The organism is Stenotrophomonas sp. GL_111 (assembly GCF_057835245.1).
Genome location: NZ_CM174421.1, coordinates 584867 through 641927 on the forward strand (window position 1 = coordinate 584867; position 57061 = coordinate 641927).

Annotated in this window: 51 protein-coding genes (2 of these 51 cut by a window edge); 31 read left to right on the plus strand and 20 right to left on the minus strand. The window is 64.7% G+C overall.

Going from position 1 to position 57061, the window contains the following annotated elements; all coding sequences use genetic code 11:
• The 3 genes from AC3IPM_RS02625 to AC3IPM_RS02635 form a co-directional block, all read left to right on the plus strand.
• A protein-coding gene (locus AC3IPM_RS02625) for a TonB-dependent receptor plug domain-containing protein (protein ID WP_489302381.1) crosses the window boundary here: on the plus strand, positions 1 to 1940 show its 3' portion. It extends 712 nt beyond the left edge of the window; the window shows 1940 of its 2652 coding nt (coding positions 713-2652); its start codon lies beyond the left edge, outside the window; its stop codon occupies positions 1938 to 1940.
• Between the two features lie 91 nt (positions 1941 to 2031).
• Positions 2032 to 4596, plus strand: a complete 2565-nt coding sequence (locus AC3IPM_RS02630; RefSeq protein WP_489302382.1) for a M14 family zinc carboxypeptidase — start codon at positions 2032 to 2034, stop codon at positions 4594 to 4596.
• A gap of 94 nt (positions 4597 to 4690) precedes the next feature.
• Positions 4691 to 5812, plus strand: a complete 1122-nt coding sequence (locus AC3IPM_RS02635; protein ID WP_489302384.1) for an alpha/beta fold hydrolase — start codon at positions 4691 to 4693, stop codon at positions 5810 to 5812.
• A gap of 81 nt (positions 5813 to 5893) precedes the next feature.
• On the opposite strand, the gene AC3IPM_RS02640 is transcribed toward AC3IPM_RS02635, so the two are convergent.
• A complete protein-coding gene (locus tag AC3IPM_RS02640) occupies positions 5894 to 7297 on the minus strand; it encodes a DEAD/DEAH box helicase (RefSeq protein WP_489302386.1) in 1404 nt (467 codons plus the stop codon).
• A gap of 489 nt (positions 7298 to 7786) precedes the next feature.
• Between AC3IPM_RS02640 and AC3IPM_RS02645 the strand changes: the two genes are divergently transcribed.
• Both AC3IPM_RS02645 and maiA read left to right on the plus strand, forming a co-directional pair.
• Positions 7787 to 8776: a fumarylacetoacetate hydrolase family protein gene (locus AC3IPM_RS02645; protein WP_489302387.1), complete on the plus strand. Its 990-nt coding sequence runs from the start codon at positions 7787 to 7789 to the stop codon at positions 8774 to 8776.
• Positions 8777 to 8796: 20 nt separating this feature from the next.
• Positions 8797 to 9450 carry a maleylacetoacetate isomerase gene (gene maiA / locus AC3IPM_RS02650; protein ID WP_489302389.1) on the plus strand — a complete coding sequence of 218 codons (654 nt, stop codon included), beginning with the start codon at positions 8797 to 8799 and terminating at the stop codon, positions 9448 to 9450.
• Positions 9451 to 9521: 71 nt separating this feature from the next.
• Here the strand turns inward: maiA and AC3IPM_RS02655 are convergent, their stop codons facing one another.
• Complete coding sequence (locus tag AC3IPM_RS02655) at positions 9522 to 10655, minus strand: PilT/PilU family type 4a pilus ATPase (protein ID WP_489302390.1); 1134 nt, start codon at positions 10653 to 10655, stop codon at positions 9522 to 9524.
• Positions 10656 to 10753: 98 nt separating this feature from the next.
• Between AC3IPM_RS02655 and AC3IPM_RS02660 the strand changes: the two genes are divergently transcribed.
• The 13 genes from AC3IPM_RS02660 (at position 10754) to AC3IPM_RS02720 (ending at position 25857) form a co-directional block, all read left to right on the plus strand.
• On the plus strand, positions 10754 to 11155 hold the full coding sequence (locus AC3IPM_RS02660; protein ID WP_489302391.1) for a DUF4398 domain-containing protein: 402 nt from the start codon (positions 10754 to 10756) through the stop codon (positions 11153 to 11155).
• Between the two features lie 14 nt (positions 11156 to 11169).
• Positions 11170 to 12048, plus strand: a complete 879-nt coding sequence (locus AC3IPM_RS02665; RefSeq protein WP_489302392.1) for an OmpA family protein — start codon at positions 11170 to 11172, stop codon at positions 12046 to 12048.
• Positions 12049 to 12394: 346 nt separating this feature from the next.
• Positions 12395 to 12613, plus strand: coding sequence for an HP1242/YdcH family protein (locus tag AC3IPM_RS02670; protein WP_489302393.1), 219 nt, complete (start codon positions 12395 to 12397; stop codon positions 12611 to 12613).
• A 198-nt stretch (positions 12614 to 12811) separates the two neighbouring features.
• Positions 12812 to 14182 carry a pyridoxal-phosphate dependent enzyme gene (locus AC3IPM_RS02675; protein WP_489302394.1) on the plus strand — a complete coding sequence of 457 codons (1371 nt, stop codon included), beginning with the start codon at positions 12812 to 12814 and terminating at the stop codon, positions 14180 to 14182.
• Positions 14183 to 14300: 118 nt separating this feature from the next.
• The gene (locus tag AC3IPM_RS02680; protein WP_489302395.1) at positions 14301 to 15494 is read left to right on the plus strand and encodes a cystathionine gamma-synthase; all 1194 of its coding nucleotides are present in this window, start codon (positions 14301 to 14303) and stop codon (positions 15492 to 15494) included.
• Positions 15491 to 16330: an ABC transporter permease gene (locus AC3IPM_RS02685; RefSeq protein ID WP_489302396.1), complete on the plus strand. Its 840-nt coding sequence runs from the start codon at positions 15491 to 15493 to the stop codon at positions 16328 to 16330. The genes AC3IPM_RS02680 and AC3IPM_RS02685 overlap by 4 nt, the downstream gene beginning before the upstream one ends.
• Positions 16320 to 17684 (plus strand): ABC transporter ATP-binding protein, encoded by a 1365-nt coding sequence (locus tag AC3IPM_RS02690; RefSeq protein WP_489302397.1) that lies wholly within the window; start codon positions 16320 to 16322, stop codon positions 17682 to 17684. Before AC3IPM_RS02685 ends, AC3IPM_RS02690 begins: the two co-directional genes overlap by 11 nt.
• On the plus strand, positions 17681 to 18271 hold the full coding sequence (locus AC3IPM_RS02695) for a CatB-related O-acetyltransferase (protein WP_489302398.1): 591 nt from the start codon (positions 17681 to 17683) through the stop codon (positions 18269 to 18271). The genes AC3IPM_RS02690 and AC3IPM_RS02695 overlap by 4 nt, the downstream gene beginning before the upstream one ends.
• A 34-nt stretch (positions 18272 to 18305) precedes the next feature.
• The gene (locus AC3IPM_RS02700) at positions 18306 to 19328 is read left to right on the plus strand and encodes a class I SAM-dependent methyltransferase (protein WP_489302399.1); all 1023 of its coding nucleotides are present in this window, start codon (positions 18306 to 18308) and stop codon (positions 19326 to 19328) included.
• A 177-nt stretch (positions 19329 to 19505) separates the two neighbouring features.
• The gene (locus AC3IPM_RS02705) at positions 19506 to 20816 is read left to right on the plus strand and encodes a glycosyltransferase WbsX family protein (protein ID WP_489302400.1); all 1311 of its coding nucleotides are present in this window, start codon (positions 19506 to 19508) and stop codon (positions 20814 to 20816) included.
• Positions 20804 to 22504 (plus strand): rhamnan synthesis F family protein, encoded by a 1701-nt coding sequence (locus AC3IPM_RS02710; protein WP_489302401.1) that lies wholly within the window; start codon positions 20804 to 20806, stop codon positions 22502 to 22504. The genes AC3IPM_RS02705 and AC3IPM_RS02710 overlap by 13 nt, the downstream gene beginning before the upstream one ends.
• A 24-nt stretch (positions 22505 to 22528) precedes the next feature.
• Positions 22529 to 23380 carry a class I SAM-dependent methyltransferase gene (locus tag AC3IPM_RS02715; protein ID WP_489302402.1) on the plus strand — a complete coding sequence of 284 codons (852 nt, stop codon included), beginning with the start codon at positions 22529 to 22531 and terminating at the stop codon, positions 23378 to 23380.
• Between the two features lie 101 nt (positions 23381 to 23481).
• Entirely contained in the window at positions 23482 to 25857 is a 2376-nt protein-coding gene (locus tag AC3IPM_RS02720; protein WP_489302403.1) for a hypothetical protein, read from the plus strand.
• A gap of 22 nt (positions 25858 to 25879) precedes the next feature.
• Here the strand turns inward: AC3IPM_RS02720 and AC3IPM_RS02725 are convergent, their stop codons facing one another.
• Positions 25880 to 26551, minus strand: a complete 672-nt coding sequence (locus tag AC3IPM_RS02725; protein ID WP_489302404.1) for an SGNH/GDSL hydrolase family protein — start codon at positions 26549 to 26551, stop codon at positions 25880 to 25882.
• Between the two features lie 282 nt (positions 26552 to 26833).
• On the opposite strand from AC3IPM_RS02725, the gene AC3IPM_RS02730 reads away from it, so the two are divergent.
• Positions 26834 to 28783, plus strand: coding sequence for a hypothetical protein (locus AC3IPM_RS02730; RefSeq protein WP_489302405.1), 1950 nt, complete (start codon positions 26834 to 26836; stop codon positions 28781 to 28783).
• Positions 28784 to 28817: 34 nt separating this feature from the next.
• Here the strand turns inward: AC3IPM_RS02730 and AC3IPM_RS02735 are convergent, their stop codons facing one another.
• From AC3IPM_RS02735 to AC3IPM_RS02795, 13 genes are all read right to left on the minus strand, one after another.
• Entirely contained in the window at positions 28818 to 29222 is a 405-nt protein-coding gene (locus AC3IPM_RS02735; protein WP_489302406.1) for a GtrA family protein, read from the minus strand.
• Positions 29219 to 30508: a hypothetical protein gene (locus AC3IPM_RS02740; protein ID WP_489302407.1), complete on the minus strand. Its 1290-nt coding sequence runs from the start codon at positions 30506 to 30508 to the stop codon at positions 29219 to 29221. Before AC3IPM_RS02740 ends, AC3IPM_RS02735 begins: the two co-directional genes overlap by 4 nt.
• Before the next feature lie 35 nt (positions 30509 to 30543).
• A complete protein-coding gene (locus AC3IPM_RS02745; protein ID WP_489304001.1) occupies positions 30544 to 30933 on the minus strand; it encodes a GtrA family protein in 390 nt (129 codons plus the stop codon).
• A gap of 8 nt (positions 30934 to 30941) precedes the next feature.
• Complete coding sequence (locus AC3IPM_RS02750; protein WP_489302408.1) at positions 30942 to 32249, minus strand: NAD(P)/FAD-dependent oxidoreductase; 1308 nt, start codon at positions 32247 to 32249, stop codon at positions 30942 to 30944.
• Between the two features lie 27 nt (positions 32250 to 32276).
• The gene (locus AC3IPM_RS02755) at positions 32277 to 33221 is read right to left on the minus strand and encodes an NAD-dependent epimerase/dehydratase family protein (RefSeq protein WP_489302409.1); all 945 of its coding nucleotides are present in this window, start codon (positions 33219 to 33221) and stop codon (positions 32277 to 32279) included.
• Positions 33222 to 33250: 29 nt separating this feature from the next.
• Positions 33251 to 33922 carry a class I SAM-dependent methyltransferase gene (locus AC3IPM_RS02760; protein WP_489302410.1) on the minus strand — a complete coding sequence of 224 codons (672 nt, stop codon included), beginning with the start codon at positions 33920 to 33922 and terminating at the stop codon, positions 33251 to 33253.
• Between the two features lie 27 nt (positions 33923 to 33949).
• Positions 33950 to 34681, minus strand: coding sequence for an SDR family oxidoreductase (locus tag AC3IPM_RS02765; RefSeq protein WP_489302411.1), 732 nt, complete (start codon positions 34679 to 34681; stop codon positions 33950 to 33952).
• A 2-nt stretch (positions 34682 to 34683) separates the two neighbouring features.
• The gene (locus AC3IPM_RS02770; protein ID WP_489302412.1) at positions 34684 to 35991 is read right to left on the minus strand and encodes an FAD-binding oxidoreductase; all 1308 of its coding nucleotides are present in this window, start codon (positions 35989 to 35991) and stop codon (positions 34684 to 34686) included.
• The gene (locus AC3IPM_RS02775; RefSeq protein ID WP_489302413.1) at positions 35988 to 37430 is read right to left on the minus strand and encodes a UbiA family prenyltransferase; all 1443 of its coding nucleotides are present in this window, start codon (positions 37428 to 37430) and stop codon (positions 35988 to 35990) included. The genes AC3IPM_RS02770 and AC3IPM_RS02775 overlap by 4 nt, the downstream gene beginning before the upstream one ends.
• Positions 37431 to 37490: 60 nt before the next feature.
• Positions 37491 to 38390, minus strand: coding sequence for a lysylphosphatidylglycerol synthase transmembrane domain-containing protein (locus AC3IPM_RS02780; protein WP_489302414.1), 900 nt, complete (start codon positions 38388 to 38390; stop codon positions 37491 to 37493).
• 292 nt (positions 38391 to 38682) lie between these two features.
• Positions 38683 to 40458: a sulfatase-like hydrolase/transferase gene (locus tag AC3IPM_RS02785; protein ID WP_489302415.1), complete on the minus strand. Its 1776-nt coding sequence runs from the start codon at positions 40456 to 40458 to the stop codon at positions 38683 to 38685.
• A 335-nt stretch (positions 40459 to 40793) separates the two neighbouring features.
• A complete protein-coding gene (locus AC3IPM_RS02790; protein ID WP_489302416.1) occupies positions 40794 to 41735 on the minus strand; it encodes an electron transfer flavoprotein subunit alpha/FixB family protein in 942 nt (313 codons plus the stop codon).
• Complete coding sequence (locus AC3IPM_RS02795; protein WP_489302417.1) at positions 41735 to 42481, minus strand: electron transfer flavoprotein subunit beta/FixA family protein; 747 nt, start codon at positions 42479 to 42481, stop codon at positions 41735 to 41737. The genes AC3IPM_RS02790 and AC3IPM_RS02795 overlap by 1 nt, the downstream gene beginning before the upstream one ends.
• A 289-nt stretch (positions 42482 to 42770) precedes the next feature.
• On the opposite strand from AC3IPM_RS02795, the gene rfbB reads away from it, so the two are divergent.
• From rfbB to AC3IPM_RS02820, 5 genes are all read left to right on the plus strand, one after another.
• On the plus strand, positions 42771 to 43826 hold the full coding sequence (gene rfbB, locus AC3IPM_RS02800; RefSeq protein WP_489302418.1) for a dTDP-glucose 4,6-dehydratase: 1056 nt from the start codon (positions 42771 to 42773) through the stop codon (positions 43824 to 43826).
• A 32-nt stretch (positions 43827 to 43858) separates the two neighbouring features.
• Positions 43859 to 44746, plus strand: a complete 888-nt coding sequence (gene rfbA, locus AC3IPM_RS02805; RefSeq protein WP_489302419.1) for a glucose-1-phosphate thymidylyltransferase RfbA — start codon at positions 43859 to 43861, stop codon at positions 44744 to 44746.
• The gene (rfbC, locus tag AC3IPM_RS02810; protein WP_489302420.1) at positions 44743 to 45300 is read left to right on the plus strand and encodes a dTDP-4-dehydrorhamnose 3,5-epimerase; all 558 of its coding nucleotides are present in this window, start codon (positions 44743 to 44745) and stop codon (positions 45298 to 45300) included. Before rfbA ends, rfbC begins: the two co-directional genes overlap by 4 nt.
• Positions 45297 to 46199 (plus strand): dTDP-4-dehydrorhamnose reductase, encoded by a 903-nt coding sequence (rfbD, locus tag AC3IPM_RS02815; protein WP_489302422.1) that lies wholly within the window; start codon positions 45297 to 45299, stop codon positions 46197 to 46199. Before rfbC ends, rfbD begins: the two co-directional genes overlap by 4 nt.
• A gap of 124 nt (positions 46200 to 46323) precedes the next feature.
• Positions 46324 to 47697 carry a hypothetical protein gene (locus AC3IPM_RS02820; RefSeq protein ID WP_489302423.1) on the plus strand — a complete coding sequence of 458 codons (1374 nt, stop codon included), beginning with the start codon at positions 46324 to 46326 and terminating at the stop codon, positions 47695 to 47697.
• A gap of 51 nt (positions 47698 to 47748) precedes the next feature.
• On the opposite strand, the gene AC3IPM_RS02825 is transcribed toward AC3IPM_RS02820, so the two are convergent.
• Positions 47749 to 49152 carry a mannose-1-phosphate guanylyltransferase/mannose-6-phosphate isomerase gene (locus AC3IPM_RS02825; protein ID WP_489302424.1) on the minus strand — a complete coding sequence of 468 codons (1404 nt, stop codon included), beginning with the start codon at positions 49150 to 49152 and terminating at the stop codon, positions 47749 to 47751.
• 12 nt (positions 49153 to 49164) lie between these two features.
• The gene (locus tag AC3IPM_RS02830; RefSeq protein WP_489302425.1) at positions 49165 to 50514 is read right to left on the minus strand and encodes a phosphohexomutase domain-containing protein; all 1350 of its coding nucleotides are present in this window, start codon (positions 50512 to 50514) and stop codon (positions 49165 to 49167) included.
• A gap of 168 nt (positions 50515 to 50682) precedes the next feature.
• Here AC3IPM_RS02830 and AC3IPM_RS02835 point away from each other — a divergent pair, with 168 nt between their 5' ends.
• The 7 genes from AC3IPM_RS02835 to AC3IPM_RS02865 all read left to right on the plus strand — a co-directional run bounded on the left by AC3IPM_RS02835 (position 50683) and on the right by AC3IPM_RS02865 (position 55730).
• Entirely contained in the window at positions 50683 to 51417 is a 735-nt protein-coding gene (locus AC3IPM_RS02835; RefSeq protein WP_489302426.1) for a CoA transferase subunit A, read from the plus strand.
• A 1-nt stretch (position 51418) separates the two neighbouring features.
• Positions 51419 to 52048, plus strand: coding sequence for a CoA transferase subunit B (locus AC3IPM_RS02840; protein WP_489302427.1), 630 nt, complete (start codon positions 51419 to 51421; stop codon positions 52046 to 52048).
• A 146-nt stretch (positions 52049 to 52194) separates the two neighbouring features.
• Positions 52195 to 52611, plus strand: a complete 417-nt coding sequence (locus AC3IPM_RS02845; protein ID WP_489302428.1) for a hypothetical protein — start codon at positions 52195 to 52197, stop codon at positions 52609 to 52611.
• On the plus strand, positions 52589 to 53806 hold the full coding sequence (locus AC3IPM_RS02850; protein WP_489302429.1) for a hypothetical protein: 1218 nt from the start codon (positions 52589 to 52591) through the stop codon (positions 53804 to 53806). The genes AC3IPM_RS02845 and AC3IPM_RS02850 overlap by 23 nt, the downstream gene beginning before the upstream one ends.
• Entirely contained in the window at positions 53799 to 54761 is a 963-nt protein-coding gene (locus tag AC3IPM_RS02855; protein ID WP_489302430.1) for a glycosyltransferase, read from the plus strand. The genes AC3IPM_RS02850 and AC3IPM_RS02855 overlap by 8 nt, the downstream gene beginning before the upstream one ends.
• A complete protein-coding gene (locus AC3IPM_RS02860; RefSeq protein WP_489302431.1) occupies positions 54745 to 55137 on the plus strand; it encodes a GtrA family protein in 393 nt (130 codons plus the stop codon). The genes AC3IPM_RS02855 and AC3IPM_RS02860 overlap by 17 nt, the downstream gene beginning before the upstream one ends.
• Positions 55134 to 55730, plus strand: a complete 597-nt coding sequence (locus tag AC3IPM_RS02865) for a hypothetical protein (RefSeq protein ID WP_489302432.1) — start codon at positions 55134 to 55136, stop codon at positions 55728 to 55730. The genes AC3IPM_RS02860 and AC3IPM_RS02865 overlap by 4 nt, the downstream gene beginning before the upstream one ends.
• A 47-nt stretch (positions 55731 to 55777) precedes the next feature.
• On the opposite strand, the gene AC3IPM_RS02870 is transcribed toward AC3IPM_RS02865, so the two are convergent.
• Both AC3IPM_RS02870 and AC3IPM_RS02875 read right to left on the minus strand, forming a co-directional pair.
• Entirely contained in the window at positions 55778 to 56743 is a 966-nt protein-coding gene (locus tag AC3IPM_RS02870; RefSeq protein WP_489302433.1) for a UDP-glucuronic acid decarboxylase family protein, read from the minus strand.
• 174 nt (positions 56744 to 56917) lie between these two features.
• Positions 56918 to 57061, minus strand: partial view of a glycoside hydrolase family 99-like domain-containing protein gene (locus AC3IPM_RS02875; protein ID WP_489302434.1) — the end only. It continues 1923 nt past the right edge of the window; the window shows 144 of its 2067 coding nt (coding positions 1924-2067); its start codon lies beyond the right edge, outside the window — the gene reads right to left on this strand; the stop codon is at positions 56918 to 56920.

The window sequence follows — 57061 nt, forward strand, 5'->3', positions numbered from 1 at the left end:
ACCTGACCAAGTCCGGCATCTACAGCGACAAGCCCGGTGGCCGCTGGAACGGCTGGTCGGCCAAGGGCGCGCGCTACCTGATCAACGGCACCTCGGTGCCGCTGCTGGATGCCAACGGGCAGTGCCCGCAAGGCACGACGCGGGTGGCCAGCGCGCCGATCGACGGCCTGGCCGGGGATACCTGCGGCTTCAACCAGGCCCCGTACACCACCCTGATTCCCTCGACCAAGCGCTACCAGGCCTACGTCAACGGCACCTTCCGGGTGAACGACAACGTGGAGGCCTTCGGCGAAGTGCTGTACAGCAACGTCAAGGGCGAGGCCTGGTTCGGCAGCAGTCCGTTCTTCACCCTGGAAAGCGGCCGCTTCGCGCTCAATGCCGACACCGGCCTGGCCGAGCCGGTGTCGTCCAACCTGCCTGCCAGCAGCCCGTACAACCCGTATGGCCGCGCGGTGCCGATCGAGTACACCTTCTTCAACCTGGGCGGCACGATCAAGACCAACCGCTCGCAGTCCTACCGCGGCCTGGTCGGCCTGCGTGGCAGCCTGGCCGAGTGGGACTGGGAAGTGGGCGCGTTCGGCGCGCGCAGCAGCGAGCGCGAAACCGTCTCCGGTGGTTTCGCCAACCGCTGGGCGCTGGCCGACGCACTGCGTACCGGCAGCTACAACCTGCGCAATCCGGCCGCCACCTCGCCGGACGTGCTCAACGCGATCAACATCAGCACGCTGCGCCCGGCCGAATCGGTGCTGCAGGGCGTGGACGCCAAGATCTCCGGCGCGCTCGGCCACACCTGGGCCGGCCCGATCGGGTTTGCCGCCGGGCTGGAGTGGCGGCGCGAGAAGCTCGACTCGGACAACCCGTGGCAGATCGATGCCGGCCTGCAGGTGCGCCCGGCGATTGCTGAAGTGCACGGCGAGCGCAAGGTCAGCGCGGCCTATGCCGAAGTCAGCGTGCCACTGGCCGAGCGGCTGGAACTGCTGGCCGCAGCACGTGCCGATCACTACAGCGATTTCGGCGATGCGTTCTCGCCCAAGCTGAGCCTGCGCTGGCAGCCGTGGGACATCCTGCTGGTGCGTGCCGCGGTGTCCAAGGGCTTCCGTGCGCCGTCGCTGTCGGAGAATTCCAACAGCACCAGCATCGCCTACGGCAGCGTGATCGATCCGCGCGACCCGGACGTGCCCGGCTCGCGGCAGAACCCGACCTTCTTCACCGTTGGCAACAGTGACCTCAAGCCCGAGCGTACGCGCAGCTACAACCTGGGCCTGGTGCTGTCGCCGTGGCGCAATACCAGCCTGAGCGTGGACTACTACCGCATCGAGCTGGAGAACCTGGTCGGCACCAACAACACCCAGACCCTGGTCACCGACAACGTGCCGGGCGCGGTCAGCCGCGATGAGCGCGGCAAGCTGCTGGCGGTCTACAACCGCTACCAGAACCTCAGCGACCTGAAGACTTCCGGCTTCGACGTGGAACTGCGCCAGCGCTTCCCGACCGAGCGCGCCGGTGACTTCTCGGTGGGCACCGCTTTCACCCACGTGCGCGATTACCGTCGCCCGACCGTGGTCGGCGGCCCGCTGGTGGATTACGCGGGCAGCAACCTCGGCGCGACCCTGCCCAAAAACAAGGCCACCACCACGCTGGACTGGTCCTATGGCGATTTCCGCACCGCGCTGACCTGGTACTACACCAGCGGCTACGACCAGAAGGCCAGCGCGGCGGCTACCGCCGTGCAGGACCGCGTGGATGCCTACAGCCAGTTCGATCTGTACCTGGCCTACACCGGCATCGAGAAGCTGACGCTGTACGCCAAGGTCCAGAACCTGGGCGATGAAGCACCGCCGTACGACGCCTCGTTCCCGGGCATCCGTGCGCCGTACGACTTCAGCCAGTACGACCTGCGCGGGCGCTACTTCACGCTCGGTTTCGATTACCGCTTCTAAGTCCATCAGCGCACCGGAGCGTGCGCTTTCATCGGGGCCGGCGGCATGGCCGGCCCGTTTTCCGGGGGTTGCTGTGTCCTTGCATCGTGTTGTGTCGCGTTCTATCGCCGGGGTGTTGGGCGCGCTGTTGCTGCTGGCGGCGCCTGCGTTCGCCCAGAGCGCGTATTTCTTCCCGCAGGGCGGGGAGTTCGATCCGTCCATTCCCACCCCGCAGCAGTTCCTCGGCTACGAGATCGGCAGCCGCTATACCCGGCATGACCAGCTGGTGGCCTACTTCAACGAGCTGGCACGGCACTCGGACAAGATCAAGGTGGAACAGATCGGCAGCAGCTACGAAGGTCGTCCGCTGCTGATCGCCACCGTCACCTCGGCACAGAATCAGCAGCAGCTGGAAACGCTGCGCCGGCAGCACATCACCCTGGCCGATCCGGCGCAGCCGCTGTCGGCGGCCGGCAACAGCCCGGTGGTGGTGTGGCTGGGCTACAGCGTGCACGGCAATGAAACCTCCAGCGGCGAAGCGGCACTGCTCACCGCCTACTACCTGGTGGCCAACCGCAGCGCCGATACCGCGCAGTGGTTGCAGCAGGCGGTGGTGCTGTTCGACCCGGCGCAGAACCCGGATGGCCGCGATCGCGCGGCCAGCTGGCACAACGCCTGGGCATCCGCGCCGGCCTCGGCCGACCCGGCCGACAAGGAACATGTCGAGCCGTTCCCGCAGGGCCGCACCAACCACTATTTCACCGACCTCAACCGCGACTGGCTGGCGCTGACCCAGCAGGACACCCGGCCGAAGATCGCCTATTTCCATCGCTGGTATCCCAACGTCCAGATCGACTTCCACGAGATGGGCAAGGACAGCACCTATTACTTCGAGCCCTCGCCGGCGAGCATGCACAGCCCGCTGATTCCGGGCAGCTCGTACGACTTCAACAAGACCCTGGCCAAGTACCACGCCCAGGCGCTCGATGCGCTGGGCTCGCTGTACTACACCGGCGAAAACTTCGACAACTTCTCCCCCGTGTATGGCTCGACCTACCCCGATTTCCACGGAGCGGTCGGGGTGACGGTGGAGCAGGCCAGCTCGCGCGGCCGCGTGCAGGAATCGGCCAACGGGCTGCTGACGTTCCCCTTCACCATCCGCAACCAGGTGGCGACCGGGCTGGGCACCGTGCGCGGCGCGGTCAGCGAGCGCGCGGGCCTGCTCAAGCTGCAGAAGGACTTCTTCCAGTCCGCGCTGAAGCAGGCCGGGCAGCAGCCGATCAAGGCCTTCGTGTTCGGCGATGCGCATGATCCGGCCTTGACCCGCAGGCTGCTGGATCTGCTGTTGCAGCACCAGATCACCGTGCAGCCGTTGACGGCGGCGGTCAGCGTGGACGGCCAGTCGTTCGCGCCGGGCAGCGCCTACGTGGTGCCTACCGCGCAGCCACAGTTCCGCCTGGTCCATTCGATCTTCGCCGAGACGCCGCCGATCAAGGGCGACGTGTTCTACGGCAGCACTTCCTACGCCATCGCCCCGGCTTACGGCATCGCCTTCGCCGGCAGCCGCAGCCGGGTGGCCGGCGGCGCGCGCATCACCGCGTTGCCGGCCACCGCTGGCGGCGTGGTCGGTGGCCAGGCGGGCTACGCCTATGTGTTCGACTGGCGCGATTACAACGCCAGCCGGCTGTTGTACGCACTGCAGGCGCAGGGCCTGCAGGCGCGTGCGGCGTTCCAGCCATTCGGTGCGGCCGGCGCCGAGGGCGACAATGCCTTCGCACGCGGCAGCGTGGTGATTCCGGTCGCCGGGCAGCCGCTGACTGGCGCCGCGCTGCTGGCGGCCATCGACACCGCCGCGCGTGATAGCGGGGTACGCGTGCAGGCGTTGGCCAGCGGCCAGAGCCGCAGCGGCATCGACCTGGGCAGCGACAGCGTCAAGGCGCTGCGCAAGCCCGCGGTGGCGCTGGTGATGGGCGAGGGCGTGAGTGCCACCGAGATCGGCGCGGCCTGGTTCGTGCTCGACCAGCAGGTGCAGCTGCCGTCCACCAAGTTGGACCCGGCGCAGCTGGGCAAGGTGACGCTGGACCGCTACACCAGCATCGTGCTGGCCGGTGGCAGCTACGCCGGCGTGGATGCCACGGCGGTGGCCGCGCTCAAGCGCTGGATCAACGCAGGCGGTTCGCTGGTCACCTATGGCAGTGCCGCGCGCTGGGCGATCGAGCAGAAGCTGGCCGACGAAGTGTTGGGCCCGGAGGAAAAGGAGCCGGCCTCGGCACGCCGTGCCTTCGGCGACCAGCGCGATATCGCCGCGATTGAACGCATCAGCGGCAACATCCTCAGCGCCGACGTGGACACCAGCCATCCGCTTGCTTTCGGTCTGCCGCGTACGCGGTTTGCGGTCAACAAGGAGAACGGCATCAGCTTCAAGCCCAGCCGCAATCCGTTCTCCACCGTGGTGCGCATCGATGAGCAGCCGCGCGTGAACGGCTACCTCTCCGAAGACAACCGCACGCGTGTGGCCGGTGCTGCGTGGCTGCTGGTCTCAGCGCAGGGACAGGGCAACGTGGTGCTGTTCGCCGACGACCCGGCGCACCGCAAGTACTGGCACGGCACCGAGCGCTTGCTGTTGAACGCGATCTTCTTCGGCAACCAGCTCAACCCGAGCAAATCGCGCGGGTGATGGCGGCGCCGGCCGCATCGGCTGGCGCTGCCTGGAATGGCGTGGACGTGCATGCCACACTCGGCGCCCATCGCCCCTTCATTCGAGTGCGCTGATGAGAGCATTGTTCTGCGGTGTGCTGGTCGTCGTCATGGCGACGCTGTCCTTGCCGGCCTCCGCCAGCCCTGCATCCCCCTCGTTCAGCCGCGGTGACGCGGTAAGAATCGTGGCGGACATGCGCCGCGTGGTGGCCGACAACGGCGTGGAGCGGCTCGAGAAGGTCCGTATCGGCGGCATCGACCAGTGGGTTTCCATCCGCGGCAACGACCGACGCAACCCGGTCCTGCTGATGCTGCACGGGGGGCCGGGCTGGGTCGCCATGCCCACCAGCTGGTACTTCCAGCGCGGGTGGGAGGAGTACTTCACGGTCGTGCAGTGGGACCAGCGCGGGGCAGGCAAGACCTACCTTGCCCATGATCCCAAGGCCATCGCTCCGACCATGACCCGCGCGCGCATGGTGGCCGATGCCGAGGAGATGGTCGCCTGGCTGCGTACGGAGTTCGGTAAGGACAGGATCTTCGTCCTCGGGCAGTCCTGGGGCAGCTACCTGGGCCTGGAACTGGCACAGCGACGTCCCGAGTGGCTGCATGCCTATGTCGGGATCGGGCAGATATCCAATGCGCCGGAAAGTGAGCGGCGTGGCTGGGCCTGGACGCTGGAGCAGGCCCGCCGGAAGGGAAATGCCGAGGCCGAGGCCGATCTGCTGGCGCTGGCGCCGTATGCGTCGGGCAATGCCCCGGTGCCGCTCGCGGACCTGTTCAAGCAGCGCAAGTGGCTCAATCACTACGGTGGCATGGTCTACAACCGCAGGGGCGGTGATGCCGAGGCCGCTGCGATCACACTGTCGCCCGAATACACCGATGCCGACGTGGCCGGTGTGTGGAAGGGCAACGACTTCTCGATGCAGTACCTGCTGTCGGATGTGCTGACCCTGGACATGAGCGCGGTACGCCACGTGCGCACGCCGGTGTTCCTGTTGCTGGGCAGGCACGATCACAATGTGTCATCTGCGCTGGCAGCAGACTGGTTCCAGGCGCTGCAGGCACCGCACAAGGAGCTGGTCTGGTTCGAGCAGTCCGCGCACGAAGTCATGATCGAAGAGCCGGGCAAGACACTCCTGACGCTGGTGCAGCGGGTACGGCCGATCGCCGAACGTGCCGGCGACGTAGCCCCCTGAGCAAAGGCTGGCCGCTGCGGAAACGAAAAAGGGCAACGCAGATGCGTCGCCCTTTTCCTGTGTCAGCGTTCGGCGAACCGATCAGCTGGCGCGACCGCCACCGCCGCCCTGGCCACGGCCACCACCGGCATTGCCACCGCCACGGCGCTGGCCCTGCGGCTGGCCACCGCGCGGCGCACCACTGCGGGCGGCGCCATCACGCTGGCCGCCACCGGCCTTCTTCGGGCCGGCATGGGCGTGGCGCGGGGCTTCGGCGTGCGGACGGCGTGCGTGCTTGCGCGGCGAACGATCGCCACCCGGCAGTTCGGCCTTGCCCGGCGCGCTGTTGCCCCAACGGATCGGGGTCTGCGGCTCGAAGCCCGGCACGTCGCGGATGTCCATGTCCTTGTCGAGCAGGCGCACGATCTGGCGCAGCAGCTTGGCCTCGTCCTGGGCCACCAGCGAGATCGCCTCACCGGTAGCGCCATTGCGGCCGGTACGGCCGATGCGGTGCACGTAATCTTCCGGCACCATCGGCAGGTCGTAATTGATGACCTTCGGCAGCTCGTTAATGTCGATGCCGCGCGCGGCGATATCGGTGGCCACCAGCACGGTCACCCGGCCAGCCTTGAAGTCGCCCAGTGCACGCAGGCGCTGGCCCTGGCTCTTGTTGCCGTGGATCGCGGCGGTCTTGATGCCGGACTTTTCCAGGAACATGGCCAGCTTGTCGCAGCCGTGCTTGGTGCGGCCGAACACCAGGGTCTGCTCGCGGCTGTCCTTGGCCAGCAGGTGCAGCAGCAGCTCGCGCTTGCGCGGGCCATCCACCGGGTGCACGCGGTGGGTGATGTTTTCCGCCACGGTGTTCTTCGGGGTGACCTGGATCTGTTCCGGGTCGCGCATGAACTCCAGCGCCAGCTGCTTGATGCTTTCCTCGAAGGTGGCCGAGAACAGCAGGGTCTGGCGGTTCTGGCGCGGCAGCTTGGCGAGGATCTTCTTGATCGACGGCAGGAAGCCCATGTCCAGCATGCGGTCGGCTTCGTCCAGCACCAGGATCTCGATCCCGGACAGGTCCACGCTGCGACGCTCCAGGTGGTCGATCAGGCGGCCCGGGCAGGCCACCAGCAGGTCCACGCCACGGCGCAGCACGTCGAACTGGTTGCCCATGCCGACGCCGCCGTAGATGCAGGCGCTCGGGATGCGCAGGTACTTGCTGTAGCCGCGCAGGCTGTCATGCACCTGGGTGGCCAGTTCGCGGGTCGGGGCCAGCACCAGCGCACGCGGCTTGCGCGGGCCGCTGACGGCCTGCGGGTTGGTGCCCAGGTGCTGCAGCAGCGGCAGGCCGAACGCGGCGGTCTTGCCGGTACCGGTCTGTGCGCCGGCCAGCAGGTCACGACCGGCCAGGGCCAGCGGGATCGCCTGTTCCTGGATCGGGGTCGGGTTTTCATAGCCCTGCTCGGACAACGCGCGCAGCAGGAACGGGGCAAGGCCCAAGGATTCAAAAGACATCGGGTGGAAGCTCCAAAGACAAAGTAACGCCAGGCCGATTGGCCGGACGCGAGGCAGATCAAAGTGATCGGCTGACTCGGAGCGTTCCCGTGAACCGCGCTGCGAGAATTGGGTGCAGTCGGCGCGGTGCGCAGACTGGAATGCGTGACGAATGGCGTCGGAGTGGGGGCGGGCGACGGATCGTTGATCCATATCGCCGGCGATCCCGAAGGGAAACGGACGGCCGCTGCAGACCCGCATAGTCTAGCGGATGTTTGAGATCCATACCAAATACCCCTGTTCAGGTTGGAGGCGGCGCTGCTGTCGTATCCGGATCTGCCCGGCGCCCGTAGCAATTCGTGGCGACCGGCCGTTGGCCGGGCGACCTTGGCAAGCGACCACGTCAGCATCCTTCGCATGAGCTATCGTCGTTCTGTCGCACTGCGACTTGGATTGACCGCGCATTTGATTACACTTGAAACCTATTTTCGCGATCCCGGATACCCACCCATGAAGCTTGGTTCTTTGAAGGAAGGCGGCCGCGACGGCACCCTGATCGTGGTCTCGCGCGACCTGCGCCACGGCGTGCGTGCCACCGGCATTGCCGGCACGCTGCAGCAGGCACTGGAAGACTGGAACCACCTGGCGCCGCGGCTGAACGCCCTGTCCGAGTCGCTCAACGACGGCAGTGCCGACGGCGTGTTCGACCTAGATCTGCAGGCGCTGGCCGCGCCGCTGCCGCGTTCCTATGAGTTCGTTGACGGCAGCGCCTACCTGCCGCACGTGGAGCGCGTGCGCCGCGCCCGCGGTGCCGAGGTGCCGGAGAGCTTCTATACCGATCCGCTGATGTACCAGGCCACCAGTGCCGGTTTCTACGGCCCGCGCGATGCGGTCAAGGTGGTCAGCGAGGACTACGGCATCGACCTGGAAGCGGAGATCGTGGTGATCACCGACGACGTGCCGATGGCGGTGACCCCCGAACAGGCCGCCGGGCACATCCAGCTGATCGGCCTGGTCAACGATGTCTCGCTGCGCAACCTGATCCCGGGCGAACTGGCCAAGGGCTTCGGCTTCCTGCAGTCCAAGCCGCGTTCGGCGCTGTCGCCGGTGTTCGTCACCCCTGACGAGCTGGGCGATGCCTGGCGCGAGAGCAAGCTGCACCTGCCGCTGGTGACGCATATCAATGGCGCGTGGTTCGGTGCGCCGGAAGCCGGCGTGGACATGCAGTTCAGTTTCGCCCAGCTGGTCGCGCATGCCGCCAAGACCCGTCCGCTGGGTGCCGGTGCCATCGTCGGCTCGGGCACGATCGCCAATGAAGACACCAGCAAGGGCGCGTCCTGCTTCGCCGAGCTGCGCACCGTGGAAACCCTGCGCGACGGCAAGCCGAGCACCCCCTTCATGTCGTTTGGCGACGTGGTCCGGATCGAAATGTTCGACGCCGCCGGCGACAGCATCTTCGGTGCGATCGAACAGCGCATCGAACAAGCGGCCAAGCCCTGAGCCGCCGGAGCAGCCACGTCATGGACCCGATCGAGCTGTTCAGCTACTGGCGTTCCAGCGCGGCTTACCGCGTGCGGATCGGCTTGAATGTGAAGGCGCTGCCGCACCAGATCACCCCGGTGCATCTGGTCCGCGACGGTGGGCAGCAGCACAGCGCGGCCTACGCCGCGCTCAACCCGCAGGAGCTGGTGCCGACCCTGCGCCACGGCGACCAGGTGCTGCAGCAGTCGATGGCGATCCTGGAATACCTCGAGGAGGTGTTCCCGCAGCCGGCGCTGCTGCCCGACGATGCTCCGGGCCGGGCGCGCGTGCGTGCACTGGCCCAGCTGGTCGCCTGCGACATCCACCCGCTCAACAACCTGCGGGTGATGCAGTTCTTCAGCGATACCTGGAACGTGCCGCAGCCCGAGCGCGATGACTGGACCCGGCACTGGATCCGGCTGGGTTTCGAGGCGATGGAGCGGATGCTGGTCGAATCGGTGGAGACCGGCCGGTTCTGCCACGGCGACAGCCCGACGCTGGCCGACTGCTGCCTGGTGCCGCAGATGTACAACGCGCGGCGCTTCCATCTGGATCTGGAGGCGTATCCGACCCTGGTGCGGATCGACGCGGCCTGCCTGGCGCTGCCCGCGTTCGAGGCGGCCAGGCCGGAGAATCAGCCCGACGCGGGCTGACAAGGTGTACCGACCAACGGTCGGTACCTACGCAGCGGTGGACACCGACCGTTGGTCGGTGTGCTTTCTGCTCAGAACCCGTGCGTGATCGCCGCCGGCGCGCTGTTGGCCGAGAAATCCGCGTACGGATCGTGCTCGCCGCTGCCGCCTTCGGACAGGCGGAACTTCAACGCCAGACCATCGCGCGAATCGGCCGCGCGCAGCGCTTCTTCCTGTTCGATGATGCCGCTCTTGGCCATCCGGAACAGGCACTGGTCGAAGCTCTCCATGCCTTCTTCCAGCGAAGCTTCCATCGCCGCCTTGATCTCGTGCACCTGCCCACGGCGCAGCAGGTCGCGGATCATCGGGGTGTTGATCAACACCTCGGTGGCCGGCAGCCGGCGCCCGTCCTTGCCCTTGACAAGGCGCTGGGACACCACCGCGCGCAGGTTCAACGACAGGTTCATCAGCACATTGCGGTGGGCGCTTTCCGGGAAGAAGTTCAGGATGCGCTCGATGGTCTGGTCGGCGTTGTTGGAGTGCAGCGTGGCCAGGCACAGGTGCCCGGTTTCGGCAAAGGCGATGGCCGCCTCCATGGTTTCGGCATCCAGGATTTCGCCGATCAGGATCACGTCCGGCGCTTCACGCATCGCATTCTTCAAGGCGTTGTGGAAGGCATGCGTATCCAGCCCGACCTCGCGCTGGTTGACGATGGACATCTTGTGCTTGTGCAGGTACTCGATCGGATCCTCGATGGTGAGGATGTGACCGGTGGTGGTGCTGTTGCGGTGGTCGATCATCGAGGCCAGGGAGGTCGACTTGCCCGAACCGGTCGAGCCGACCACCAGCACCAACCCGCGCGGGGTCATGATGACGTCCTTGAGCACCTGCGGCAGGTTGAGCTCTTCGATGCTGGGAATCTTGCTGCGGATCGCACGGATCACCATGCCGACCTCGCCGCGCTGCTTGAACACGTTCACGCGGAAACGCCCGGCCTCGGCCAGGGCGATGGCCATGTTGAGCTCCAGCTCGCGCTCGAACTCGGGCACCTGGCCCTCATCCATCAGCGAGTAGGCGATTTTTTTGACCATGCCCGGCGGCAGCCCGGTGTTGCCGAGCGGGTACAGCTTGCCTTCGATCTTGATGTAGACCGGGGCTCCGGTGGTCAAGAACATGTCCGAAGCGTTCTTTTCGGTCATCAGCTTCAGGAAATAGCCGATATCCATGCGAAATGTTTCCCCAACAATCAGCCGCGTGCCATTGCAAGCACGCCGCAGGCTTCCGACAATGGCCGTGCACAGACAACCTGGCCACGGCACCCCCAATGAATCCTAGCTTCGCACAAATACGTCGCATCCCGTATGTGACCACGATGATATGCGTGATGGTGTGCGCATTTGCGCTTGCCGGCACCGCCCAGGCACAGGACGGGGCGCTGGAACTCATGCAGGCCCGCCAGGCGGTGGACAAGGCCACCCAGGCCGATGCCGACCAGTACGCGCCGGACCTGATCGCCGTGGCCCGCCAAGGCCTGGAGCAGGCTCAACGCGCTGCCGGCGACCGCCGCGAGCGCAAGAACGCCCCGGCCCTGGCCATTCGCGCCACGGTCGATGCCGACCTGGCCCGCGCCCGCAGCGAAGAAGCCACCGTCACCGCCCAGCTGCAGCTGCGCCGCAATGAAGTGGGCCAGCTGCAACGCCAGCTCACCACCGGGGAGAACCGTTGATGAAGGCCGCGCCGATGAAAACCGCCCTGCTGCTGGCTGCCAGCCTGAGCCTGCCGTTGCTGGCCAGCGCTGCCGAAGACCCCGCCGTGGCCCAGCTCAGCCAGCGCCTGATGGCGATCCAGGCCAACCCGGATGCCGCGCAGTTGGCCGCCTTCGAGCGGTTGCAGGCCCAGCAGGCCATCGCCGAACTGGCCAAGGCCAAGCGCCGGGACCTGGACCAGGCCCGCTACCTGGCCGAGCGCCGGGTCGAGATCGCCGAGACCAGCGTGCGTACCGCCCTGGCCCAGCGCGAGGTCGACCAGCTCGAGCGCACCCGCAGCGAGCTGCTGATCGAAGCCAGCCGCCGCGACGCCCAGCGCGCCCGCCAGGAAGCCGAACGCCTGCGCGTGCAGGCGCAGATCCAGGCCGAGGAGACCGAGCGCCTGCGCCAGGCCGCCGAATCGGAGGCGCTGGCCCGCCAGGACGCCGAAACCGCGCTGACCAGCGTGGCCGGCAAGCAGACCGCCCGGCTCAGTGCTGCCCAGCAGAACGCGGCCAAGCTGGCCCGGGAAGAAGCCGAACTGGTCTCGGGCAACAAGCTGCCCGGCGTCAAGATCGACAGCCGCGGCGAGGTCTTCACCTTCAATGGCGATGCCTTCGCGGCCGGCAAGGGCAGCCTGTCCGGGGCCGCCAAGGGCCAGGCCAAGGCGCTCGCCGAGTACCTGAACATCGGCAAGAAGGGCCGGGTCCGGATCGAGGCCTACGATGCCGCGGCCGGGGTCGGCCAGCAGCGCGCCGAGGCCCTGCGCGATGCCCTGGTGGCCGCAGGCGTCAGTGCCAGCCGGCTGCAGGTGAGCGGCAAGAAGGCGGCGGCGACCAAGGCGCGTTCGGCGGACGTCATCATCGCTCCGTAACGCGCCGACGGGTTTCGCAAACGTCTGTTTTTGTTGAAATTTCGTTGTTCTGCGCGTTCAGCCTGAACCCCGCCTAGGCGGGGTCGGGAATATCGTTTGAAAGGCTTGAACCGGCCTTCAAGCAAGCGTAGGGTCAATCGTCCGGGCCGCCTTCCGCGACCCGGACGATTGGAGGGCCAGGCGATGAACCGAGGGCACGAACCACAGCAGTCTGCAGTCCGGGAAGTTCCGGGTGCGCATGTGGGTCCGGCCGCGGTTGTCGTCAGGTGCTCCGCCCAAAGCAACGCCCCGCGCTGAAGAGCCGGGGCGTTCTTGTTTCTGCGAGACAGCAAATAGGAGGTTCATCATGTTCGAAGGTCAACCCCAGAGCGAGATTGATGCACGCCGCAAGCGTGACCCGGAATTCAAGGCGCTTTACGAACGGCACCAGAAGTTGAACAAGAAGTGCATGGATGCCGAGCTGGGCGTACTTCCGATAGACCATCTCACCCTGGGCCAGATGAAGCGTGAGAAGCTGCTGGCCAAGCAGAAGCTGGAAAGAATGTACGACTCCCCCATGCATTGAGGCTTTTCGGGTGCCGGCCTGCGGTCGGCACCCACCGTCAAACGCCGCGGGCGGCGTCCGTCTCCTCGTCGACGGGCGCCGTCCGCGTCGCTCCGGCTCTGCCGGGCAGGGCCATTGAGCGCCGCAACCTGACTTTCGTCGCCAACCGTCGGATAATCCCCGGTCCGGCCGCATTGCGGCGCGAATCGATGTGAACCGATGGCAATCCACTCCTCCGTACTCGACCTCATTGGCCAGACCCCGATCGTCAAGGCCCAGCGCCTGGACACCGGCGTGTGCGAGCTCTACCTGAAGCTCGAGAGTGCCAATCCCGGAGGATCGATCAAGGACCGCATCGGCCTGTCGATGATCGAAGCCGCCGAGCAGCGCGGCGAGCTCAAGCCGGGCGCGACCCTGGTGGAAGGCACTGCCGGCAATACCGGCCTGGGCCTGGCGCTGGTCGCCCAGCAGAAGGGCTACAAGCTGATCCTGGTCGTGCCGGACAAGATGAGCCGCGAGAAGATCTTCAACCTCAAGGCGATGGGCGCCGAAGTGCGCCTGACCCGTTCGGACGTGGCCAAGGGCCACCCCGAGTACTACCAGGACATGGCCCAGCGCGTCGCCGAGGAAACCCCGGGCGCGTACTTCATCAATCAGTTCGGCAACCCGGACAACCCGGCCGCGCACGAGTTCGGCACCGGCCCGGAGATTCTGGCGCAGATGGACGGGGCGCTGGACGCGGTGGTGTTCGGCTGCGGCAGTTCGGGCACCATGACCGGCCTGTCGCGCGCCTTTGCCAAGCACTCGCCGAACACCGAGCTGGTGCTGGCCGATCCGGTCGGCTCGATCCTGGCCGAGTACATCAACGACGGCGTGCTCAACGACAAGTCCGGCAGCTGGCTGGTGGAAGGCATCGGCGAAGACTTCCTGCCCTCGATCGCCGACTTCAGCCGGGTCAAGAAGGCCTATGCGATCAGCGATGCCGAAAGCTTCCACACCGCGCGCGAGCTGCTGGGCAAGGAAGGCATCCTCGGCGGTTCCTCCACCGGCACCCTGCTGGCGGCGGCGCTGAAGTACTGCAAGGAACAGACCACCCCGAAGAAGGTGCTGGTGCTGGTCTGCGATACCGGCAACAAGTACCTCTCCAAGATGTACAACGACTACTGGATGCTGGACAACGGCTTCCTGGAGCGCCCGCAGTCGGGCGATCTGCGTGATCTGATCCTGCGCCCGTATGGCCAGCGCGACACCGTGGTGATCGGCCCGAACGACCTGCTGACCACCGCCTACCAGCGCATGAAGCTGTACGACGTCTCGCAGCTGCCGGTGATGGACGGCGACCAGCTGGTCGGCATCGTCGATGAAAGCGACGTGCTGCTGCACGTATATGGCGATGAAGCGCGCTTCCGCGACCCGGTCTCCACCGCGATGGTCAGCAAGCTGGACCGGCTGGACGTGAAATCGCCGATCGAGGCGCTGCTGCCGGTGTTCGACCGTGGCCAGGTCGCCATCGTCATGGACGGTGCGGCCTTCCTGGGCCTGATCACCCGCATCGACCTGCTGAACTACCTGCGCCGCCGCGTTCAGTAAGCGCGGGCGTCGCAATGAACCCACGTTTATCCGCGTCAACGGCTGATTAAGCCGGCGCTGATAGACTTCCGCTCCTTTTGCGGGGGCCCCCCAAGGGCCCCTTTTGCCGGGAAACATCATGTCCGACCACGCTTCCTCCGGGCACGCCGACCGCTCGCTCGCCCTGGCCACCCTGGCCATCCATGGCGGCCAGTCGCCGGATCCGAGCACCGGTGCGGTGATGCCGCCGATCTACGCGACCTCCACCTACGCCCAGTCCAGCCCCGGCGAACACCAGGGTTTTGAGTACTCGCGCACGCACAACCCGACCCGCTTCGCCTACGAGCGCTGCGTGGCCAGCCTGGAAGGCGGCAGCCGCGGCTACGCGTTCGCGTCGGGCATGGCCGCCAGCTCCACCGTGATGGAACTGCTGGACGCCGGCAGCCACGTGGTGGCGATGGATGACATCTACGGCGGCACCTTCCGCCTGTTCGAGCGCGTGCGCCGCCGCACCGCCGATTTGAAGTTCAGCTTCGTCGACCTGACCGACCTGGCCGCGTTCGAGGCGGCGATCACGCCGCAGACCAGAATGGTCTGGATCGAAACGCCGACCAACCCGATGCTGAAGATCGTGGACATCGCCGCGGTCGCGGCTGTCGCCAAGCGCCACGGTTTGATCATCGTGGTCGACAACACCTTCGCCTCGCCGATGCTGCAGCGTCCGCTGGAACTGGGCGCCGACCTGGTCCTGCATTCGGCCACCAAGTACCTCAATGGCCACTCGGACATGGTGGGCGGCATGGTGGTGGTCGGCGACAACGCCGAGCTCGCCGAGCAGATGGCCTTCCTGCAGAACTCCATCGGCGCCGTGCAGGGCCCGTTCGACAGCTTCCTGGCCCTGCGTGGCCTGAAGACCCTGCCGCTGCGCATGAAGGCGCATTGCGCCAACGCACTGGCGCTGGCGCAGTGGCTGGACAAGCACCCGGCCATCGAAAAAGTGATCTACCCCGGCCTGACCTCGCACCCGCAGCACGAGCTGGCCACGCGCCAGATGAACGGCTACGGCGGCATCGTCTCGATCGTGCTCAAGGGCGGTTACGAGGCGGCCAAGCGTTTCTGCGAGAAGACCCAGCTGTTCACCCTGGCCGAGTCGCTGGGCGGCGTGGAAAGCCTGGTCAACCATCCAGCGGTGATGACCCATGCCTCGATCCCGGTCGAGCGCCGCGCGCAGCTGGGCATCAGCGATGCGCTGGTGCGGCTGAGCGTGGGCGTGGAGGATCTGGGGGATCTGCAGGTGGATCTGGAGCAGGCGCTGGCCGGTGATTCCCGGTGAACGCGATGATCTCCTCCACCGCCGCTGTCTCGGCTTCGCCGATAGCGATGGTGCGCAGTTTCCTGGTCAATCGGGTACTCATCTACCAGCTGTCCAAGCGCGAGGTCATCAGTCGTTACCGGGGCTCGTTGATGGGCCTGGCGTGGTCGTTCTTCAATCCGCTGCTGATGCTGGCCGTCTACACCTTCGTGTTTTCGGTGGTGTTCAATGCGCGCTGGGGCGGGGACGTCGCACACAAGGGTGATTTCGCCATCATCCTCTTCGTCGGCATCCTGGTGCATGGCATCTTCGCGGAGTGTGTCAATCGCGCACCCACGCTGATCGTCGGCAATGCCAGCTATGTGAAGCGGGTCGTGTTCCCGCTCGATACGCTGCCCTGGGTGGCCATGGGCGCGGCGCTGTTCCATGCCCTTGTCACGCTGGTCGTGCTGCTGCTCGCGCAGATCCTGATCCGTGGCGTGCTGCCGCCGACCGCGTTGTACATCCCGCTGGTGGTCTTCCCGCTGGTGTTGTTCACCATGGGGCTGGCGTGGCTGTTGGCGGCACTGGGCGTGTTCGTCCGTGACATCGGCCAGATGACCGGCATCCTGACCACGATCCTGCTGTTCCTTGCGCCGGTCTTCTATCCGGTCAGTGCATTGCCCGAAGGCATCCGCAAGTGGATCTACCTCAACCCGCTGACCTTCATCATCGAGCAGGCGCGTGACGTCCTGATCTGGAACAAGGCGCCGGATTTCATCGGCTTGGGGAAATACACACTCTTCGCGGCCCTGGTCGCCTGGTTCGGCTTTGTGTGCTTCCAGAAGTTGCGCCGAGGATTTGCCGATGTCATCTAACCCGCCGATCCAGGACGCGGCAGACCTTGCCATCCGCGTATCGGGTGTCACCAAGTGCTTCCAGGTCTATTCGCAGCCGCAGGACCGTCTCAAGCAGGCCATCCTGCCGCGCCTGTCGCGTTTTCTGGGCAAGCCCGGTGGCATGTACTACCGCGAATTCTGGGCACTGAAGGGCATCGATTTCGAGGTGCGCCGTGGCGACACGGTGGGCATCATCGGCCGCAACGGGTCGGGCAAGTCCACCCTGCTGCAGATCATCTGCGGCACCCTGCAGGCGACCACCGGCGAGGTGGCCGTACGCGGTCGCGTGGCCGCGTTGCTGGAACTCGGTGCGGGGTTCAATCCGGAATTCACCGGGCGCGAGAACGTCTACATGAGCGCCTCGATCCTCGGCCTGTCGCGCGAGCAGATCGACGCCAAGTACGACGACATCGTGGCCTTCGCCGACATCGGTGACTTCCTCGAGCAGCCGGTCAAGACCTACTCCAGCGGCATGTACGTGCGGCTGGCATTCGCGGTGATCGCGCATGTGGATGCCGACATCCTGGTGATCGATGAAGCATTGGCCGTCGGCGATGCCATCTTCGTGCAGAAATGCATGCGCTTCCTGCGCAAGTTCCGCGAGAACGGCACGCTGTTGTTCGTCAGCCATGACACCTCCTCGGTGCTGAACTTCTGCCAGAGTGCGGTATGGCTGGATCGCGGCGAGATGCGCATGCATGGCACCGCGCAGGAAACCTGCAACGCCTACATCGAGTACTGCTCGCAGGAAGTCTACGGCGACACCGTCAAGCTGCAGTCGCGGCAGGCGGACAAGGCCGCGCCCAAGGCGCCGGCGCTGGCCAGGGTCGAGAAAGACCTGAAGGTGGAGCTGTTCGACAACGTGGCCAACTCCGGCGGTTGGCAGTCCGGCGTGGCGAGCATCGACTCGGTGACCCTGTGCAACGCCGATGGCGAGCCCTTCACCTCCTTTGCCGGTGGTGAAGACGTGGTGCTGAAGGTCCGCGCCACCGCCCACCAGGCACTGCAGAGTCCCTTGATCGGGTTCTTCGTCAAGGACCGGCTCGGCCAGTCGCTGTTCGGCGAGCACACGTATACCTATATTCAACCGCCCATGCAGGTGGAGGCCGATACCGGTCTGGAAGCGTCGTTCCGCTTCACCCTGCCACTGCTGCCCAATGGCGAGTACTCCATGACGGTCTCCATCGCCGATGGTGATCCGTACGCCAATACGCAGCACGCCTGGTTGCACGATGCGGTGCTGATCCGCGTGGCATCGCCCACGCTGCGCTATGGGCTGGTCGGTATTCCCTTCGACCAGGTGACGATGAAGCGCATCGGACGCCCGCAATGAACGCCGGATTCGTACCGATGGTGACGGACGCCCATGGCTTCATTCCGCCGTTGATCAGTAGTGATCCACGGATTTCAGTGGGTCGATACACCTACGGTACGCCGCAGTTCAAGATCTGGGGTGAGGACGAACGGATCGAGATCGGTGCGTTCTGCTCGATCGCCGACGACGTGCTCATCTTCGGCGGCGGCGAGCACCGCCTGGACTGGGTGACCACCTATCCGCTGCGGATCGCGCTCAACTCACCCGGTGCGGGGCGCGACGGTCATCCGCATACCAAGGGACCGACCGTGATCGGCAACGATGTCTGGATCGGCCACGGTGCGATGGTCGTGTCTGGCGTGACCATTGGCGATGGCGCCTGCATCGGCGCAGGTGCCGTCGTCACCCGGGATGTGCCGCCCTATGCCGTGGTCGCTGGCAATCCTGCACGCGTCGTGCGCCAGCGTTTCGACGAACACGCCATCGCCAGGCTGCAGGAGATCCGTTGGTGGCAGTGGCCGATCGAGAAAATTCGTGCGTTCGAGTCGCTGCTGTGCGCCGATGACATCGGTGCCTTCATCGCCGCGGCCTCGCGCGACCCCTGAAACTTCTTCCATTTTTTGCGAACTCAACTGCCCCATGACTGATTTCCCGTTGACGACCAGCATGCTGATGGCCCCGCGCTCGATTTCCCTGAGCGCCTGGCTGGGGCATATCCCCTTTGCCTCCTGGCTGATCGAGCAGATGCAGCCGCGATCCATCGTGGAGCTGGGGACGCATCGCGGCTCTTCGTTCCTTGCGTTCTGCCAGGCCGTACAGGAGCAGGGGCAGACGTCGCGCGTGTTCGCGATCGATACCTGGGAGGGCGACGAGCACGCCGGCTACTATGGCGATGACATCTACAACGAACTGCGCGAGTACCAGCAGCGCAACTATGCGGGCATCTCCGAGATGCTGCGGATGCGTTTCAACGAAGCGCTGCCGTACTTCGCCGATGGCTCGGTAGACCTGCTGCATATCGACGGCCTGCATACCTATGAAGCCGTCCGCGAAGATTTCGAGACGTGGCTGCCGAAGCTGTCCGATCGCGCGGTGGTGATCTTCCATGACACCTGTGTGCGCGAGCGTGGCTTTGGCGTATGGCAGTACTGGAGTGAGATCAGCCAGCAGTATCCGGCGTTTGAATTCACCCACACGCATGGGTTGGGGGTGCTGCTGGTGGGCAAGGCGCGCAACCCGGCCCTGTCACAGCTGGCCGACCGTGCGGCGTCCGGTGTGTTTGCGCCGGTCAATCGTCTGTTTGACGCGCTCGGCAGCAATATCAAGCGGGCCGAGGAGATTGAACGCGTATACGTCGGTCTGGCGGACGCGCGCAACGAAGTCAACCGCCTGGGCAGCATGGGGCATGAACTGCAGCAGCGTTGCCTGCAGCTGGAGCAGGAGGTGCGCGATGAGCGGGAGCGTACCCGGCAGGCGGAGAGCGAGCTGCAGCAGTATCGCCTGCAGGCGGAACAGAATGCGGTAACCCCGGATGATCTTCGCCGTATCGTCGCCGAGGAACGCATCAAATGGCAGGAAGATGTACAGGGAGCGCTTGTTCCGCAGCTGGAGAACAATGCGCGGAAGCTGGATACCCTGCTACGCCCGTGGTGGCGTCGCTGAACAGGCGGGAAGGTACTGGATCTGCAGTGGGGCAGGTCTGGCTTCGCCGCCGATGATCGCCGCGCCCGCACAGGCTGGACCGCAGGCCGGATGGGGAGGCTTCTGGGAAGTACGTCAGCAATCACCACAATCCAGGCGTCCCGTTCACCTGGATCGAACCACCATTTAGGGATGAACATGTCGACTGTCAAGCCAATTGCCTTCTATCTTCCGCAGTACCACCCGGTGGCGGAAAACTCCGAGTGGTGGGGCCCTGGCTTCACCGAGTGGACCAATGTGGCCAAGGGCAAGCCGAATTTCGTTGGCCACTATCAGCCGCATGTTCCGCGCGAGTTGGGCTTCTACGATCTTCGTCTGGTCGACAACATGCGTGCGCAGGCCGAGCTGGCCACGCTCTATGGCGTCCACGGTTTCTGCTTCTACTACTACTGGTTCGACGGCCGTCGCATCCTCGAGCTGCCGCTGGACAACTTCCTCAAGAGCGACATCGAGTTCCCGTTCTGCGTGTGCTGGGCCAATGAGAACTGGACCCGCACCTGGGATGGTCTGGAGAAGGACGTCCTGCTTGAGCAGAAGCACGGCGAGGACGAGGACAGGCGCTTCCTTGAGGACATCCTGCCGTTGCTGAAGGACCGCCGCGCCATCAAGGTGGACGGCAAGCCGATGCTGCTCGTCTACCGCGCGGACCTGTTCCCGGATTCCAAGGAAACCGTCGAGCGCTGGCGCAGCGTCGCCCGCGAACACGGCGTTGGGGAGATCCACCTGGCGGCGGTGCAGTTCTACGGCATCGTCGATCCGCACGAATGGGGCTTCGATGCCGCGGTCGAGTTCCCGCCGCACACGTTCATCGGGGCGGAGAACCGCTTCACTCAACCTGTGGACATCACCAATCCGGAGTTCCGGGGCGGTCTCGTCGACTACCGCAAGGTGGCGGCGCAGTCCATCAGTCGTCCCAAGCCCGACTTCCGCTGGTACCGCGGCATCGTACCGTCGTGGGACAACACGGCACGGCGCCAGCACACCTCGCACATCCTGATGGATGCTTCGCCGTCGATCTACCAGTACTGGCTCAGCCGTCTGGTCGAGTACACGCGGGTGAACAACGCGCCGGAAGACCAGTTGCTCTTCATCAACGCCTGGAACGAATGGGGTGAAGGTTGCCATCTGGAGCCGGATCTCAAGCACGGGCTGGCCTATCTGGAAGCGACGCATGCGGCGCTGAACGGCAAGGGGTCCGAACAGGAGCTGCTGAAGGACGAAGCGCTGTTGCGCGCCCTCGGCGGCACCCGCCTGAAGGCGCTGCTGGATGATCGTGAGCGCCTGGTCAATGATGTGGTGCTGCTCTCGGCGGAAGTCCGCAGAACCAACCCGCAGGGCATCATCTCCAGGCCGCGGCCGGGTCTGCGTTCCCTGATCGGCAGGTGCCTGAGGCCGTTCCCACGTCTTCGCGCGTTTGCCGTGAGGGTCTACCACGCATGGAACGCATGAAGCCCGTCCGCCGCGTTGCGGTGGTTGCACATTTCGATCCCGAAGGGCTGCTGACCGACTTCACGCGCCGCCTGCTCGACGGTCTGCTGTTGCATGCCGAGCGGATCGTACTGGTCTCCACGCGCCTGGCGCCGGACCAGGCCGAACGCCTGGACGACCGCATCACCGTCATCGTGCGCGAGAACGTGGGCTATGACTTCTATTCGTTCCGCACCGGTGTGCTGGCGGTCGAAGGGCTGTATGCCTACGACGAGCTGATCATCGCCAACGACAGCGTATTGCTGGTCGACCCGACCGGGTTGGACAGGGCGTTCTCAAAGATGCGCGATGTCGACTGTGGCGCTTGGGGCATGACCGAGTCCTATCAGGTCAACCGCCATCTGCAGTCGTACTTCCTGGTCGTGCGCAAGGACGTGTTCTTCAGCCAGTACTTCGATCAGTTCTGGCGGGATGTACGGGTGCTGGACGACAAGTGGGAAATCATCCTTTCTTATGAGGTCGGCCTGACCCAGTGGCTGCTTCACCATGGCGTGCGCATTGCCGCGGCTTTCCAGCCCGATGCTGCAGGTCTGCGCAAGCTGGCCGGGCGCGTGAAGCGCAAGCGGGAGCGTGAAGGCTTGTCCACTGCTCCCGGCAAGTTTGAACTCCAGCAGGCCAACCCCGTCCACTACCTGTGGGACGACCTGTACCGGCAGTTCGGCGTGATCAAGACCGAAGTCCTTCGCGATGATCCTAACGGCGTGAACGACGTCGGCCTGTCCAACCTGATCACCGATCCGACGATGCTGGCAAAGGTCGAAGAAGAAGTGTCGCGGATGCGCCAGACACGCAGCAATGTGATGCCCTTGGTGGCGGCCGGGTCCACTGGGCTGACGCAGGAAGAACTGCAGCGCTACGGTGTGGGGGCGATCCCCGCCGATGACCTGAAGGCGCGGTTCGCCATCGTACTGCACCTGTACCACATGGATCTGATCGAATCGATCCACGGCTACATGCGCAATCTGATTGCCGATCACGACGTGTTCGTGTCGGTGAAATCACTCACCGACCGTCGGCTGGCGGTGCGCTTCTTCGAAGAGCATCACGTACGCGCGTTCGTCTTCGTGCATCCCAACATCGGCCGCGACGTGGGGCCGTTCGTCAGCCTGCTCAACAGCGGGCTGCTGGACCGCTATGACGCGGTGTGCAAAATCCACTCCAAGAAGAGTGTCTATCATGGCGCGGGTGGGCAATGGCGCGATGAACTGATGAAGTCGCTGCTGGGGTCCTCGCACACCGTGCTGAAGATCCTGCAGGCGTTCAAGCAGGAGCCGGGCTGCGGCATCATCGGACCTGAGCACGCCTATGTCTGCAATGCCCGCTTCTGGGGTGGAAACGAAGAGCGTTTGCGTCGCCTTGCTGCGGAAACGGGCATTGACGACAGCAGGATCCGACTGGGTTTCTTTGCTGGAACGATGTTCTGGTTCCGGCCTGCGGCCTTGCAGGCGCTGCGTGATCGCAGCATCGCCCTGGCCGAGTTCGACCCGGAAGCGGGTCAGTTCGATGCTACGCTCGCCCATGTCATCGAGCGGCTGTTCGTGTTGTGGGTTGAGCAGGCAGGGTATTTTGCAGCCACGACCCGGTTGCCTGCCACCGCACTTCATCATGATCGCTATGAGATGCAGGGGATTTCCGTGTTGCCTTCCTGAGGGTCTGACCAGTGGAGAAAGTCGATGGATGATCAGCTGTGGTACGAACGCATCGTCAGGTCAGTGAATGATCCAGATCCGGGATTGCCGGGATTCCCGCCGAAGCAGCAGCAGGAGGTTTTCGTCGGCAAGTCCAATGAAGTCGCCTTGGCCGAAGCATTCGACTTCTACCAGCGGGTGAAGGCTGCCAGCTACCCACTCCGCCGCAGCTCACCGGTGCTCGATTTCGGGGTGGGTTGGGGGCGCATCATCCGCTTCTTCCTCAACGATGTGGACGCCGAGAACCTGCATGGTGTCGATGTGGACGAGGCGATCATCGAGGTGGCCCGCTCCACCGGCGTTGCCGGCACGTTGAGCACCATCGGGCCCAACGCGCGGCTCGAGCACGAGGATGGCCATTTCGAGGTCATCTACGCCTTCTCGGTGTTCTCCCATCTCTCCGAGGCATCGGCCACCTTCTGGCTGGGCGAGTTGATGCGTGTGCTCAAGCCGGGCGGAACCCTGGTGATGACCTCAACCACCGACAAGTTCCTTGAGCTGTGTGAGGCGTGTTCCTACAAGCTCACTGATCGCAACCAGTACGAAGACGACTACGCCCGCATGTTCGCAGACCCGGCCGATGCACGACGCCGCTACGCGCTGGGTGAGCATGTCTATGCCGCCGTGGCCGGTCATGCGGAAGTGCTGGAAGCATCCAACTATGGCTGGGCCGCGATGCCGCTTGCCTTCGTGGAACGGCAGATCGGGGACCAAGCCGCCTGGATCCACTTCACAGAGGCTACGGAGGCGCTGCCGCAAGGGGTGTTCGCGGTGCGCAAGAAGGCATCGTTGGGTACGCGTGTTGCCCGCAAGCTGGGCGCGTTGTTCGCCGGCTGACCTCCTGCGGCCGTGCCGGAGGGAATGCTGGTCCGGAACGCCCCGATTGGCGAGAATGGCGGCACTGATCGGACGCAGACACTCCCGGACACCAGGACATCATGGAAAACACGAACCCAGCGGGCCAGGCGGCCGCCACCACCACGTGGGGGTGGGCCGCAAGCATCATCGCCTGCGTGCTTACCGTTCTGGTACTGACCCCCTTCTCTCCCGAAATGCCGATCGCCGGTGTCGACGGTTCATGGGCCTACGCCATGAACATCGCCACGGCCGAGCAGATGCGGTTCGGGAAGGACATCATCTTCACCTTCGGGCCGCTGGCGTCGGTGTACACCAGCGTCTACCACCCTGCCACCGATGCCTTGATGATCGGGGGTTCATTGCTGATTTCCCTTGCGATGTTCGCTGGGTTGTTCAGCGCGGTGGAACCCGGTCGACGTGGTTTGTTGCCCTTGTTTCCACTCTGCATCGGACTGGCCTGGTTGCCCGACTGGGACGGCTGGCGCGACGCGGTATTGATGCTGCTTCCGTTGCTGCTCCCCTTCGTCGTGGTTCGTGGTCGTGAAACCGGTCGGCTGTCGATCGGCACGATCTGCCTGCTTGCCGTGGCGATTGGCATCCTGCCACTGGTGAAGGGCAACTTCAGCCTCATCGCGGCGGTGGCGAGCCTGATTGCGGCGATTCTGTGCTGGCCCGTCTCGCGGCGCCTGGCTATCGGCATCGCCGTGATCGAAATCGTAGCCCTGGTTGCTGCGTGGTTGATCGCCGGACAGGCGCTGATGGACCTGCCGGGATACTTCATCGCGCAGCTGCCGATCATTTCCGGCTATACCGATGGCATGTCGACCTCGGTCGATGGTCGTCTGTGGGATCTGGCCGTGTTCATCCTCGTGGGCGCGGTGATGGTGGTGGCTTCTGCGCTGGGTGGCCTGCGCACGCGGTGGTATGCCCCGATCCTCGTCGCGCTCTACCTGTTTGTAACCTTCAAGTCCGGCTTCGTACGACACGACCCACCGCACGCCTTCATCGCATCATCGGCACTGCTTCTGCTTGGGCTGCTCCTTTACCTCATGCCGGGCAGCCCGCATCGAAGGGGTGTCGTTGCGCTCGGCGCAGGGATGCTGGGCTGGGTGTTGATCGCGTTTGCGATCCTGCCGCCGGATCCGCTTGCGTCCGTGGCGCGTGTCGGTGAGGCGATCAGGATTCCCGCGCAGGGAGTGTGGCAGCGGCTGACCGATGCCGACGCGCTCAAACAGCAGTACCAGCGCCGGCGCGCGCTGCTGGCAAATCGCCCTCCCTTTGCCGATCAGCAGGGGCAGGCCGACGTCTACCCGTGGGACCTCTCGCCCCTGCTTGCGTCCGAGATGACCTGGAAGCCGCGTCCGATCCTGCAGAGCTATGCGGCCTTCACCCCTTCCTTGATCAAGGCCAACGCGGACCACCTGAAGTCCAACCCGCCTGCGCGCATCTACTTCGCCATCAATCCGATCGACCAGCGCTATCCCGCGATGGAAGACGGGGCGAGTTGGCTTGATCTGCTGGGAAGCTTCAGGGCGAAAACCCTGGACGGCGGCTATGCGCTGCTTGAACACCGGGCATCCGCGGCCGCAGCTTTGCAGCCGGGCCCCGCCACGCGGGTCACCGCGCGCCTTGGCGAGAGGGTTGCCGTATCGGGCTGGGAACACCCCGTCTGGGTGTCGATGGACATCAAACCCACCTTGCTCGGCAAGCTCTACGCCACGCTGTACAAGGCACCGGAGTTGTCGCTTGAAGTGATGTACGAGGACGGCAGCACGTCGCTGTACCGCATGATCGCCGGCATGGGCGAGTCGGGCTTCCTGCTGTCGCCGACCGTGACCGATGCCAATCAGTTCGTGGCGCTGAGCTCGCACAGCCGTGATGATCTGCTGGGCAAGCGCCGCGTGGTTGCGTTCGGCGTGCGTGGTCAACGAGGAACGCGGGTGATGTGGCGGCCTGATTATCAGGTCGCGTTTGCACGTCTCGACATTCCCGCCACGACGGAAGCCGATGTCGCACTGTCCGGACCCTGGAAGGAGGGGCTTGCCGTGGCCTCGTACCCGGTCGGTGGCAACTGCAACATCGAAGATGTTGACGGCGTCGCGGTCACCGGTGCGGCGATGGAGCGCCCTGGCCGCATGCTGCTCATCCGCGGCTGGGCCGCGCTGGACGGCGAAAAGGGCCGGATCGGCCAGGGTATCTCACTGCTTGCCGAAGGGTCCGATGGTCACACCATCGTACTGCCGGTCCATCGCGTGTCCCGGCCTGATGTGTCCAACTACTTTCACCAGCCCAACCTTGAGTACGCCGGCTTCCATGCCTTCGTAGACCTGCGTCGACTGCCGGAGGATGTCCGGATCCGCGTCCTGCAGGAGGATGGCAACCGCTCCCTGGTCTGCCAGCCGGCATTGCTCACGCTTCATCGCACGGATACTGCAGCCCCGCTGCCGGCGCCGTAGCGCGGCAGCCGGGGAGGGGCCGTTACGGCGGGTCGCCGGACGGCGTGAACAACGGCATCAGCTGCCCCACCACCAGCGCATGGCCGTCGCGGTTGGGGTGGTTGAACTGCGCCATCAGCCGGTGGCGGTCACCGCTGTAGGTTTGGAAGGCGGCAAGACTGTCGGCGACCGGGACATCGGTGAGCTCTCCCAGACGGCGGATCATCGCTGCCTGGGCCCTGAGCGGATCGCCGGCACGGTCCGGCGCGGCTTGTTCGTCCCACGTGGGCGTCAGCAGCACCGGGCATGCCCCCGCCGCGCGGGCTTCCACGATCATCGCCGCCAGGTTGCGGGCCGAAGCCTGCAACGCCAGCCCACGGTCGTTCAGGCCGTAATCAATCAGTACCACGCGCGGGGCATGCGCCAAGGCATCCCGCTGGAACCGTGCACGCCCCTGCTGGGAATTTTCGCCCCCTACGGCGGCGGTGATGACATTGAGGACGGCATGCGGATAGGCGTCGGCCAACGCGTCTTCGAGCAGTCGGGGGTAGGCATCGCGCTTGTGCACGGCAGGCGTGACGCCGAATCCGGCCGGCACGCTGTGTCCGAAGGCCACGATGTTCACGGCCTTGTTGTCCGGCCATGCCACTTGCAGGTCGTGGACCACCGCTGCCAGGCAGGCCCTTCCGATCGGCGCGGCCGCCGTGGTGGACAAGGGGGCTGCCGAGGGCGAGGCTGCAGGGTGGCAGCCAGTGGCCAACAGGGTCAGCAGAAGCAGGGGGGTGTGTCGTTTCATGCGCGAGGCCGAGGCTGTTTCTCCTCAATGTAGCGGGTGCAGGTGCAGGTGCAAAGCACCACGCGCCTCACCCTGAAGCCATGCGCTGATGGCACGGTGGGATTGCGGCTACAATTTGCTCCGAACAAAAGAGTGGTCTGCTGCCCGTCGCGCGCCCGCGCGGTATTGCCCAGGCCGTGCTGCAACGGTCAGAGGCAGGCGATGAATCAGACGGTGAAGGAAATGGGCGGCAAGCCCGAACGTGGTGAAGCAACGACGCCCCTATGGGCGATCTGCGGCTGCCTGGTGAGCTTCCTTCTCGTGGTACTGATGGTCACCCCATTCAGTCCCGCCATGCCGTTCGAGAGCCTCGACGGATCGTGGATCTACGCGATGAACCACGCCACGGCGGAACATCTGCGCTTTGGCAAGGACATCATCTTTACCTTCGGGCCGCTGGCATCGGTCTACACGACCATGTACCACCCCGCCACCGACGGCCTGATGCTGGCGGGATCGCTGCTCATCGCCGTTGCATTCTTCGCGGGCATGTTCGCCAGTACCCCACCCCGGTGGCGCATGTGGTTGCTTCTGCTGCCGGTGGTACTCAGTCTGGGAGTGAGCCGCGACGTCGCCTTCCTGTTCCTTCCGGTCCTGCTTCCCTGCGTCGTGGCGCGAGGGATCGAGCGTGGCAGGCCTTTCACTGCCACGATCTGCCTGCTGGCCGCCGCCATGGCCATCCTGCCGCTGGTGAAAGGAAACTTCAGCGTGATGGTCGGGCTGGCCACTGTGGTGACGGTACTGATGGGCTGGCGCGCGGACCGACGGACCGTCGTGTTGGCCATTGCCGTGCAACTGCTGGTGATGCCGCTGGTATGGATGGCCTCCGGGCAGGCGCTGCTTGACCTTCCGCGATACTTCATCGCGCAGGCGCCCATCGTTTCGGGCTACACCGACGGCATGTCCGTGGTCGGCAGCAAGAAGGACATCCTCCATTTCCTGCTGGCCGCGGTGCTGCTGCTGGGCCTGTCGCTGGTCGGTGGCGTACGCCGGCACTGGTACGCCACGGTCATGATCGCGGCCTACCTTTTCGTCACCTTCAAATCGGGTTTCGTGCGTCACGATCTGCATGCATTGACTGCGGCAGTGGCTCTGGCAATGGTGGGGACGTTCCTGTGCCTGACCCGCGCAGGCCGATGGGGAGGCCTGGCGTTGGTCATTGGCCTGGCTGGCTGGGGCGTGATCACCCGCCCATACGCTTCCGTGTCATGGGAGGCCTCGACCGCGCGCTTCGCCCAGATGGTCCGCCAGCCGGTGCTGGGACTGGTGGCGCGTGTGCGCGACCCTGCGGCCTTGGATAACCAGTTCACCGCGATTTCTGCGGCGTTCGGCGCGCGGGCTCCGTTTGCGGGGTACACCGGTACGGCGGATGTCTATCCGGTCGAGATCGCGCCCGTGATCGCGGCAGGGTCGATCTGGAAGCCGCGTCCCATCCTGCAGAGCTACTCGGCCTACACGCCTTCTCTCGCCAGGGCGAATGCCGATCACCTGCTCAAGGATCCGCCGTCGCGCATCTACTTCAAGGTGGATCCGATCGATCATCGCTACCCATCTTTGGATGATGGCGCCAGCTGGCTGCCGCTGCTGGGAAGCTATTCGCCCACATCGATGGAGGGCGGTTACGCGGTGCTTGAGCGTGCCAGGCAGCCGGCTGTGGCTCTGCAGCCGCTGGATGAAAAGCGGCTCAGCGCCAACGTGGGTCAGGAAGTTGTGGTACCCGACGGGAACGATCCGGTGTGGGTGACGATGGATATCCGGCCGACCTTTGCGGGTCGGCTCATGTCCACCCTGTACAAGTTGCCCAAACTGTCAATCAAGGTCCGCTATGAGAACGGCGACACCGCTGATTTCCGCTTGATTGCGGGCTCAACCCAGACAGGCTTCCTGTTGTCGCCGACGGTGCTGGATGCCAGGGACTTCGTTGCGCTTGCCTCCCGCCAGCAGCAGGACGTGCTGCACAAGCGGAAGGTAGTGGCATTCACCGTCTACGGCGACAGCGGAACGCGACGGCTGTGGAACGCGGACTACCCGGTCACGTTCGCGCGGCTGGTGATCCCGACCTCTGCCGACGCGGACCGGGTCCTCACTGCCGCGCCGGTTCAAGCGCCTTAGTCGTTGGATGACGGTGGTTACCTGCCGGGCCGGTTCACGACCGGAACGAAAGCCGCTTGTGGCCGATGTAACTGGTGATGACAGGAACCACGACACCCACGGCGTGCCCGATGGTTTCATTGTGGAAATCGACACGCAGCAGCGGTAGCAGCCAACGCGCGACCAGCAGGCTGATAAGAAGGGTCTGTGCGACAGCGGCAAGGTTGATCGCCACGAACCAGAAGACCTGATGGTGCAGGCGATTGCTGGCCTGGTTGAACACAAAGATCTTGTTGAGCACGAAGGCCGTGACCAGCCCCAGGCAGAATGCCACGAGGATGGCCGGTACGTAGGGCAGCCAATGACTGAGCAGGATGCGCGAGCCGACGTTGACCGCGGCGGCAAGTCCGCCGGCGACCAGGAATTTCATGAACTGACTGGAAGGCAGCGGCATGTTCATCTGCTGGCCTCATCTCCGCTGGATTCGACGGTGATGCTCCAACCCGGTGGATTGACGGGAATGGTATGCGTGCCGGGTTGCGCCAGTTCGGCGGCATGTACGGGCCAATCCTGCTCGGTGAGCATTGCCCGCCTCATGTACTGGAGGTTGGTGACGGCAAAGAAGCAGATCAACGCGGTCGTCGCCACGGTGGCGTGGTAGCGGCTGCGTCGGGAGCCGTCGGTGAGTGCAAGCCATACCGACCACCACCACACGACCTTGATGAGGTAGAAGTAGCGGTCCGCGGCGGGGAGCGGACGGATCTGTTCCAGGTCGGGAATCCGCAGCATCGGAAGAAAGCACTCGACGGCCGCCAGCGCCAGGAAGCCCAGCACTACAAGGCGCGCCGTTCCGTTGACCTTGCGCGACCCGATCAGCGTACAGATGATCAGCGCATAGAGCGCAATCCAGACCCAGTCGATCAGGAAGTCGCCGCCGAAGATGTGGTTCGGGACGATCTGGGTGAACGTGGTGTGCAGCGCGGTAAGTAGCGGCTGTGCCACTTCATGTTGTGCAGGAGGATGGGTCACCAGTACATACGCTTGCACCAGCGCACCCAGCGCCAGGGCTCCCAGCACCGGGCCGTCGCGACGGGCGATGAATCCGCTGAGCGCACCGTTGAACGGATCCAGCCCCAGCCGCTTGGACAGAAAGCTTGCTGTGATCACGCCCAGAATGACCATCAACAACAGCATCGAGAAAGGCCCGGTCAGTGCGATGAGCGCGATGGCCACCGCGCGTGCCCCGGTGAGCCAGCGCGGCGTCGACTTTTCCGGCGGCGTCAGGCAATAGGCTGCCATGGTGAACTGGAGGATCCACTGGGCGTTGGTGATCGTGCCGAATATCTCACTGCTGGTGGGCACTGCCAGGAAGGACAGTGCCACGACCCACACCGGAACATAAAGGCTCAGTCGTCGGCAGGTGAGCGTGATGGCGGCGGCGCACAGAAGGATCGCACCTGCGTTGTAGATCAGCGGCGCCTTCGCGGCGGGCAACCACGAAGCCAGCCACGCTACCAGGCGCGGCAGGGTATGCAGATAGCCGGCATACGGGGTGAACAGCTGTGGCAGGGCATTGCCGAACTGGTCCTTGAAGAACACCGTCGCATCTTCCGCCCAGAACTGCGGGTGGCTGAGTGCATCAGTGCTCTTGTAGGCCACCACGAACAGGATGACCACGAAGAACGCACCCCACTGCCTGAGCGATGAGGTGGAGCGATCCGTTTGCGGATGGGCGAGTTGAAGCATGCAGGAGTACCTGTTTGTTCTGGTTCGAGGTGTCGTTACGCGAACGACAGCCGCTTGTGGCCGATGTAGCTGGTGATGACCGGTACCGCCACACCGATGGCATGGGCGATGGTTTCGTTATGAAAATCCACCCCCATGCCCGGCAGCAACCACTTCGCGAACAACAGGCTGATCAGGAGTGTCTGTGCAACGGCGGCGAGATTGATGGCGGTGAACCACAACATCTGGTGATGAAGCTGGCTGCGGGTCTGGTTGAACACGAACAGCTTGTTCAACGTAAATGCGGTGATCATGCCCAGGCAGTAGGCGATGACGATCGCCGGAACGTAGTGCAGCCACTGGCTGAGTGCGATACGCGAGCCGATGTTGACCGCAGCCGCGAAGCCGCCAGCGAACAGGAACAGCACGAACTGACGGGACAGGATCAAACCCTTCACTTCCCGCCAACTCCCTGCGCGGCCAACCTGGCCAGCGTACTGCCCACGGCGATGCTCTCGTTGATCGAGCGGTCTTCCGGATAGTAGTACGCCGTATCGGCCATGTAGAAACCTTCCAGCGGCGTCTTCATCGCCGGCAGCATTTCCTGGAAGCCCGGCGGGCAGATGGTCTGTGCGAACTCATAGCGGTGGCAGTGGGTCGCGCGGATCCACTCCGGCTTGAATGCCGGGTTGATCATCGGCAGGTAGCTGATCACTTCATCGATCAGCTGCTGGTTGCTCCACTGCCACTTGGGGTGGGTTGTGGGCATGTAGTAGGGCGCATACACGATGTGTTCGCCTGGGCCGTTGCCCGGATTGAGGTTGCTGTATTCGATCAGGCCGGGGATGGTGATCCGGTCATCGCTGATGTTCATCCAGAAGTTCTCGCTGACCGGCTGCGACAGCTTGAGGATCACGCAGGCCACGGGAATGTTCTCGATCGCACCGACCTGTTCGGCGAATGCCGGCGGCAGGCCAGGAACCAGCTTCGGCACGTACTGGATCGGTGCGGTGGACACCACGCTGTCATAGACCGTGTGGGCATCGGGCGTGCGGATGCCTGTCACCTTGCCGGCCTCGGAGGTAACTTCCTGGATCGGCTGGCCCAGCAGGATGTTGCCACCCAAGCGGCGCACTTCATCGGCCATGCGTGCGAGCAGCACCGCCGAGCCGCCCTCCAGGTAGCCCATGCTTTCGTTGAACAGGTTGCGTCGCGACAGCGCCACACGCTTGATGCGGGTGCCGATCCACGACGCCGACAGCTTGTTCTGGTACTCGAAGAATTTCAGCGCGAACGCCTTTTCCCACATCACCTTGTAGGCCTTCGGCCCGATCCAGCGGGTGATCCAGTCGCGCGCGTTTTCCTTGTCCAGCGCGGTCCAGTCCTGGATGCCCTTGGTATGCATCACGTGCAGGGCATAGCGGACCTTGTCGATCAGGCCCAGATGCGGGAAGCCCAGCAGCGCGAAGGGCGTGCCCCACTTGTGCAGCTTGCCTTCGTAGAAGTACCCCATCTTGGTGTCCGTCCAGTGCAGGCGATCGGACAGCTGCATCTCCTCGAGCAGCTTGAACAGCGGGTAGTCGGTCTTGCAGATGAAGTGGTAGTAGCGCTCGATGCGAAGGCCATCGAAGTCGAAGTCTGCCGACATGCCGCCAATGCGGTCGTCGCGCTCGTAGATGTCGACCTTGTGGCCCTGCTTGAGCAGCTCCAGGGCTGCCATTAGACCCATGGGGCCGCTGCCGATGATGGCAAAGTTGCTCATTCGAATGTCGTCCGTTTATCTGTGGGGTCAGCGCTGGAGCACGATGTGGCTGTAGCGCGGATCGGTATAGCTTTCGCGGATGGCGGCCTCGAACGGGGTCTGGCGAACGCCGAACACGGCTTCGGTATCGACACCCTTGAAGTCATCGCCTGCGCTGAGCGCCTTGAGCTGGTCCGCAGTGAACGGCGGTTTGTTGCTGAAGATCGAGTACGTCCGCAGCAGGAACGCGAAGAAGCCGATCGGGATATGCACGATCACCGTGCGCAGTTTCTTGGCGCGCTTGATGGTGCGGATGATATCCACGTAGTCCACACGTGTATCCCCCACGATATCGAACACCTGGCCATCCGGTTCGGTCTCGATGCACTTGGCGATGCAACGGCAGAAGTCGCGTTCGTACAGGGGCTGGCGCATGAACTTGCCATCGCCGGGAATCGGAAACACCGGCGTGCGTGCCATGAAGCGCGACAACCAGCCCAGGTGCTTGGGATCGAACCAGCCGAACATCAGCGTCGGGCGCAGTACGCAATGGCGCTGGCCACTGGCCACCACCATTTCTTCCTGCTCGCGCTTGGTGTTGGTGTAATCGTCCTTGGCCGCCGAGTTCACCACCGACGAGCTGATATGCACCATGTAGGGAACGCCCGCTGCCTTGCAGGCGGCCAGCACGCGTTCGGTGGCAGTCAGGTTGTTGCGTACGAACAAGTCGGTGGTCTTGCCGGTGATCTGCGCATGCAGCTGCACCACCAGGCGGGCACCTTCGAAGGCCGCGGTCCATTCCCCCGGCTCGGCAAGATCGGCCAGGACCGTCTTTACGTCCGGGTGAAGCTTGCGCAGGATCTCGAGATTGTGTGCGTGTTTGTCGATGGCCACCAGCTGGGTATAACCCTGCTGCTTCATTTCGACGATGAGGTTCTGCCCCACCAGGCCTGCAGCGCCGGTCAGGACAATCTTGTCATTCTTCTGTGCCATGGACGAACTCGAGTACCAGTATGGAAGGATCAGCCGGGCTTGTAAGCGACGACCAGGGCCTGCTTGCCCAGGATGTGCCATGCCAGCGGAATACGCAGGTAAAGGGAAACCAGCCACGGCGCCTGCGGCAACCGGCTCTTGGTGGTGTAGGGCAGGAACTTGGGGATGACCACCCTGGGTTCCAGTCCCGCCATCAGCACGCCCTCGACCAGGCTGCGGTCGCTCAGCGCGGTGTGGTGGTCGAAGTAGTCCCAGTACTCGTCGTACAGGAAGCGGATGTTGGGTTGCAGGATGATCGCCCGGCCACCGGGTTTGAGCATGCGCGCGCTCTCACGCAAGGTCTGCAGGACCAGATCCTTGCTGGGGAGATGCTCGAGGAAGTTGCTCATGAACACGGCGTCGATACTGTTGCTCGGGATCGAGCTCACCTCGGTGCAGGATTCATTGATGATCTGGATACCATCGTTGGCGAATCTGCGCACGTCGGGATTGAGGTCCACTGCGATCTTGCGTGCTGCGGGAATATTGTTGATGAATTCGCAGTAGCCAGCGCCGATATCAACGACGCTGTCGCCAGGGTTCACGAAGCGGCTGAAGTACTGGGTACACAGAACCTGCCAGATACGGTTCTTGTTGGCCAGCTCCTCTTTCGGAAACCGATGTTGATAGAGAACATCAAGATCGTGGTCAATATCCGGCATCGCAAAGTGTCCTTTTTCTTTGGAGAGTTAGAGCGAAATACGACGGAACACGAATTCAGGAATGTTCTTGATCACCATCATGATCGCCCACCAGAAACCCGGCAGATAGGCGACCGCACGGCGACGGTCCGATGCGCGCACGATACCTTGTGCGACCTTGTCCGCCGATGCCCACAGCGCGCCCTTCTTGAACGCCTGTGTCATCGGAGTATCCACGAACCCGGGTTTGATGGTCAGCACGTTGATGCCCTGCTTGCGCAGGCGCTGGCCTTGTCCACTCAGGAACGCACTGACGGCCGCCTTGGCACTCCCGTACAGATAGTTGCTGGCACGGCCGCGGTCGCCAGCGACTGAAGAAATCACGGCCAGATTGCTGCCCGGTGCCAAACGCTGGGCCAACGCGATGCACAGCGCGATGGTGGACGTGCCATTGGTGGTGAACTCGCGCAGGGCCACATCCACCGAGGCATCGCAGGCCGCCTGGTCGGGCAGGGTGCCGTGGGCGACCAGTACGGTGTCGATGCCACCGTGGGCGGCCCAGGCGGCGTCGAGCATGGCCGCGTGACCGGCGAAGTCATTGACGTCCAGCGGATAGGCGGCCACCTGCGCGGCGCCGCGCACGCGCAGATCGGCGGCAATGGTCTCCAGGCGTGCGCTGTTGCGGCCGACCAGGAAGATGGCGGCCGAGCGCGCCGCATAAAGCCGGGCAACGGCTTCGGCGATGGCGGAGGTGGCGCCGATGATGAGTACTTTCTGCATGCTTACTCCATGACCCGGCGCCAGAAGCCGGACGAAAAACGGGGATCGATGTGGGAACTGAAGGTTTCCCAGGCCGGGAAGGCCTGGCGGAACAATGCGCCGGACATGCGGGCATCCTTGGCCGGGTACACCGCGCCGCCAGCGTCGCCAACGATGCGGTCCAGCCGGTCCAGCATCCTGAACAGGTCCGGCCCGGTGTTGGGGAAGTCCAATGCCAACGTGGTGCCCGGGCGCGGGAAGGAAAGCATGCCACGGGCGGGCGCATCACCGAATTCCTTGAGCACGGCGAGGAACGAGCCGCGCCGGCTGCGCGAAATCTCCGACAGCAACGCCGCGGTGGCATCACGCGCATGCTCGGGCGGCAGCACGCATTGATGCTGCAGGAAGCCCGCCGGGCCGTACATCCGGTTCCAGTGGTTGATGCCATCCAACGGGTAGAAGTAGCTCTGGTAGTGGCTCACCTGGCGCTTGCTGCGCGCCGGTTGCCGCCAGTAATACAGGGTATTGAACGGCCGCAGGGTGAGCCCATTGACCATCGATACGGGGGGCACGAAGGGAATGCTGCGGCGTGGCATTGCGCTGGGGGTGGCCGCGCGCGGGTTGCCCCGGGCATGGTCGCCACGCAGGAAATGCCCGCGTCCAAGCCGGCTGCCGCTGGCCAGGCAGTCGATCCAGGCCACGGTGTACTCGAAGTCCGCCGCCGAATCGCGCGACAGGGTGAAGAACTCGTCCAGCGAGTTGAAGCGGATCGACTCGGTTTCAATCCAGGGGCCGGGCACGCGGCGCAGCTGCAGCTCGGCCCTGGTGACCACCCCGGTCAGGCCGAGGCCGCCGATGGTGGCGGCGAACAGGCCGCTGGCATCGTCCGGATCGAGTTCGACGCGCTGGTCATCGCTGCGCAGCAGTTCCAGGCACCGGACATGGTGGCCGAAGCTGCCTGCGCGGTGGTGGTTCTTGCCGTGCACGTCGTTGGCGATCGCGCCGCCTACCGTGGCGTAGCGCGTGCCGGGGGTTACCGGCAGGAACCAGCCTTGCGGCAGGGCGATGTCGATGATTTCGGCCAAGGTGACGCCAGCCTCGCAGCGCAGGACGCCGGTGGCCGGGTCGAAGGCGATGAAGCGGTCCAGAGCGCGGCACATGAGCAACGCGGCGTCGGGATTGAGGCAACTGTCGCCGTAGCTGCGGCCGTTGCCATGCGGCAGAAGGGACATATCAAGGCGCGGCAGCGCGGCCGCCCGGTCGGTGACCGGGACAAGGCGCTGGGCCACCTCGGGGTAGCGGCCCCAGGACTGGCCGCTGCCGCGGCTCATATCGCCGCCAGCACGATCACCACGCACAGGCCGATGACCACCTGGCTGCCACGGTCGGTGGCCGCGAACACGATCGGGTCGTCATGCATGTCACCGCGGTGCGAGACGATCCACATCCGGCTGATCCAGTACAGCAGGATCGGGCACAACAGCCACAGCAGTTTCGGGTGCCGATAGAGCTCCAGGCTTTCCGGGCTGTTGATATACAGCGCGAACACCAGCACGCCGATATAGCCGGCGGCTGCACCCAGCGACTGCACGAGCGGCAGGTCGGCGACTGAATAGCCGCGGCCGATGGCCAGATCCTTGCCATTGGCAAGCGCCGAGGCCAATTCGGTGTAGCGCTTGAGCATGGCCAGGCTGAGGAACACGAACATCGAGAACGCGAGCAGCCAGAACGACAGTTCCGAGCCGATCGCCACGGTGCCGCCGATGATGCGCACGGTATACAGCGCGGCCAGCAGCACCACATCGATCATCACGATGCGCTTGAGCTGCAGTGAATAGCCCAGGGTCATGACGTAGTAGCACAGCAGGACCAGCGCGAACTCCCAGCCGCAGACCAGCGCCAGGCCGAAGCCGGCCAGGGTCAACAGAGGGGCGACCAACAGGCCGTGCAGCAAGGGCAGCGTGCCTGCCGCGAAGGGCCGCTTGCGCTTGCGCGGGTGCATGCGGTCCGGGGTCAGATCGAGCAGATCATTGAGCAGATAGACGCCGGACGCGCACAGGCCGAACGCCAGGAAGGCGGTTGCCGCATCGATCAGTGCGATGGGATCAAGGAACCGGTGGGCGGTCAGCAGCGGCACCAGCACCAGCAGATTCTTCAGCCACTGGTAGATGCGCAGGGCTTTGATCCAGGTCAGCAGCCCGCCGTTCTGCGCGGGCAGGTGCGCGAGCACGTCGGTGTGCCGGGCCGCGTCACGGGCCAGGCCCTCGCCGTTGTTGACCACAATCGCACCACCAGCGTGGGCCCAGACCTGCAGGTCCACCCGGCCATTGCCCATGTAGTCGAAGCCGCGCTCACCGAACCGCTCGGCCAGTGCCTTGCCCTTGTTGTGGCCGGACAGGTTGGTGTGGCCGTCGCTGGCCATGACTTCTTCGAACAGACCCAGGTGGTCGGCGATCGGCTGCACCAGGATCTGGTCCGAAGCGGTGCACAGCACGCGCGGGCGCTGGGTGGTGGTGCGCAGGATCTCAAGCACCCGCTCGTCGTAAGGCAGGGTCTCGGCCGGCAGCTGCACGCGCGAAGCGAGCTGTCGCTTGACCGCGGCCTTGCCACCAAGCAGCCAGAATGGAATCAGGAAGATGTACAGGGGGTTGTGGGCCAACAGCGCCAACAGTGATTCGTACAGGATGTCCGAACGTAGCAGGGTGCCGTCGAGGTCAACACAGAGCGCGCGATTCTCGGGTTTCACAGAGGGGGGGACTCCTGCTTGCATGGCCGTTGACTTCACATCCCTGGAATTTGACCCGCCAGTATAACTGGCGCCTGCGCAGGTTCATCCCGGTGTGGGACGGGTTTCCAGAATTGCCATGGCCGCCATCCCAACCACCACGGCCAGCCAGAGGCTGGCCAGCCGGATACCAATGGCGATGGCCAATGCGGCATCCATGCCGGCGCCCAGCGCCACCAGCATCAGCACGATGGCCGCCTCGGTGGTCCCCACGCCCCCGGGAACGAAGGACAGTGCGCCCACCAGCATTGCCAGCGGATAGATCGCCAATGCGTACTGCCACGCTACCTCCACCCCCAGGGCGTGGCACAGCCAGGCAAAGGCCGCAGCGGTCAGCAGCCAGGCGATGGTGCCGTACAGGCTGCTGACCAGGGTCAGGCCGGGGCGGAGCAAGGGGCGCAGCGCGAAGGCGCCCTCCAGCAGGAAGCCCATCAGCTGACGTATGCGGGCCCCCGGCAGACGCGCGATCAGCGCCTTCGCCACACGCTGCAGGCCGGGCCAGCAGGCCAATACGCACAGGCCCAGCACCAGGGTCAGCACCGCGGCCGCCAGCACGCCGAACACGGGAATCAGCCGTGCCGCTGCCATGCTGAGCAGGGTGATCACGATCAGGTCCAGGGCCCGTTCGTAGATGAACGTGGACAGCGTCACCCGCGCCGGCACGCCCAGGCGGGAAAAATAGCGGATTCTCAACAGTTCACCGGCCTTGCCCGGCGAGGCCGTGAAGGCAAACCCGGCCAGGTAGGCCAACAGGCCAGCGCGCCAGGGCGCGATCGGGTAGCCCTGAGCGCGCAACACGCCATGCCAGCGTTGATAGCGGACCACGTAGCTGCACAACACCAGTGCGACACAACCACTTAGGGGGCCGCCCAGCTCACTCAATCGCGACAGCACATGCTTGTCGCGATCGAGATACCACAGGGCCAGCAGGTAGAGCCCGGTCACCAGCGATAACCAACCCAGCGCCCGCCCCCGACGAAGCGGGATGATTGGGGTTGGGGGGAGCCTCTCGGACATGCTTGCAGGACCTTCTTCAGCTTCGCCAGGATCGTGACAGCGGCCCCGGTGAGTCCGGTGCCGGCAGTCCCGAAGATCCCTTCGTCGTCCGCCCCGGTCATTGCGACGACAGTGCGGGTGCCCTTGCTGCCGGTGGGGCGCTGGATCGTACCATCGATGCGGGCCGCCCCGGGCAGGTCCCGCGCGATGATCCTGTCAGCGTGGCCTTGTATGGATGGAGCTACTCCATGCCACCAATGACGAAATCCATGGTCTTGTAGCGCTCGATGAATTCCTTTCCTTGGTCGAAGAGGGGCTTGTCGGATTCTGGAACGTTATCCTTGGCATAGACCAGGCCGCCTCCGATGAAGTAATAGTCCTGGCCCAGGTTGGAAATGCGGTCAAGGCCGCACTCCTCGTAGAACGTGCAACCCAGGAACAGGTTGTGTGCGGTTTGGACCCCCAGCAGGCTCAGCAGTGAGGGGGCGAAGGCCAGCGAGTTCTTGTACTTCGCGTCGATGTCGCGGTGCTCGACTCCTTTCCAGTAGATCATCAGGGGAATCGGATCGATGAAGTAGCCGCCTACATCAGGATCGGCCTGCTGGGCGGGAGGATCGGGAAAGGTTGAGTGATCGGCGGTAAACACCAGCAGCGTGTTTTCATGCAGCCGGCTGGCCATGAACCGATGCAGGAACGCACCCATGTCCCGATCATAGGTGTGGAAGCGGTTCAGGACCTGATTCTCGCCGTCGCCGTACTTTTCTTCGCCGTCCATGAACGCATGCGTCTGGAAGTTGTAGAGCGCGGCGAAGAACGGCCGGTCGCGGGGCTGTGCTTCGAGCTCATCGAGCATCGCGTCGAACAGCTGTGGATCGGAAAGGTACTTGGGACGCTCCTGGTTCTGCGAGGTGCGCAGATGCGCGTCGAACAGGTGATCCCTGCCGAAGGTTGCATCGAAGCCCAATGTTTCGATCATGTTGTTCAGGTATTCCTGCTGGGACAGGAAGAACATGCTGTGGTAGCTCAGGGGGCGAAGGATCTCGGGCAGGCTGATGCGCGAAATTGCGGTGATGTCGTGGGAGACGTCACGCTGGCCGATCCCCGATCCATCGGCATAGAAACCATCGATTTCCTGGTGTCCGGAAGTCAGCTGTCCGCGCAGACCCCGGAACGTGGCGGCAGAGTGGTTGTAGTAGTTGCGCACGACCAGCGAGCCATCTGCGAACCTGTCCAGGTTCGGCATCAGGTCCGGATGCCGCCCACCATACCTGCCCATCCAGCGTGCCGACATACCCTCGGTGAATATGACGATGATATTGGGACGGTCCGGCAGGCTCGCGGTGATTTCAGCGGGAAAGCCCTGCTGGTACACCTCGCGGCGTGAGAATTCAGCGCGTACGGCGACGAGCTGACTGGCGGTGAGTCGCGTCTGGGAGGTCATCCCTGCATACATCGCCATGGAGTGGATCATCGAGGAGATGGGCGCTTCGCCACGTGCGACCACGATGCCGCGTGCCAGCGGCTGGTTGTGGATCATTCCTGCATAGGCCAGGGCGATCAGGCACAGGCATGCCAGTGCGGTGCGCGGTGTGTTGCGCGGGCTGTCAGCGCGATGCACAAACGCGTAGGCAATGAATGCGATGGCGTAGGCGCCCAGCATGACGTAGATGCCATTGAACGAGATCAACCCCGCAACATCCCGGTTGGCGAGCGCGATGGGCGGAATGAGCCCGCCTGAAATCCAGATCGAGTACATCTGGGCGACATAGAGGCCACCGCCAGCAGCGGGGATCAACAACACCAGGGCCCGCAGGATGCGATTGCGCACGCGCAGTGCGAGGCGGGTGAGAACGTCGAGCATGGCCAGCTCTAGGGCGAAACTGGCAGCGACGTATAGAAAATCCGCGGGTGCATAGAAGGGGTACATTCTGTACAGCAGGATGCAGGTCAACAGTCCCGAAACGCAGGTGCCCCAAGCCGGCAGTCGCCGGGAAATACCGAAAAATTTGATGCTCATCAGCTGTATGGAAGAATCGCCAGGGAATCCTTCCTCAATGCCTCTCTGGACAGGGAACGGGGACTGGATTGGCTGCGATGGTGATCAGCAATCCATGCGTGGGCCCGGATAATACGTTGTCGTTCACATAACTGAAACATGCGTATTGGAAAAACGTGAAGCCGCGCAGCGTATCTCGCTGCAACCCGATACATACGGATACATTGCGTCTCACATCCTCTGGTCCAATTTCGGTGTCTGGCCATAATCCGTACGCACTTCCGCCTGATGCCACCGAGCAAAAAAAAAGGCCGGAATCCAGGGGATTCCGGCCTTCTCGAGGGAGCGGGGTTCGCTTACTGCAGTGCCGCTTCCAACTCGGGCAGCAGCGTGAACAAATCACCCACCAACCCGATATCGGCAATCTCGAAGATCGGCGCGTCGCCGTCCTTGTTGATCGCGACAATCGTGCCGGCGTCCTTGATCCCGGTCAGGTGCTGGATCGCGCCGCTGATACCCACCGCGACATACAGCTCCGGCGAGATGATCTTGCCAGTCTGGCCGACCTGCAGGTCACTCGGCACATAACCGGCGTCCACCGCGGCGCGCGAGGCACCGACGGCGGCGCCGAGCTTGTCGGCCAGCTGGAAGATCACCTTGAAGTTCTCTTCCGAGCCCACGCCACGGCCACCGGAGACCACGCGCTTGGCGCTCTGCAGGTCGGGGCGGTCGGTGGCACCGGCGGCCAGGCCGATGAAGCGGGTGTGGGTCGGCAGGGCGGCGTCCACGCTGACCGCTTCGATGCTGGCGCTGCCGCCCTTGGCCGCTTCCGGCCAGGAGGCGGCGCGCACCGTGGCGACCAGGATCTGGTCGGCCGGGGCTTCCACGGTGATGATCGCGTTGCCGGCGTAGATCGGGCGCTTGAAGCTGTGGCTGCCCTCGACCGTCATCAGGTCCGAGACCTGGTTGACGCCCAGCAGGGCGGCCACGCAGGGCATCAGGTCCTTGCCGAAGGTGGTCGAGGGGCCGAACACGTGGGTATAGCCGGTGGCCAGCTGCGCGATCTGCGGGGCCAGCACCTGGGCCAGCGCCTGGGCGTTGGCGGCCTGGGCCACGGTCAGCACCTTGGCCACGCCGGCCAGCTGGGCGGCTTCAGCGGCCACGGCGGCCGGGTCGGCGGCCAGCACCAGCACATCGATGCTGGCACCACTGATGGCGGCAGCGGCGCTGACGGTCTTGGCGGTGGCGGCGTTGAGCTTGCCGTCGTGGTGTTCGGCGACAACGAGGATCTTGGTCATTACAGCAACCCCTTCTGCTTGAGTGCGGCGACCAGTTCGGCCGCGTCCTTGACCATCACACCCTTGCTGCGCTTGACCGGCGCGGCGTACTGGGTGGTCTTGAAGGTGTCGGCGGCGTCCACGCCGAGGTCGGCCAGCTGCAGCGTCTCCAGCGGCTTGGCCTTGGCCTTCATGATGTCGGGCAGCTTGATGAAACGCGGCTCGTTCAGGCGCAGGTCGGTGGTGACCACGGCCGGCAGGTCCACTTCCAGCGTTTCCAGGCCGGCGTCGACTTCACGGGTGACCGTGGCCTTGCCGTCGGCAATGTCCAGCTTGCTGGCGAAGGTGGCCTGCGGGCGGCCCCACAGCGTGGCCAGCATCTGGCCGGTCTGGTTGGCATCGTCGTCGATGGCCTGCTTGCCCAGGATCACCAGGTCCGGCTGTTCCTTCTCGACCAGCTTGAGCAGGGTGCGCGCGGCGGTCAGCGGCTGGATGGCCTGGTCGGTGACCACGTGGATGGCACGGTTGGCGCCCATGGCCAGGCCGTTGCGCAGGTGCGCCTGGGCGTCGGCCGGGGCGATGGTGACCACCACGACCTCGGTGGCGATGCCCTTGTCGCGCAGGCGCAGGGCTTCTTCCAGTGCGATTTCGTCGAAGGGGTTGGGCGACAGCTTGACGCCGTCGGTGACCACGCCGGAACCGTCCGGCTTGACCTGAATGCGGACGTTGTAGTCCACCACGCGCTTATACGCGACGAGGATTTTCATCGGGTGCTCGATCCTTGGTAGTGCCGGCCGCTGGCCGGCTCACAATAACGGGGGAACGTCCGGTCCTTGGAGCAGCAACCGGTTCGGGGGTGGGACCGCGATTCTAACTGGCTGGAGGCGACCATGCGAATGCGTATGGTGATGTTGCACTGCGGCACGGAATGGACGCGCCGCCTGCCTTGTTCACGTCCGGCAGGCAGTCGTGAAGATGGCTGCAATGTATGCTGTGGGGCTATATCGGAGCACCGGAAGGGTGCTCTTTAAGACGAACCAAACAGGAGAACGGGTAGTGCCCACATGGCTTGTCACCGGCGGTGCCGGATTCATTGGCGGTAACTTTGTCCTCGAAGCCGTCGCCAAGGGCGTGCGCGTCATCAATCTGGATGCGCTGACCTACGCCGGCAACCTGAAGACCCTGGCCCCGCTGGAGGGCAACCCGGACCACGTGTTCGTGCATGGTGACATCGGCGACAACGCGCTGGTGGCGCGCCTGCTGGCCGAACATCAGCCCGATGCGGTGCTGAACTTCGCCGCCGAGAGCCACGTCGATCGTTCCATCGACGGCCCGGGCGCGTTCATCCAGACCAACGTGGTGGGCACTCTCGCCCTGCTTGAGGCCGTGCGCGACTACTGGAAGGCATTGCCGGCCGACAAGGGCGCGGCGTTCCGCTTCCTGCACGTGTCCACCGACGAGGTGTACGGCACGCTCGGGGAGACCGGCAAGTTCAGCGAAACCACCCCGTTCGCACCGAATTCGCCGTACTCGGCGTCCAAGGCAGCGTCGGACCACCTGGTGCGTGCGTTCCACCACACCTACGGTTTGCCGGTGCTGACCACCAACTGCTCCAACAACTACGGCCCGTACCACTTCCCGGAAAAGCTCATTCCGCTGGTGATCGCCAAGGCGCTGGCCGGTGAGCCGCTGCCGGTATACGGCGATGGCAAGCAGGTGCGCGACTGGCTGTTCGTGTCCGACCATTGCGAAGCGATCCGCACCGTGCTGGCCAAGGGTCAGGTGGGCGAGACCTACAACGTGGGCGGCAATTCGGAAAAGCAGAACATCGAAGTGGTGCATGCGATCTGTGCGCTGCTCGATGCGCGTCGCCCGCGCGCCGATGGCCAGCCGCGCAGCAGCCAGATCACCTATGTGACCGATCGTCCGGGCCACGACCGCCGCTACGCGATCGATGCCTCCAAGCTCAAGGACCAGCTGGGCTGGGAGCCGAAGTACACCTTCGATCAGGGCATCGGCTTCACCGTGGACTGGTACCTGGACAACCAGGCGTGGGTCAACGGCGTGCTCGACGGCAGCTACCGCCTGCAGCGCATCGGCACCACCGCCTGAGGGCGGTGATCACCCCATAAAAGGAAAACCGCATGACTCAACGCAAGGGCATCATCCTCGCCGGTGGTTCGGGAACGCGTCTGTACCCGATCACCAAGGGCGTCAGCAAGCAGCTGCTGCCGGTGTATGACAAGCCGATGATCTACTACCCGCTCAGCGTGCTGATGCTGGCCGGGATCAGCGATGTGCTGATCATCAACACCCCGCACGAGCAGGCGTTGTTCCAGACCCTGCTGGGTGATGGGGCGCAGTGGGGCATGAACATCCAGTACGCCGTGCAGCCGAGCCCGGACGGGCTGGCGCAGGCCTACCTGATCGGCCGCGATTTCGTCGACGACAAGCCCAGCTGCCTGGTGCTGGGCGACAACATCTTCCATGGTCATGGCCTGCGCGAAGTGCTGCGCAATGCCGACCAGCGCGACCACGGCGCCACCGTGTTCGGCTACTGGGTCAATGATCCGGAGCGCTATGGCGTGGCCGAGTTCGACAAGGCCGGCAAGGTGATCGACCTGGTTGAAAAGCCGGAGAACCCGCGCTCCAACTACGCCGTCACCGGCCTGTACTTCTACGACGGCAATGCCAGCCACCACGCCGCGGAATTGAAGCCGTCGCCGCGCGGCGAGCTGGAAATCACCGACCTCAACCAGCGCTACCTGCGCGAGGGCAACCTGCACCTGGAAGCACTGGGTCGCGGCTATGCCTGGCTGGACACCGGCACGCACCAGTCGCTGCTGGAGGCGTCCAACTTCATCGAGACCATCCAGACCCGTCAGGGTCTGCAGGTGTGCTGCCCGGAAGAGATCGCCTTCGGCCAGGGCTGGATCAGCGCCGAACAGCTGGAGGCGCTGGCCGCCCCGCTGATCAAGAATGGCTACGGCCAGTACCTGCATAAACTGGCTGTACGAGGAGTGGTGCCGTGAAGATCATTGAAACCAAGTTGCCCGGCTGCGTGGTGATCGAGCCGGCGGTGTTCGGTGACGAGCGCGGCTTCTTCTTCGAGACCTGGAACGCCGAGCGTTTCGGCCAGCACGGGTTGCCGAGCAAGTTCGTGCAGAGCAACGTGTCCAGTTCCGCCAAGGGCGTGCTGCGCGGCCTGCATTACCAGTGGCCGCGCCCGCAGGGCAAGCTGGTCAGCGTGCTCGAAGGCGAAGTGTATGACGTGGCCGTGGACATCCGTCGCGGCTCGCCGACATTCGGCCAATGGGCTGCGGTTGTCCTCAGCGCTGAAAACAAGAAGCAGTTCTGGATTCCGGAAGGCTTCGCGCATGGCTTCGCCGTGCTGTCCGAGCGTGCGATCTTCAGCTACCTGTGCACCGAGGTGTACCTGAAGGAGTTCGATGCCGGCGTGCGCTGGAACGATGCCGATATCGCGGTGGACTGGCCGATCTCCGATCCGACCCTGTCGGCCAAGGATGATATCGCCGCGTTCCTGAAGGACATTCCCGAAGACCGTCTGCCGGTTTACCAGCCGTGACCGTGCTGGTATTTGGCGGCAATGGCCAGGTCGGCCAGGAGCTGCTGCGCGCGTTGGCACCGCGGGGTACCGTGATTGCCACCACGCGCAGCGGCGCGCTGCCCGATGGCAGTGCGTGCGAAGTGGCCGACTTCGGCCAGCCCGACCAACTGCCGGCATTGCTGGATCGCCTGCAGCCGTCGGTGGTGGTCAACGCCGCTGCCTATACGGCGGTGGATCGGGCCGAGCAGGAAGTGGACGCCGCGTTCTGCGCCAATGCCGAGGCACCGGGCGTGATCGCGCGCTGGTGCGCCGAGCACGATGTGCCCCTGGTGCATTACTCGACCGACTATGTGTTCGACGGCCAGGGCACGGTGCCGTATCGCGAAGACGAGCCGACCGCGCCGCTGGGCGTGTATGGCACCAGCAAGCGTGATGGCGAGGACGCCGTGCGCGCGGCCGGTGGCCGTCATCTGATTTTCCGCACCGCGTGGGTATACGCCGCGCACGGTGCCAATTTCCTGCGCACGATGCTGCGTGTCGGGGCCGAGCGTGACCACCTGCGGGTCGTTGCCGACCAGATCGGCACGCCAACGCCGGCGGCGCTGATTGCCGATGTCACCGCGCAGGCACTGCAGCACCCCGGCCGGCTGTCGGGTACCTGGCACCTGACTGCCAGCGGCCAGACCAGCTGGCACGGGTTTGCCGAGGCGATCTTCGCCGAGGCCCTGGCAAACGGCGTGCTGACAAAGGTGCCGACGGTGGAAGCCATCGCCAGTTCCGAATACCCGACCCCGGCCAAACGGCCCGCGTGGTCAGTGCTGGACAATCGCAAACTGCAGCAGGACTTTGGCCTGGTGCTGCCGTCCTGGCAGGACGGCCTGGCGCGTGTGATGGCTGAAGTCACGCCGGCCACTTGAGGCCCGCACGGCATCGGCGCAGGACGCGCCGCTGCCTGCCTGTTGTCCTGGCAGCAGCCCCGGCGAGCCCGTCTGCTGCCGGGGACCATGTCTGCAACGTTTCCACCTTGCACCGAGTACACGTATGAGCACAGCCCTTCCAGATTCCATTGCGCGGCGCTGGCCGTCCCCGCTTGCGCTGGCCTTGGGCGTAGGTGCATTGGCGCTGCTGGTGCGCCTGCTCTATGTCCAGTTCTTCAGTACGCCGATGCCGTACTGGGACCAGTGGGATGGCGAGGGAGTGACGGCGCTCAAACCCTGGTTGGACGGGACGTTGCAGTGGAGCACCCTGCTGACTCCGCACAACGAACACCGCATCTTTCCGACCCGCTTGGTGACACTGGCCAGCTACCTGGTCACAGGTCAGTGGAACAACGTCTATGAAGCGCGGGTATCGGCGGTGGTGTTCTGCTTCATCCCGGCGCTGCTCGTGTGGCATGCGCTGCGCGATTCCGGGGCGGCAAACGGCCGCTGGCTGATGGTGCCGGTGGCAGTGCTGCTGTCGGTGCTGCCTTTTGCCTATGAGAACTTCCTGGTCGGGTTCCAGAGCCAGTTCTACTTCCTCATTCTGTCCAGCGTGCTGGCCATTGCGCTGGTCGCCCGGCACCACCAGAACCCCTGGGCCCTGCTGGCCGCGATTGCCCTGAGCATCCTGGCCAGCGTCACCATGGCCTCGGGCCTGCTCACTGCTGTTGCGGTCGCGGTCACCTGCATGGTGGCCTGCCTGTGCCTGCCCGGGCGTCGTGCGCCAGCGTTGTGCGCGGCGGTCGCGTTGGTCGCCGTCGCCGTTGCCGGATACGCCGTGCTCCCGGTTATCGCCGCGCACAGCATGCTGCGCGCACAGAGTGTGGGCGAAGTACTGCAGGCGGCGACCCATGTGCTGGCGTGGCCGGCGCGTTCGAATGGCGTGGTCTTCATCGTGTGGCTGCCCAGCGTGGTGATGGTGCTGCGCATGCTGATCCGTCGCAAGGCAACGCCGACCGACCTGGTCATGACCGGCCTGTGCGTGTGGTCGGGCCTGCAGGGACTGGCGATTGCTTACGGGCGCGGCCACGATGCCATGCGCCCGCCGGCCTCACGCTATACGGAACTGCTGGTGCCAGGCGTGTTCGCCAATGCCTGGTTTGCGCTGCAGTTGTGGGGGCTGGTACCGGCCCCGTCGCGCTGGCGCACCGCTGCCCGCACCGCAGTGGTGATGTTCGGGCTTCTGTTCCTTGGTGCAACATTGAGCCAGGTGTCCAAGGACTTCCGGAAAATCCGCGAATTCACCGCCAAGTGTCGGATCCAGCAGGCGAACGTGGTCCGCTACCTGCTCAGCGGTGATCCAGGTGCCTTGCAGGTCGGTCCGTCCGAACTGCCATATCCGGATGCCACGCACCTCAAAACGCAGTTGGACCATCCCGGTCTTCGACGCATATTGCCGGTTGACAGCGCTGACGCGGTGGCCACACCGCGCTGATGCCCGCGGTGCCGCGTCGCTGCCGGCGGTCCGGCAGCGACGCCCTGTCGATCAGCTGCGCCCGTAGGTATCTTCGAAGCGCACGATGTCATCTTCGCCCAGGTAGCTGCCGGACTGCACTTCGATCAGCTCCAGCGGCAGCTTGCCCGGGTTGCGCAGGCGGTGGGTCACGCCCAGCGGAATGTAGGTGCTCTGGTTTTCGCCCAGCAGGATCACCTCATCGCCGCGGGTCACCTCGGCGGTGCCGCTGACCACCACCCAGTGTTCGGCACGGTGGTGGTGCATCTGCAGGCTCAGGGTGCCACCGGGCTTGACGGTGATCCGCTTGACCTGGAAACGCTCGCCCTGGTCGATGGAGTCATAGGCGCCCCACGGGCGATACACCTTGCGATGCCAGGTGGCTTCCGGGCGCCCCTCGGCCTTGAGCTGCGCCACCACCTGCTTGATCTCCTGCATGCGGTCGCTCCTGCCGACCATGACCGCATCGTCGGTTTCCACCACGATCACATCCTCCAGCCCGACCAGCGCGATCAGGCGCTCGCCGTAGGCATAGGTGTTGCGGCAATCGATCGCGATCACGTCACCATGGTGGGCATTGCCGTTGTCGTCCTGCGCCGAGACATCGCGCAGCGCGGTCCACGAACCGACATCGTTCCAGCCCGCATCCAGCGGCACCACCACGGCATCGGCGGTCTTTTCCATCACCGCATAGTCGATGGAATCGGACGGCACGGCCGCAAAGGCGTCCTTGTCCAGCCGGGTGAAGTCCGCATCGCGGCGCGCCTGCTGCCAGGCCGTGCGGCTGGCGGCGAGCATGTCCGGGTGGAAGCGCTCCAGCTCGGCCAGATACCGCGAGGCCTTGAACAGGAACATGCCGCTGTTCCAGAAGTATTCGCCGGACTGCACGTATTGCTGGGCAGTATCGGCGTCGGGTTTCTCGACGAAGCGATCCACCGCGCGGACCTCGCCGGCCGAAGCCGCCTTGATGTAGCCATAGCCGGTTTCCGGGCCCGTCGGTACGATCCCGAAGGTGACCAGCTTGCCATCGCGCGCGGCCGGCAATGCCCGCTGCACGGCCGCGCGGAACGCGTCCTCATCGGCGATCACATGGTCCGAGGGCAGCACCAGCAGCAGCGCGTCATCACCGTCGCGGGTGGCTTCAAGCGCGGCCACCGCGATGGCCGGGGCGGTGTTGCGGCCCACCGGCTCGAGCAGGATCGCCAGCGGCTGTACGCCCAGTTGCTGCAGCTGTTCGGCAGCCACGAAGCGATGTTCCTCGTTGGCCACCACCAGCGGCGCACGTCCGGCAATGGGGGCCACCCGCTGCCAGGTGGCCTGCAGCATGGTCTGTTCGCCCGCCAGCGCCAGGAACTGCTTGGGGTAGGCTTCGCGCGACAGCGGCCACAGCCGCGTGCCGGAACCGCCGGAAAGGATGACGGGCAGAAGGTCGTTCATCGGGTGCGGGCCTCAGGAAGCCGTGAGCAACTGGGAAATTTCATCGGTGCGCTGCTGCAGCAGCGCGGCATCGCCACGGGTTTCAACATTCAGGCGCAGCAGCGGCTCGGTGTTGGAGCTGCGCAGGTTGAAGCGCCAGTTGCCAAAGTCCGCGCTGATGCCATCGGTGTGGTCCAGTGCCGGCGCCTGGGCTGCGTAGTGGTCCATCACGCGGGCCACGGCGGCCTTGGCGTCGGTGACCTTGAAGTTGATCTCGCCGCTGCACGGGAACTTGGCCATGCGCGCTTCCACCAGGTCGGCCAGCGAACGGCCGGATTCGGACACCAGCGCGGCGATCAGCAGCCACGGGATCATGCCCGAATCGGCGTAGGCGAACTCGCGGAAATAATGGTGCGCGCTCATTTCTCCGCCGTATACGGCGTTCTCGCTGCGCATCTTTTCCTTGATGAACGCATGCCCGCTCTTGCACAGCACCGGCTGGCCGCCGGCGTCTTCGACCATTTCCACGGTGTTCCAGGTCAGGCGCGGGTCGTGCACGATCTTGCCGCCGGGCTGGCGCGCCAGGATCGCCTGGGCCAGCAGGCCGACCAGGTAATAGCCTTCAATGAAGCGGCCGTTATGGTCGAAGAAGAAGCAGCGGTCGAAGTCACCGTCCCAGGCGATGCCGAAATCCGCGCCGTGTTCGCGCACGGCCTGGGCGGTCATCTCACGATTTTCCACCAGCAGCGGGTTGGGGATGCCGTTGGGGAAGCTGCCGTCGGGTTCGTGGCAGATCCGGATGAATTCCAGCGGCAGGTGGGGGGCCAGCAGGTCCACGATGGTGCCGGCGCCGCCGTTGCCGGCATTCACCACCAGCTTGAGCGGTTTGAGCGCATCGCGGTTGATGTAGCTGAGCAGGTGCGCGATGTAGGCGCTCTTGTCCGGATGCGACTGCACCCCGGCGGTGGCTGCAGCTGGCGGGGCATTATCGGCCTCCACCGCGTCGGAGATCGCGAACAGCCCGGTATCCGAACTGATCGGACGCGCCTGCTGCTTGACCAGCTTCATACCGTTGTAGTCCATCGGGTTGTGGCTGGCCGTCACCATCACCCCGCCGGCCGCCTTCAGGTGGTCCACCTGGAAATACACTTCCTCGGTGCCGCACAGGCCGATGTCCAGCACCTCGCGGCCGGCGCTGCGCAGGCCGGCGGTCAAGGCGTCCTGCAGGCCTTGGCTGGTCAGGCGCACGTCATGGCCCACCACGACGTTCCCTGCATCCAGCTGCGCGGCCAGTGCCACGCCGATGCGGCGGGCCAGGTCTTCGTTCAGCTCGTCCGGCACCCGGCCGCGGATGTCGTATGCCTTGAATGCGGGGAGGGTCATCTGTGAATCCTTGTGGAAGTCAGCGGACAAGTTTAGCCGGTGGCATGTATGGGAATCGTTTTCACGCCCGGCACCCCCAAACCGGCGTTCAACGCCGTTCAACCGGGCGCGGGTACATGGCTGCCAGTGGCTACAATGGCCGCTTACATCAACGAGGTGAGGGCGTAGATGAGTCATTCCCCAGACGCCGCCGGGCGGCGCGGCAAGCAGTACGCCAGCGCTGCCGAGGCGCTGCACGGCGTGGTGGCCGATGGCCAGACCCTGGCGGTCGGTGGCTTCGGCCTGTGCGGCATTCCCGAGGCGCTGATCGCCGCGCTGCGCGACACCGGGGTCAAGGGCCTGACGGTGATCTCCAACAATGCCGGCGTGGATGGCTTCGGCCTGGGCCAGCTGCTGGAAACCCGCCAGATCCAGAAGATGATTTCGTCCTACGTGGGCGAGAACAAGGAGTTCGAACGGCAGTTCCTGGCCGGCGAACTCGAACTGGAATTCAACCCGCAGGGCACCCTGGCCGAGCGCCTGCGTGCCGGCGGTGCCGGCATTCCGGCGTTCTTCACTGCCACCGGCTACGGCACCGTGGTGGCCGAAGGCAAGGAAACCCGTGAGTTCGACGGCAAGCACTACGTGATGGAAACCGCGCTGCGCGCCGACGTGGCGCTGGTCAAGGCGTGGAAGGCCGACGAGGCCGGCAATCTTGTATTCCGCAAGACCGCACGCAACTTCAATCCGGTCTGCGCGATGGCCGGCAGGCTGTGCATCGTCGAAGTCGAGCAGGTCGTTGCAGTGGGCAGCATCGATCCGGACCAGGTCCACCTGCCGGGCATCTATGTGCACCGCATCGTCCACAACCCGGCGCCGGAAAAGCGCATCGAACAGCGCACCGTGCGCGCACAGGGGAATTGAGATGGCCTGGACCCGTGATGAGATGGCGCAGCGCGCCGCACGCGAGCTGACCGACGGCGCCTACGTGAACCTTGGTATCGGCCTGCCGACCCTGGTGGCCAACCATATTCCCGACGGTGTGGATGTGTGGTTGCAGTCCGAGAACGGCCTGCTTGGGATTGGCCCGTTCCCGACCGAAGACGAAGTGGACGCCGACCTGATCAATGCCGGCAAGCAGACCGTCACCGCGCGTGCCGGGGCCAGCTATTTCGGCAGCCACGACAGCTTCGCGATGATCCGCGGGGGCCACATCAACCTGGCCATCCTCGGCGCGATGCAGGTCACCGCCCAGGGTGATCTGGCCAACTGGATGGTGCCCGGCAAGATGGTCAAGGGCATGGGCGGGGCGATGGACCTGGTGGCCGGTGTGCAGCGCGTGGTGGTGTTGATGGAGCACACCGCCAAGAACGGCGAGCACAAGATCCTGCCCGAATGCACGCTGCCGCTGACCGGCGTGGGCGTAGTGGACCGCATCATCACCGACCTGGCCGTGTTCGATGTCACCGACACCGGGCTGGTGCTGGTGGAAGCGGCGCCGGGTGTGGGCATCGATGAGTTGAAGGAAAAGACCGGCGTGGCATTTGCCGCTTGAGGGCGGCCAGGCATCGGGCCGGGACGCGGCCCGATGCGTTGCGAGGCCTTTGCAGCGGCTGCTAAGCTGGAGGGCTTGGCCGCCGCGGGTTCTTGCATAGCACCCGGGCGGTTCGTTTCGATACCTGTGACTGACTGGATGCTGCCGTGATCAATACCGGGATGGGACGCCGCCCGATGCTCCAACGCTGTGTTGTCGCGTTCATCATCGGCATGGGCATCGTCTGGGCCCTGCGCGGCATCGCCGACGATGTCGATTTCCGCGGTGACCTGCTGAAACAGGCCTGGGTTGCGGATGCAGGTTGGGCGGCATCGCTTCCGCATGAAGTGGTGGAGGCACGGCAGCTGATCCGCCGCCACGGTACTGCGGACGTGCCCCTTGCACTGGGCCCGGGGCTCAAGGACGACCCGTTGCTGCAGCAGCGGATGTGGGAAGGGCTCTATCCGGTTCGGCTGCATGAGGCAGACAGCGGCCGGATGATCTGGAAAGCACCCGGTCCGGATCGTATGGGATGCACCGTCATTGGAAGGAGCGACACGCTTGTTCTCGCCGACTGCAACTGACATCGGCCGCCGCGCCGCGACGGGCATGCTGACCTGCGTGCTGGCCTGCTACGGCTTGGCCGCCGCCGGCTGGAGCGGGCTGCCCGCACAGGTGGCCCTGGCGGCCGCGCTGGGGTGCGCGATCTGGTCCCTGGCGGCGCTGCGCGATCCGCGCGCGCTGTGGATGGTGGCCGTGGTTGCCGCGCTGCTGGTGCTGGCGCTGGGCAGCCCCTCGGACGAGTGGGACCCGCGCTCGATCTGGTTGTTCCACGCCAAGCGCATCTTCCTGGAAGGAACGCTCTACGCGCAGCTCGACGGCTATGCGCCGTGGAGCCACAACGACTACCCGACCCTGCTGCCCATGCTGATGGCAACCTCGGCCAAGCTGGTCGGGCAGTGGAATGAAATTTTCCCCAAGGCCATGGTGACCCTGCTGCTGCTGCCAGCCCTGCTGCTGATCGCGCGCAGCCTGCGCGCGTGGTGGATCGCGGGGCTGTTCGCTTTCGCGGTACTGGATGTGGGCGGAACCTACCTGGTCGATGGCTACATGGACGCGGTGCTGGCGGTGTACGCGGTGGCGTCGCTGGCCTGCGCGATGCAGTTCCCGGACCGGTCCGGGGGCAAGCCAGGGTTCGTGCTGGTGCCGTATATCCTGGTGACTGCCACCTTGGCCCTGATCAAGAACGAGGGGCTGGTGCTGGCCATCCTGGTTGCCGTCGGTGCGGTGATTGCTCTGTCGCTGCGCGACCGCCGCATGCCATGGCTGCTTGTCGTCGCATTTGCGGTGGCGTTGCTGCCTTGGCTGGCATGGAAGGCCGCCATTGCCGGGGCGCACCTGTCCAACGATCTGGCCGCCAGCGACCTGAAGGGCCAGTTGCTGGCCCGGCTGCCCGACCTCTCGCAAAGCGCGCTGATTCTGAAGAAGCTGTTCCGCAGCGGATGGGCCGTGGCCCCGCTGGTGATCCTTCTGGTGCTCTGGCGCCGTACCTGGCGCACCCCGGCCGCGTTGGCGGGGATCGGAATCGCGCTGGCCTATGTCGGCGTGCTCTACGCGGTCTATCTCAGCACCCCGCACGATCTGGAATGGCACCTTGCCACGAGCGTGCGCCGTACCATCCTGCCGGTGCTGCTGTTGCTGGCCTACGCCCTGCTTGTGCTGGTGGACCAGTGGAAGAAGGGGAGCGGTTCCACTATCGGTGAGGCACAACATGGATAGGGCAGGTGAGGACTTCGTGGTGGTGACGCCGGTCTATGAAGACCATGTTGCTTCCACCCAGTTGTTCCGTGAACTGGCACGGCTCTACGGCGAGCGGGTGTTCGTGGTTGCCGTGGACGACGGTTCGATACGCGAGCCGCTGCAGGCGTCGCAGCTGGCCAGCGCCGGGGTTCGCGGTGTGGTGCTCAAGCTGCGTCGCAATGTCGGCCACCAGAAGGCCATTGCGGTCGGGTTGGGGTATGTAGAGGAAAATCTCGCGCACGCCACCCGCATCATTGTCATGGATTCGGACGGCGAGGACCTGCCGGAAACCATCGCCGCCCTGCTGGGGGCACTTCAGGATGCCAATGCCGATGTGGCCGTGGCCCGGCGTAAAAGCCGGGTCGAGACGCTGCGCTTCCGCGCGTTCTACGTCGTCTACAAGTTCATCTTCCAGCTGCTGACCGGCCGTTCGATCAACTTCGGCAACTTCATGGCGATCAAGGTCAGCGCGCTGCATCGCCTCAACGCCATGCACGAGGTCTGGACCCACGTTGCCGCTGGCCTGATCGCCAGCAAGCTGCGCTTGGCCGTGTGCCCGATCGACCGTGGCCCGCGCTATGCCGGGCAGAGCAAGATGAACTTCGTCGGGCTCACCCTGCATGGCTTCCGCGCGTTGATGGTCTTTGCCGAAGACGTGCTGGTCCGGGTCGGGCTCATGTGCGTGATCATCTCGTCGGTGTCGATCCTGCTGGCCGTGGTGGCAACCCTGCTCAAGCTCGCAGGCTACGCCACCCCGGGCTGGTTCTCGATGGCGCTGGGTGTGCTGTTCCTGGTGTTCCTGCAGACCGGCACGTTGACCCTGATGACACTGATGCTGAGCGGCATCGTGCGTGGCAGCATCCAGAAGCCAGGTGCCTATCGCGACTACCTGGCCGCTGTCATCGAGGTCGGGCCGGATGCCGGCATTCGTTGATGCCCGCCAGTTGCTGCGGTTCGTCGCCAACGGGCTGGCGGCGACCGTGGTGCATTTCGGCGTACTCACCCTGCTGGTCGAGGTGGCTCACGTGCCGTCCAAGGGTGTTGCCAATACGTTGGCCGCCATTGCCGGAATCACGGCATCCTTCCTGGGCAACCGCCTCTTCGTGTTCGCCGCCTCGCGTGCCGGGCTGGGCGGGCAACTGGGCCGGTTCCTGCTGCTATACGCGTTTCTTGCGCTGTTGAACGGCGTACTGATGGCGTGCTGGTCGGACCTGTTCAAACTGGACTATCGGATTGGATTCGTCCTGATCAGCGGCATCCAGCTGGTCCTCTCTTTTCTGGGCAACCGCCTGCTGGTATTCAAAAAATGAAAACGATCCTCAAGGCGTTGCTGCTCACCGCCGCCTACATCATGGTGCTGCTGGTGGTTCACTACCTGCACATCCGCTATTTCAAGGTCGACGTGGTGTTTTACGCGGCGATGGGCGATGCATTGATTGCCATGGTGCTGACCAGTCTGATGCTGCTGGCACCGCCATTGCGTGCGTTCACGCCTGCCGAGCGGGTGCTGCTGGCGGCGGTGTGGCTGCTCGGTGGGTATGCGTTCGCGATTTCGGTGCCCACCGTGATCGACCGGTCGCTCTCGTTCTATCTGCTGGAGAAGCTTGAGCAGCGCGATGGAGGGATCCGTCAGGACGCGTTCCAGGACGTCTTCGTCAAGGAGTACGTGGTCGAGCATCGGCTGGTGGATGTGCGGCTCACCGAACAGGAGAGCTCGGGAACGATCCAGATCGTCAACGGTTGCGTGAAGCTCACCGACAAGGGGCGGCGGATCGCGGGCATGAGCCGGTTCTACCGCCAGCACTTCCTGCCCAGGAAGCGGCTGCTGCTGGGCGAATATTCCGATGATCTGACCGACCCGTTCCGGCACAGCCGGCAGGACGTCACCTACCGCTGCCGCTGACGGGTGCGGCGCAGGCGTCCACGGCCGCCTGCGCGCGGGTGCCAGGTTCAGGCGTCCTGGCTGAGCAGCGCGTCGAAGTAGGCGATCGTCCGGCCCAGGCCCTCTTCCAGCTGGACCTTGGGTTCCCACCCTTCCAGGCGGCTCCTGGCCAGGGAGATGTCCGGCTGGCGCTGCATCGGATCATCCAGCGGCAGCGGCTTGAACACGAGCTTCGAGCCGGAGTTTGTAAGGGCAATCACAGTCTCTGCCAGCTCGCGGATGGTGAGCTCGGCCGGGTTGCCCAGATTGCACGGGCCGGTGAAACCCTTCTCGCTTCCCATCAGGCGCATGAAGCCCTCGATGAGGTCATCGACGTAGCAGAACGAACGGGTCTGCATGCCTTCCCCGTAGATCGAGATGGATTCGCCTTTCAGGGCCTGCACGATGAAATTGGAAACCACGCGCCCGTCGTTCGGGTGCATGCGTGGCCCGTAGGTGTTGAAGATGCGGGCGACCTTGATGTCCAGCCCGTGCTGGCGGTGATAATCGAAGAAGAGGGTTTCGGCGCAGCGCTTGCCCTCGTCATAGCAGGAACGGGGGCCAATCGGATTGACGTTGCCCCAGTACTCCTCCCGCTGCGGGTGAACGCTGGGATCGCCGTAGACTTCGCTGGTGGAGGCCTGGAAGATCCGGCAGTCCAGGCGCTTGGCCAGCCCGAGCAGGTTGATCGCACCGTGCACCGAGGTCTTGGTGGTCTGCACCGGGTCATGGCTGTAGTGGACCGGGGAGGCCGGGCAGGCCAGGTTCCAGATTTCGTCGACTTCGATGTACAGCGGGAAGGTCACGTCGTGCCGCAGGAACTCGAAATTCGGGTTCTGCAGCAGGTGGGCGATGTTGCGCTTGCTGCCGGTGAACAGGTTGTCCGCGCAGACCACTTCGTGGCCTTCAGCGAGAAGGCGTTCGACCAGGTGCGATCCAAGAAAACCTGCACCACCGGTGACGAGGACGCGCTTGCTGCTGCTGTGACTTCTCATTGAACAACCTTTGTGTTGATGGGCGCAGGTTCGGGCCCGGTCGGGACCAGGGGGAAGCCTGTCTCCAGGACGGTCGCCTGTCGTGCAAGGGAGCACGTGCAGGCCAGCGCGCGGGTGGGGAGGCGATTGTAGCCGGGTGCTCAGGGCGCATCGACACAAGGCCTGCCGCCGCTGTCATCCGCCACGCTTGGCATAGGCGTACGGCGCACCCTCGGCACTGCCTGAATCCCCCAGCAGTTCTGCCGTGTCGCACACCGTGAAACCCGCCTCGCGCACGACTGCACCGCTCACGCGTTCAAGCGCATGGGCCAGGGTGCC

What these genes read in the sequence shown, in the direction of transcription:
- AC3IPM_RS02825 (WP_489302424.1), bottom strand. Translation starts at nt 49,152, where the DNA reads ATGAACGACCTTCTGCCCGTCATCCTTTCCGGCGGTTCCGGCACGCGG.
- AC3IPM_RS02750 (WP_489302408.1), bottom strand. Translation starts at nt 32,249, where the DNA reads ATGAGCAACTTTGCCATCATCGGCAGCGGCCCCATGGGTCTAATGGCA.
- AC3IPM_RS02660 (WP_489302391.1), top strand. Translation starts at nt 10,754, where the DNA reads ATGAATCCTAGCTTCGCACAAATACGTCGCATCCCGTATGTGACCACG.
- AC3IPM_RS02835 (WP_489302426.1), top strand. Translation starts at nt 50,683, where the DNA reads ATGAGTCATTCCCCAGACGCCGCCGGGCGGCGCGGCAAGCAGTACGCC.
- AC3IPM_RS02720 (WP_489302403.1), top strand. Translation starts at nt 23,482, where the DNA reads ATGGAAAACACGAACCCAGCGGGCCAGGCGGCCGCCACCACCACGTGG.
- AC3IPM_RS02785 (WP_489302415.1), bottom strand. Translation starts at nt 40,458, where the DNA reads ATGAGCATCAAATTTTTCGGTATTTCCCGGCGACTGCCGGCTTGGGGC.
- AC3IPM_RS02855 (WP_489302430.1), top strand. Translation starts at nt 53,799, where the DNA reads ATGGATAGGGCAGGTGAGGACTTCGTGGTGGTGACGCCGGTCTATGAA.
- AC3IPM_RS02635 (WP_489302384.1), top strand. Translation starts at nt 4,691, where the DNA reads ATGAGAGCATTGTTCTGCGGTGTGCTGGTCGTCGTCATGGCGACGCTG.
- AC3IPM_RS02705 (WP_489302400.1), top strand. Translation starts at nt 19,506, where the DNA reads ATGTCGACTGTCAAGCCAATTGCCTTCTATCTTCCGCAGTACCACCCG.
- AC3IPM_RS02775 (WP_489302413.1), bottom strand. Translation starts at nt 37,430, where the DNA reads ATGCAAGCAGGAGTCCCCCCCTCTGTGAAACCCGAGAATCGCGCGCTC.
- maiA (WP_489302389.1), top strand. Translation starts at nt 8,797, where the DNA reads ATGGACCCGATCGAGCTGTTCAGCTACTGGCGTTCCAGCGCGGCTTAC.
- AC3IPM_RS02675 (WP_489302394.1), top strand. Translation starts at nt 12,812, where the DNA reads ATGGCAATCCACTCCTCCGTACTCGACCTCATTGGCCAGACCCCGATC.
- AC3IPM_RS02790 (WP_489302416.1), bottom strand. Translation starts at nt 41,735, where the DNA reads ATGACCAAGATCCTCGTTGTCGCCGAACACCACGACGGCAAGCTCAAC.
- AC3IPM_RS02760 (WP_489302410.1), bottom strand. Translation starts at nt 33,922, where the DNA reads ATGCCGGATATTGACCACGATCTTGATGTTCTCTATCAACATCGGTTT.
- AC3IPM_RS02840 (WP_489302427.1), top strand. Translation starts at nt 51,419, where the DNA reads ATGGCCTGGACCCGTGATGAGATGGCGCAGCGCGCCGCACGCGAGCTG.
- AC3IPM_RS02820 (WP_489302423.1), top strand. Translation starts at nt 46,324, where the DNA reads ATGAGCACAGCCCTTCCAGATTCCATTGCGCGGCGCTGGCCGTCCCCG.
- AC3IPM_RS02690 (WP_489302397.1), top strand. Translation starts at nt 16,320, where the DNA reads ATGTCATCTAACCCGCCGATCCAGGACGCGGCAGACCTTGCCATCCGC.
- AC3IPM_RS02670 (WP_489302393.1), top strand. Translation starts at nt 12,395, where the DNA reads ATGTTCGAAGGTCAACCCCAGAGCGAGATTGATGCACGCCGCAAGCGT.
- AC3IPM_RS02695 (WP_489302398.1), top strand. Translation starts at nt 17,681, where the DNA reads ATGAACGCCGGATTCGTACCGATGGTGACGGACGCCCATGGCTTCATT.
- AC3IPM_RS02665 (WP_489302392.1), top strand. Translation starts at nt 11,170, where the DNA reads ATGAAAACCGCCCTGCTGCTGGCTGCCAGCCTGAGCCTGCCGTTGCTG.
- AC3IPM_RS02715 (WP_489302402.1), top strand. Translation starts at nt 22,529, where the DNA reads ATGGATGATCAGCTGTGGTACGAACGCATCGTCAGGTCAGTGAATGAT.
- AC3IPM_RS02730 (WP_489302405.1), top strand. Translation starts at nt 26,834, where the DNA reads ATGAATCAGACGGTGAAGGAAATGGGCGGCAAGCCCGAACGTGGTGAA.
- AC3IPM_RS02655 (WP_489302390.1), bottom strand. Translation starts at nt 10,655, where the DNA reads ATGGATATCGGCTATTTCCTGAAGCTGATGACCGAAAAGAACGCTTCG.
- AC3IPM_RS02755 (WP_489302409.1), bottom strand. Translation starts at nt 33,221, where the DNA reads ATGGCACAGAAGAATGACAAGATTGTCCTGACCGGCGCTGCAGGCCTG.
- AC3IPM_RS02765 (WP_489302411.1), bottom strand. Translation starts at nt 34,681, where the DNA reads ATGCAGAAAGTACTCATCATCGGCGCCACCTCCGCCATCGCCGAAGCC.
- AC3IPM_RS02795 (WP_489302417.1), bottom strand. Translation starts at nt 42,481, where the DNA reads ATGAAAATCCTCGTCGCGTATAAGCGCGTGGTGGACTACAACGTCCGC.
- AC3IPM_RS02860 (WP_489302431.1), top strand. Translation starts at nt 54,745, where the DNA reads ATGCCGGCATTCGTTGATGCCCGCCAGTTGCTGCGGTTCGTCGCCAAC.
- AC3IPM_RS02710 (WP_489302401.1), top strand. Translation starts at nt 20,804, where the DNA reads ATGGAACGCATGAAGCCCGTCCGCCGCGTTGCGGTGGTTGCACATTTC.
- AC3IPM_RS02700 (WP_489302399.1), top strand. Translation starts at nt 18,306, where the DNA reads ATGACTGATTTCCCGTTGACGACCAGCATGCTGATGGCCCCGCGCTCG.
- AC3IPM_RS02680 (WP_489302395.1), top strand. Translation starts at nt 14,301, where the DNA reads ATGTCCGACCACGCTTCCTCCGGGCACGCCGACCGCTCGCTCGCCCTG.
- AC3IPM_RS02865 (WP_489302432.1), top strand. Translation starts at nt 55,134, where the DNA reads ATGAAAACGATCCTCAAGGCGTTGCTGCTCACCGCCGCCTACATCATG.
- rfbA (WP_489302419.1), top strand. Translation starts at nt 43,859, where the DNA reads ATGACTCAACGCAAGGGCATCATCCTCGCCGGTGGTTCGGGAACGCGT.
- AC3IPM_RS02735 (WP_489302406.1), bottom strand. Translation starts at nt 29,222, where the DNA reads ATGAACATGCCGCTGCCTTCCAGTCAGTTCATGAAATTCCTGGTCGCC.
- AC3IPM_RS02640 (WP_489302386.1), bottom strand. Translation starts at nt 7,297, where the DNA reads ATGTCTTTTGAATCCTTGGGCCTTGCCCCGTTCCTGCTGCGCGCGTTG.
- AC3IPM_RS02740 (WP_489302407.1), bottom strand. Translation starts at nt 30,508, where the DNA reads ATGCTTCAACTCGCCCATCCGCAAACGGATCGCTCCACCTCATCGCTC.
- AC3IPM_RS02645 (WP_489302387.1), top strand. Translation starts at nt 7,787, where the DNA reads ATGAAGCTTGGTTCTTTGAAGGAAGGCGGCCGCGACGGCACCCTGATC.
- AC3IPM_RS02770 (WP_489302412.1), bottom strand. Translation starts at nt 35,991, where the DNA reads ATGAGCCGCGGCAGCGGCCAGTCCTGGGGCCGCTACCCCGAGGTGGCC.
- AC3IPM_RS02870 (WP_489302433.1), bottom strand. Translation starts at nt 56,743, where the DNA reads ATGAGAAGTCACAGCAGCAGCAAGCGCGTCCTCGTCACCGGTGGTGCA.
- AC3IPM_RS02830 (WP_489302425.1), bottom strand. Translation starts at nt 50,514, where the DNA reads ATGACCCTCCCCGCATTCAAGGCATACGACATCCGCGGCCGGGTGCCG.